Source organism: Phyllobacterium sp. SL163 (genome assembly GCF_049896885.1).
Taxonomy (GTDB): Bacteria; Pseudomonadota; Alphaproteobacteria; order Rhizobiales; family Rhizobiaceae; genus Phyllobacterium; species Phyllobacterium calauticae.
This window is the reverse complement of sequence record NZ_JAFCVE010000013.1, coordinates 1-57,062: the sequence shown is the minus strand read 5'-3', so window position 1 is coordinate 57,062 and position 57,062 is coordinate 1. Positions and strand designations below refer to the sequence as shown.

The following is a 57,062-nucleotide window of genomic DNA, read 5'->3' as shown; positions in this document are numbered from 1 at the left end:
GGGAATTGTCTGCGGTGCGCCCCCGCAAACGTCAATCCCTGATCCCAAGCCGGGGGTTGGAAACTGTACCTGGACAGTCCTGAGACCTTTAGCCGAAGCCTGGACATACGTCACAGGCCCCCGGCCACATGGTCAGAGGATTCTGGTACCGCAACGGCCGGTACCAACCGCCAGATAGGGGTTTCCACACCCCAGGACAGCGCGTACTGCCCTAGCCGTCCTTATAGAGGTCGTGTTCGATTTTCGCCAGTGCAAACAGGCGGATAATTGGCTCTGCGCCGCTGCAGATCTGCATATCGCCCAGGCCTACCTCGCGCCGATGGTGGAGAGATCGACACGGATCCCGGCCTTGTTCGGGTCGTTGGCAGCATCATCGCTGGCCGGTTCGCTTCGATCGTCTGCGACAGGCACGTCCGCCGTTTCCTCCGCCTGCTCGCCCGGAGCAGCATCCACAGCGGCTTCCGCCTCTTTCTCGTCAGGGCTCGGGGTCCGGAACACAGCCTCGCCCTCGAAATACCCCGACTGCCAGGCGAGAATGGCATCTTCAAACACCTGGGCCTCAGCTTGTCTGCCCGTCGGATTGCCATACCATTTGAGAACGATACGATAGACCTTGCCAAACAGCGCCGTGCCCATACGCAGATTGGCGCAGGCATCGACCAGATCGGGTTTCAGGGCACCCGCTTCGAGCACGCCGAGCCCGGCCGGATATTGGGTGATGCCGACCCGCACGACATTGCGGCCGATATTTTCGCGGATCAGGTCCATCGCCGCCTCCGGTGTCGGGGGCTTCGGTACCAGCACGACACGGTTGCCAGCGCGAACCGTGATCGCCAGAGGATCCTCGGATCCGGCCGCTTCCACGAACTTTTCGACGATTGCCGGCTTCAGCGCCGGATCAGCGCATTCGTTGATCAAGGCAGCATCGACCATGTCACTCTCCCTCGGGCTGGACGTTGACGGCACTGACGAGCGGCAAGCCGAACAGCTTGGCCCAGGCGACAGTGCTGGCCTGCTGGATCGCGACGATCGACGTGCCCGAGGTCCACCAGCCATTGCCGGCCGCAACGATGATATCGGGCGAATGCACCATCGACTGCAGCACCGGCCAGACGATGAGTTGCTCGTAGCAGATCAGCGGCGCAATTCTGGTCCCGCCAATCTCAACGAGTGGATTGGCGAATAAATGCGCCCGGGCACCACCGAGCTCACCGGTCAGGATCCGCCAGGGCTGCCACATTGATCCTGGTACCGGCATGCGCTCCCGGTAGAGAATCTCTGACTTTGCTGCCGAGATAGCGACAAGAACATTGTCATAGCCATCGCCATCGAGGACGGCTGCGCCGGCGATGACGGCGAGATCCCGGTCCTGCAGCTCGTCGCGCCAAAGCCGTTCGACGGTCGGCGTCCACAAGCCGAGCGCGCTTTCCGGCAGAACAATGGTGTTGATCCCTTCGCCTGCCGACCTGAGGACTGTTGCAATCAGGACTCGCTGACGCTCCAATGATGCGTCGCGCCCAAGCGTCTCACCCAGTTTGAGATCGACGCCTTTCCACCCTTCCGGTAGCTTCGGTTCTGTCCAGACTGCGGCGGACCAGAGCCATAGGCTCAGCATGACCAAGACTGCTGCCGGCCAGAACCGCGATGTCATCATCGCCAGGCCGGCAGCTGTCGCCGCCAGTCCCCACCATCCCCAGCCGGGAAACAGCACGCCCGCCGCGGTGATCGGCTGTGCCCAGCCAGTAATCCCGAAGGGCGGCAGTGCCATCACCAAGCTCGCCACCAGATATCGCGCAGCGCGGACCTTTCCCCGCCGGCGTGTCCAGAGTACCGCATGAACGATCACGAAAGACGCCGACGCGATGAGCCAGAGCAGCAGACCAGGCCAGAGATCGGCGGCATAGAAGTTGGCCACCCCTTGGGGCAGACCGCGCGAAGCGGCGAGGAAATAGCCAAGCGAGACGAAAGCTGCGATCCCGCGCGACGGCGCCATGGCCCACAGCGCCGGAAACAGCATGGCGGCCGGGAGGGCAAGCATAGAGCCACTCCATCCGACCGTGCCGATGGCGATCGCCACCGTAATCAAGATCGCCGAGCGCGCTCGGTCACGGATCGAACGTGAGGATCGGCCGGGCAAGCCCGAGCAGGCCGCTTGTGGGGATTGGTCCAAAATATCGGGAGTCATAGGAGCTCACATAGGGAGAGTGCAGATAGAGCATGCCCGGCGGGACCATGCCGTCGCTATAGGGTTCGAGCGGTCGCCCGGCGCCATCGACGCGGCGCACAGTGGATGAGGGGAGCGGCGTGCTGTCGATCGATACGCTCTCGCCGATCTGGACAAGCTGACCGGTCAGGGCCGCGACCATCTTGATCATCGGCGCAACGCCGCCCGGGCACAGGCCCCGGGCGAGATAGTGACGACGGCGAGCTTCTGCGAACGCAGGTGTTTGAGGCGGGCAGACAAAAACCAGATCGCCCACCGTCACCGCCCGGTCTGTTTCTTCGATCCGCCAGAGGCCGAGCGGCTCGCTCGGCGTCAGGTTCAGCCGGAAGCCCCCGAGAACTGCTGTCGCGGAAAGCGCTCCAACCACAAACAACGATGCCGCCAGAACCGTAACCACGCGGCGTCGCGTTGGGCCTCGCGGCGTCATGGTTTCAGGCTCGGTGTCTGACGCTGCGACAGCCTGATGTCCTCAACCTGCTTCAGCGTCGCGGTGGTCCGCTCATGCGCTGCCAGTTGCTGCGCTGTCCGCATCACCGGCCAGGCTTCCTTCAGACTTTCCTTTTCCGCCGGCTGCAGACCGGACGCCATTTTGTCGAAAAGCGGTCCATCCGGAGCTTGGGCGCTGTTGCTCAGCAATGCCCGCTCACCGAAGCGTTCGGACACGGCCTTGTTGAAGCCATCGATTTCGAGTTTGGCCTCGCGGTTGCTGATCGCAAATCCGAGCGCCGCCGGAAGATCGTTGCGGTCGATGGCATCGCGAACGCGCTCCAGCACGGAGCGCGCTTCCGGCGACAGGGCGGGAATGTCGATCGACACGCGCTGACGCAGGGACTTTTCCTCGCCCTCAATCCGCGCCCGAGCCGTCTCGCGGATCGCCAAATAATGCTCGATGTCTCGCTTCAGCGCCGGCAGGTTGAACTCTGCGACGCGGCGCGCCTCCTTCTCCGATTTGCTGGCCAGCAATCCGGTCTTGCCGTTCAGTGCACCGATCGACGCGGGCTCATCAACGAGTTTCTGCAGGGCTTGTTTTGCGGCTTGGCCCTCGGCCAGGACAGCATCGAAGTTCATCGCCCGGAACGCGGTTTCAGGGTCAGCGAACACATAGCGGAAACGGGTCGAGACCTCGTCCCACTGTTGCTTCAGCGCCGGGTCGTCCCCAAGCTTCTGATCGATCGTATCTTTGACCGAGGATGCGAACTGTTTGACGCCAGCCACCATGGGCGCAAGATCCTTCTTCAGTTTTAGGTTCGGGGATTGGAGGAGGCCGAGCCGCTCACCAACGGCGCGCAGCTGCTTGCCGAGATCGGCGAGCTTCTCCTTCTGTTGCAGCGTCCAGTCGAGCCTGTCGCGCACGAGTGTGCGGGCGACCTGCACGAGATGCAGTCCGCGGTTTTCGGCAAAGGACAGCGCCTGCCGGTAAAGCCCACCATGCCGGTAATCGAGCGTCGTTTCCTTGGCATTGCGCCGCGACAGCACCTTTTCCAGTCCGCCATTGAAGCCGAAGGAACGGGTGCCGTAATAGAGCTGCAGCTCCTCACGGTGGCGGGTCATGGCGACGTAGGTGAGATGCCGATCGAGCGAGAGCGACGCGAGCACTTTGACGCGATCAACGGTGGCGCCCTGGCTCTTATGAATCGTCGTGGCATAGCCGTGATCGAGATTGTTGTAGGCTTTGCTCTCGACAGAGACCTGGCGCAAATGCTCGTCTTCTCCGACTGCGATCACGACTCGGTTCTGTGCTGCCTCAACCACCTTGCCCAGCATGCCGTTCTTGACGCCAAGGGCGGTGTCGTTTTTCAGGAAGACGACCTGATCGCCGGCGTCAAACCGGCGTCCGCCGTCAGCGGTGCGGAAGGCATGACCGCCACCAATGATCCCGCGCTCGACCAGTTTTGCGCGCGCCATGTCGTTCAGCAAGCGCACATCACGGCGGAGATGCGCGAGCATCAGCGTCGTCTTTGCCGGATCGTAATCGCAGTTCCAGTCTGAGATCAGTTGCTTAATTGCTTCCGCCTTCAGCGCCGTTCCATGCACCCGGCCTTGCGTGCCATAGGCGGCGAGGGCAGCGCCGACATTGCCACGCGCCAGATCGAGCGAAGCCGCCCGCATCCAGTCCTCGCGCTGACGATAGATCGTCTCCAGTTCCGCATATCCAACACGGTCAGCAATTGCCCGGAAGGACGCGCCCGCCTCGATCGGCTGCAACTGGTCTGGATCGCCGACAAGCACGAGTTTGGCGCCCGCACGGACAACAGCCTCAACAAAGCCAGCCATCTGTTTGGAGGCGACCATGCCGGCCTCGTCGATCACAAACACGGTCGTAGCATCGATCGCGTCTCGACCGCGTTGCCAGCGCAACTCCCAGGAGGACAGCGTCCCGCTCTGGATGCCAGCTTCCTTCTCCAGCCCCTCGGCCGCTTTACCGGCGAGCGCCGCACCGACCACGCGATAGCCGGCCGCTTCCCAAGCCTCTCGGGCGGCCTTCATCATCGTCGTCTTGCCAGCGCCGGCGCGGCCGACGATCGCCGCGATCCGGGCTGAGCCCGTGACATGTTCGATCGCGGCTTTCTGCTCGTCCGACAGCCGCTCATGGCGGGCGAAGATCGATTGCAAGACGCCCTGCTTCACAGTGTGTGAGGATTGCCGCGACAGCCACATGGCCCGATTGACCATCTCCGCTTCGAGCGCGATCATCGCCCGCGTCGTGTAGCGCGCCGGCACGCGTTCGCCTGTGGCAAAGTTGATCGTGTCGCGCTGCAGACGCAGCACTTCGGCATGCTGCAGGGTCCGCGCCATCAGCTGCTGGAAGACGGCGGGCTCGTCGACATAGCGGTGCAAAACCTTGGCGACATCCCTCACGTCAAAGACGCTCTTTTCCCGCGTGATCAGGTCCAGCACGAGAGTCGGGTTGCGCAGGATGCGACGGGTATTTTCAGCGCGGCGCTGGCCGTTGAGCTCAAGTCGTTCAAGCTCCGGCGTAGCACCCTGCATCGCCGCCTTGCGCTCGATCGCTTTGGCGCCAACGCCCAAGTGAATGGTCGGCTCGAGCGCAATGCCCTGCTTCTCATAGGACCGGCCATCGACCCGAAGCGAAACGCCATTCATCGCCAGGTGATGGTTCTGGCGCTCAAACCAGCCATCGCGCAGCGCATTGAACTCAGGTGTGCCACCGGCCCAGAGTTCGTAGACCTGTTTGCCCGCCTCGGTCCTCAGGGGCTGGCCATCTTCGTCGAGAACTGCGAGCTTCTTTGCCCCGAACCCATCTTCGGTGAGCGGGCGCAATGTGGTCATCAGGTGGATGTGTGGATTGCCGGGATTGTCATGGATGACCCAGTCGGCCACCATACCTTTGGCCAGCACATGCCTATCGACGAAATCACGAACCAGCGCGATGTTCTGCTCGGCCGTCAGTTCGAGCGGCAGAGCGATCGTTAGGTCTTTAGCGAGCTGCGCATCGCTGCGTTTCTCGAAAGCCTCGACCTTGTTCCAGAAGGCTTCGGACGCACCGGAAATCGAGCGATCGGCGATCAGGCGTTTTGCCCAGTCCGGCGCACCGGCGGGCAGTGCGAACTCCTCATGCAGCAGGCCCTGTTTTCGCGTGTAGTCGATCGTGCGGGCCTCGCGCTCGTAGTCCATCTTCGCGCAGTGGCGATAGGCCGCCGACAGCACGGCACTGCGGCCTTCGCCGCGGCTGACGATGCTGACGGAGAAATGGGCTATGGCCACGGCGAAAAGGTCTCCTGGTCTAAACTTCGTTTTCGCTCGCAAAGCGGCCCCGCCAGGGCCGCCAGCAACAGGTCGCCACCGCGACGTATAATTGCGCCCTTGGATCCGCTCTCATCGAGCGGCGGGATCATGCCCGAAGGCGTCGGCTTTGCCGACATGCAGATCTGCACCTTGGCCTGACGGCCCATTCGGAGGAGTCTGGCGCTGCTAACGCAACGCCAGACAGCCAAGGAGTGGCAATCGGATGAAGAAGCCGTCGTCGAAAATCAGGGAAGAAATCGCGCGCCTGCAGGAACAGCTCAAGGCTGCGGAAACACGTGAGGCTGAGCGCATCGGGCGTGTTGCACTACGGGCAGGTCTCGGTGAGATCGAGATCGACGAGGTCGAGCTGCAGACAGCCTTCGAGGAGGTGGCGAAGCGGTTTCGCGGGAGAGGAAGGGGAGGGGCGACCGGAAAGGAGAGGTCAGGGGCGAGTGCTACCGGCGGCGGCCAAAACGCGACGGTCGAGACTGGCACGGCTCAGAGCAACGTTGGCGAGGCTTGAGAGGATGGCGAAGTCGATGACATCAGATGCGCGAAAGAAGGATGCGCGTGAGAAGATCGAGCTCGGTGGCCTGATCGTCAAGGCGGGCCTGCGCTACGAGAAGCGGGCGCTTCTGCTCGGACTGTTGATTGATGCAGCCAGTCGCGTTCGAGGCAACGATAGGGAGCGCCAGCGCTTGGCTGCTATTGGCGCGGAGGCGTTCGGCGATGGCAGCGAATAGGATAGTGCTGTCGGTCATTCCGACCACGCTCATGGTCGCTGCGGTCGTGGCCATTCCCGGCATCGAGCAATGGCTCGCCGGTTTCGGCAAAACAGCGCAGGCGAAGCTGCTGCTCGGGCGCATCGGCTTGGCGCTTCCCTATGCGATCGCCGCCGGAATTGGCGTCATGGCGCTGTTTGCCGCGAACGGTTCGGCGCGAATCAAGACGGCCGGATGGAGCGTCGCCTCAGGAAGCTTGGCCGTCATCCTGGTCGCGGTCTTGCGCGAGACGATGCGGCTGACTGCCCTTGCGGAAAGTGTGCCCACCGGCAAATCTGTCTTTGCCTACGTCGATCCCTCGACCGGGATCGGCACCGCCGCCGCGATCCTGTCCGGCATCTTTGCGATGCGTGTCGCGCTGAATGGCAACGCAGCCTTCTCTAAGCCTGAGCCACGACGGTTGCGGGGAAGGCGCGCCGTTCATGGCGATGCCGACTGGATGAGCATGACGGAGGCGGCCAAACTGTTTCCTGATAGCGGCGGCATTGTCATCGGCGAGCGTTACCGCGTCGACCGTGACAGCGTCGCCGACATGTCGTTTCGTTCCGACGCGCCCGAAACCTGGGGGGCAGGTGGCAGGTCGCCGCTGCTGTGCTTCGACGGCTCTTTTGGCTCGTCGCATGGAATCGTCTTTGCCGGCTCCGGCGGCTTCAAGACGACCTCGGTCACCGTGCCGACCACGCTCAAATGGGGTGGTAGCCTTGTGGTTCTCGATCCATCGAGCGAGGTGGCGCCGATGGTCATCGATCATCGGCGCCTAGCCGGCCGCAAGGTCATCGTCCTCAATCCCGAGACGCCGGCAATCGGCTTTAACGCGCTGGACTGGATCGGCCGTTTCGGCGCGACGAAAGAAGAGGATATCGTCGCGGTCGCAACCTGGATCATGACCGACAATGCCCGAGCGGCGTCGGCGCGGGACGATTTCTTCCGGGCCTCGGCGATGCAGCTTCTGACGGCGCTGATCGCCGACGTTTGCCTATCCGGCAACACCGACGACAAAGACCAGACGCTGCGGCAGGTGCGGGCGAACTTGGCAGAGCCGGAGCCAAAGCTGCGCGAGCGGCTGACGCGCATCTACGAGGGCTCGGAGTCGGATTTCGTCAAGGAGAACGTGGCGGTCTTCGTCAACATGACGCCGGAGACGTTTTCTGGGGTTTATGCCAATGCGGTCAAGGAAACCCACTGGCTGTCCTACCCGAACTACGCGGCGCTCGTCTCCGGCAACAGTTTCTCGACGGACGAACTTGCAAAGGGCGAGACCGATATTTTCATCGCGCTCGATCTCAAGGTTCTTGAAGCCCATCCAGGTTTAGCCCGCGTCGTCATCGGCTCGTTTCTGAACGCGCTCTATAACCGCAACGGCCACACCGCCGGCCGGACACTTTTCCTTCTCGACGAGGTCGCACGGCTCGGGTTTCTGCGCATCCTGGAAACGGCGCGGGATGCGGGCCGCAAATATGGGATCAGCCTGACGCTGATCTTCCAGTCGATCGGCCAGATGCGGGAGGCCTACGGCGGCCGGGATGCCAGCTCGAAATGGTTCGAATCCGCATCCTGGATTTCGTTTGCGGCAATCAACGATCCCGAAACGGCCGATTATCTGTCGCGGCGCTGCGGCGAGACGACGATCGAGGTCGATCAGATCAGCCGCACCAGCCAGTCGTCGGGTTCCTCACGGTCACGATCGAAGCAGTTGAGCCGCCGGCCGCTGATCCTGCCCTATGAGGTCATGCAAATGCGCGGCGATGAGCAGATCGTGTTCACATCCGGCAATCCGCCGCTCCGATGTGGCCGCGCGATCTGGTTCCGAAGATCCGACATGACGTCGTGTGTCGGGAGCAACCGTTTTCACAGAAAACAGGGGGCGGCGGAGGAGGATAGGTGAGAGCAATCGAGCGGAAGGAAACATTCGATGCGATATTGGGAAGCATGCGAGGCGCAGGTGACCGCGGAGGAGGCGATTGCGGAATGCCGCAAGCATCAGATCGTGCCGTCGTGCGCGAGACAGATACCGCGCTATTCGATCAGGAGACCGGCGATGTCATCGCCCATGCCGACGAGCATGGGGACTATTATGGCGCCGATATCCTCGGCTACCTTGGATACTGATCGATGGTTCCACGCACTTGCGGGAGGATCGTTACCGGGATCGGCGAAGACCAGCCTTGGGCTTCGTTCGCGGATGCGAGTAGAGCCGTACGCCGAAGGCGGACCGCCCGAACTCCAATCTCCCGACACTTCACGAAATTGAATCGATCCGGGATCCCCGATTCATATCTCTCGTTGGACGGCGGCCGCAAAATTTCCGATTCTGCACGCATGATCGCCCAGCCCTACCATCTCTATATCGAGCGCACCGAGCCTGAGCAAAACGTGGCGCGCTTCTATGCGATCTCGATCGAGCCGACGCTGTTTGGCGACACGTGTCTGACCCGTCGATGGGGGCGCATTGGTAGCAGAGGGCAGATGAAGGTTCATCACTTTGCGCATGAGAAGGAAGCGGTCGAACTCTTCCTTGATCTTGTTCGGCAGAAGCGTCATCGGGGATATTCCACGAGACCAGTAGGCATCGGCGCATCGCCAAACATTCATCGATGATATGCGACGATAATCTTCAGCATAGTGAAATGGATCGCATGGATTTGAAGCGAAGCGGACATAACAGAAAAGGTGGAAGCGAACACCGCATCAAGGCCGGTGTCATCACCATGGCGATTGCGTTCAGTTTCTACACGTTGGACATAGACGGCACTGCGCTGGCCGAGACGTTTACGCCAACGAGCGCACCATTCCGAATATGTGACACCAGCAACCGGTCGACCTGTGTTGTCGATGGAGACACGCTCTGGATCAAGGGCGTAAAAATCCGTGTCGCCGATATCGATACCCCTGAGGTTAGTGAACCGAAATGTGCGTCCGAGCTGGCACTGGGACGTCGTGCCACCGCGCGGCTGATAGAGCTGGTCAATCAGGCGCCGTTCGAAGTGCATGCCTGGCCGGGTCGTGACGAGGACCGGTATGGTCGCAAGCTCCGTGTCCTCGTGCGCGATGGAAAGAGCCTCGGCGATATCCTGGTATCGGAAGGACTAGCTCGGACTTGGGTAGGCCGACGGCAACCGTGGTGCTGAATAGCCCGATTTCGTTGGCCATTCAGCAACGCCGTCAGTGTCGGCGCGTGCCGTCGCGTTCGAAAGCGATCTCGATCTCGATGAAGAACGGGATCTTGATGGTGAGCTTCAGACCGAGTTTGCCCTTGCGGAAGAAGTGACAGATGACTTTGCTCAGCGCCCGGAGCTGACGACCGGTGGCTGCGAGGAATTGTGCGAGGCGTTGCATATGATTTCTCCTTGTCGATTGCGGATATCGCGGGGGATAGGCCGCGGGCCGGGACGAGGAGGGCTGCACCATGGGCCCTTTTGCGCTTGCGCAATGGGAGGGCGCGTTTGGCCGCAGCGAAGCGGAGGACCTGGCGACGCCTGAGTTTTAGACCGCGAGGAGCCGCTTCAGTGGCGGGGAAAACTCTGGCGACGACAGGTTGCTGCCCGACGACCGGCACGCAACATCCCCGATGTCGATAGCCTCTGTCGGCAGGGCGAAATGCAACGTCGGTGATCGCAGTGAGCGGATGGACAAGCCGGTAGGCGTGAAACATGAGACATCTTATGCAGGGGAGCCGCTCAGAACGGCGGCTCCGCTTCGAGGTGTCCGGCCTGTTCGGCAACGATGATGGCCAGCTCGGCCTGAGCGCATTCGAGCTCGGCCTTGATTTCGCGACGCTCGTTTGCATCGTATGCGTTCCGAAGTTCGGCGCGCAGTTCCTCGATTTGGGTTTCCAGGGCGTAGGCCATCGTCATCTCCTGATTTCGTGAAAGACGACGACAGCAGCCGGGAGGGGATGACGGGGTCAGGGATCGCGCAAGCGACCGGCAGCGCCGGGGAGTGGGGGAGCCGATTTTCGGAAGGTGCTGCCAGGCGCCTGGAGAAAATTGGGGGTACCACGATTTAGGTCTTAGTCAAGCGTCCTGTTTGGAGAAGGCGCCGTCATTCTGGCGGCTCCTCGTCTGCCATGATGGCGTCAAATGCGCTGTCGAGCGATGCCTGTTCAGCGAGGAGCTTTGCGAGTTCAGCCTCGCTTGCCGCGCGCTCGGCAGGCGTAAGGATGCAGGCGGCAAGCTCGACGCGCAGCTGCTGGATTTCGTCGTAGATGGTAAGCATGTGTCTCTCCTCTGTTTGAAGACGAGAGACGTGCACGATGACGGAGCAGTTCGGGTCGAGGATCGCCGCAGGCGACCGGCGGAGCCGGCGAGTGGGGGAGCCAAAATGCGCAGCATTTTGGGGGTACCGCTCGTGCTCGAGGCGGGCTGATCCGGCATGGTAGGATGGGATATCTGAAGTAACGGACTTTGGGTTCCACGGACTCGGACCCCAAAAAACAACCACTTGCTCATCCGATCATGGACGGTTGGATGCTTCAACGCGATCAGTCATGTCGAGCTAAGCCGCCGCACCCTGCTGATCTCCTGAACCAGCTTGGCGTTCTGCTTTTCCAGTCGAGCAACGGCCTTCTCGGAATCCAGCACACGCTTCAGCAGGCTGGCATTCTCGGTCGCGAGCAGCCGCCTTTGCTCCTGGAGCTCATGCATCGAAGCTCGAAGTGCCGACATGTCAGATTTGGGAGGCGGCCGCTGAGTTTTGGGGCGCGGTGGATTTGCGGATGCCAATTCTTCGAGGAAACTGCTGTGCTCGGCATAGATCGTGTTTCGGCTGACCTGAGCTTCGCGCGCCAATGCAGCCACTGTTACCCGGGTAGCATACCCTTCCAACGAAGCCTGTGCCACAAGCCGATCCATCGCCTGCCGAATGCGGCGCTCGGTATTTCGATGACGCGTCTCATGAGATTTCAGTCTCGCGGGCTGCTTTGTACTATTCGTCATCGCTTCCGCGACCTTGCTGAAGTTCGGCCAAAATACGGTCGCATTCATCGATCCTCATCGCTGCCAGGGCACGGCTGTCGTCGTCGAGCATCGGATGCGCCAGAAGCCGTGCGTTTTGCCTCCGGCGTTCCTCCCACACCGGCCGATGCTTTTCCGTGACGGCAAAATTGCTGCAGGTGGAACAGATGCTCTGCGTTCTGATGACCGGGTTCGGGCCTCGATCATCACCCAGGCACGATGCGCTTTCACGGCGGTAGACGCAGTAGCCCCAATCGCAACGACCGAGCCGCATGTCGGTTTCTCTCAGGATGAAGTCCACATAGTCCGCAACATCTCCGTCTCTTGTACGTCCACGGAAGCGACTGTGCGAAGAGATCGCTCGTCCGGCACGGCCGGCCGCCGTTACCGAGGTCAGCAAATCCTCAAGCGCCGTCCTTGTGTCGTTCGAGGTCTCTGCGTCGATCAGATCGGTCAGATCGAAGTCCGTCCCGACATAGCCTTTGTCGGTCATTGCTCTGGTCACGTGGCCAAAGTGCGCGGCAAGGGCATCGAGGCCGGTACGGTCACGTCGACCAACAAATCGCGCAAAGGTCTTTCGTCCCTGATGGGTCGTCAGATGCCACGGCCGTTCGTTATAAAGAGGCAGATCTATAAAGGATGCAAACGGTCCGTTGAGACGGTCAGCCAGCACAGATGATCGCGGGATGGTCATCCCGCTGCGTCCAGCCATCGCCGACAACCATAATTCCTCCCGCCCCATCCGCTGGCGGATAGGAGCAGATAGGCGTTCCAAAACAGTCACGGCCCGCACGACAGGGTCCGGCGCCACCCATCGATGCGGCGCTCCGCCCGTGCCAACGGCTGTTTTGTAGATCCGGCCGCTCAGATAAGCGAAGGATTCAGCGCCATCGGCAGCAACATGCCGCTCGATGCATCCAGCCCGCAGGCCCAAGATTTCGGAGGCTCGCGCACCAACAAGATAGGCGATGACGACAAAGCAGGCGTCGTAAATTCGAGTGACCAGGAATTGCACCAACTTCATGGTCAGCACGGGCTCCGTCCTCCACGGATTCGCTTCCGCGGGAACCGTCGCGAAGCGGAAGCTATCAAGGCGAGCGCGCATGTGACCGTGTCGCGCCTTATATCCAAATCCGCTCGAAAGGGCTTGCCTGTGGGCGTCCTCGGCTCGTTCCCGCAGCGCGATTATGTCGTCGGCTGGCGCGCCGATCAGACGCAGGGCTGCCGAGATAAGAGGAACGGCAACAGCATCCGGCGTATAGGGCATAGGCTTGGACAGTTGCCCGGGTCTCAATGCTCGGGAGCCTGTTATCGGGTCCACCAAAGGTTCAGCCGGCGCGTCAGAAAGCCAATCTCGCTGCAAATAGAGAAGGTCCAGAATCCGGATATAACCGACCGGGGTCACGGTCTCCGATAAGAGACGACCGCCACGGCCCGGACGTTGGTAAATGATGCCAAGGAAGCGCTGAGCTGCATCGCGGTCGAGGTCGCCAAAGCACCGGTAACCTTCGGCGACCATCCACCGGATCAGAATGCGCAGGATCTGGAACCGCCTGACAAGCGTCGTTCCCCTTGCACGGCGCCGACCAGGCGGCGGCGTTACGCGTAACGACCAGAGAAAGCGCCGCGCAGCCTCGCGCCAGGCGTCCCATCTTTCATCGGTAAACCGGCTTCCATCCTCAAACGCTATGCCCCAGTCGATGAGGAGATCGGCAGGTGTCGTTCCCGGCACATCCACATCCAGTTGCCAGATGCGATCCATCCACACCGATATCGTCGAGATACGGATTTCAGGATCCGAGATGCTGCTTTGCTCCAATTTAGCAGGTTTAGCCGCCATCGGGATCACTCCGGGTCAGGCAAGGGCGGAAGCGTTGCGATCATGCGCTCGGCCTCCTCGTGCATTTCAACGGGAAAGTCCGGCAGGATTTCTGCTTTGAGAATGCGGTAGCTCGGAGCGTAGATCGATCGCCAACGCTCTGCATCTAGCTGATCGCGGGCGATTTCTAACTTGCGCATCACCTGCAGGATCCGCGCCAGATGTCGGCTGTCTATCGGGATCACGAGTCCCGGACAGCTGAGACAGCCCATAAAACTGGGGCACAGGCGGCCCTGGGCGGAGCCCGGAGCCCTGCCGGCCATCGGATTAATGCAGATATGGCTGAACGCCTCGGCCATACCCTCATCATCGCTTTCGATCTGGCCGTCGATATTTCGCTCGACACCCTGGACACCTGGGCGCATCACGATCCAGCCGATCATCCGATGTTGGAGGCTCGCGATTGTTTTCTCATACATGCGTTGTGTTTCGGGGCCGCGAACATAGAGGTCGGTCGTGCTGGCTTGCGCATGATTGAGAAGCACTTGGGCCACACGGATATCACCGTCGGCTGCCTTATAGTGCTCGGTGGCGACGCTGCCACGGAACAGAACAGGAGCAAAGGACCGCATCGGTGAACGAAGCTGCTCAGGATGAGCTTCATTCCAGGCGCTAATGCTTCGATTTGAACGAGCAATAAACCTGCCGATACCGGCATCCAGCGTTTGACTACCAATCACGCCCACGCCCTTCGGGCGGTTACCTCTGATCAAAAAGAGGCGTTCACACTCCGCAGGTCGCGCATGCGGAACGAGTGGTGCGCTCATCGCCAACAGTTTCTCGACAAGATTTGGCACAGAATATCGTCGGCGCTTATCGAAAGTCCGACGCTGCGCACGTCGTAGGGTATTCCCCGCCCGGGGCTTGGCCCAATCGACGATGATCCGATCCGGGTCGAGCGGATGCGAGGCCAGGCAATCGCGTCCTATGTTTCGAAGGGAATCCGGATTGGCCGCCGTTTGAATGGCGATAGCCAAAAAGAATGGGACCAGGGTATCGACCGTCAGATGCAGGTGTTGCGCCAGCATCCGCGTGCCACCGGCGCGCCTCATCCGCCGATGTGACTGCCGCCCCGGGGCACGATCGTACCATGGCATTATTCCGCCACCCGCACGACCCGTTGCGACCAACAGCGTCTCCAGATCCCGGCGATCGTCCGCTACGCCATCATGGTCTGTTTCCAGGATTGCGCGCCCCTCCTCGAAGCGAGCCCAGGCGATGTCGATTTCGGCATAGCAGGCTCGCAGGATTGTCTTCAGCTCATGCGCTGGAAGTCGGCGCGGGACTGGTGTCCGGTGGCGACCCGGGAAAGGATTGGCCGGGAACTGCAATTGTTCTGGCATGAGATCGGCGCGATTTCGCATCGCCCACTCGAGCATGATCTTTATAGGCACGTAGCGGCCATGCCGTGTCGATATTCCCCAAGGTTGCCCCGTCGGCGATCTCTGTCGATCAAGCCACGCGACATAGCGACCTACGGCCTCTGTCGTCAGTGCCGCAATCTCAGTGATTTCGCCGTCTTCAGCAGCGAAACGGGCAAATGTACGAAGCGATTTCCAGTACCCTTTCCGGGTCGCCGTGGCGGCACTGGCGAATGATGCGCGGAAGGAGTCGGCAAAGACCATCGTAAGGTCGACCGCGAGGCCAAGCCGACTGAAGTCGAATATCTGTGCGACGCTGCCCCACTCATCGCGGAAAGTAATCGCAACACCGCTTGAGATCGGCTCGTCGCAAGCCGGGGCAGCCGCAAAGCGCCGATCTATACGTGGCCGGTTAGACCGCATCGGGAATGACCTCACCGTAAAGATACTCGATGCTCTCGGCGATTTCGCGATGATGCAGATCCACGCAACGCAGGTAGATGGATGTTGTCTGGATCGAGCTGTGACCGAGGAGAATCTGCAGCACTTTGAGCGGATTGATCTCCGGCTTTTTAGCGGCGATCCGTTGGAGGCGGGCGAGCATCGTCGTCGCAAAGGTATGGCGAAGCCAGTGCAAGCTGCCATCGACCTTAGCGGCTTCAAACCCCGCCGCAAAGACTGTGCTGAGGTGCGCTCGCGTCACACCACCACCACGCCTGTTCAAGAACAGGAACTCACTCGGTTCATAGGCTGAAGAGATGTGTCGACGCTTCCGAACCAGAGCGGCTCTTTCTTCACCGGCATACCAGTTTGTACGATCGACAAGACGGATCGGTGGATAGATTGTCCGAGGTCGGCCGCCCTTCGTGATCGCCAAAGGTACACCTATCAGCGGATGATCCGTCGCATCCAGCCTCTTGCTGTCGGGCAATTGCGCGACCGTCAAGGCGCACAGCTCCATCCGCCGCATGCCGGTACAGACTGCCCATTCCGCCATCAGCCTATAGGGCATGGAAAGATGCCCGAACAGTCGCGCGAGCTGATCGGCTCGAAGCGCGCGCGGTAGCTTTTCGAATTCGGCAACAGTCAAGATGTTCGCAGCAACAACCGCTGATCGGGCATCTGCATGAGTTAGCAGAGCCTGCTTGCGCCCGGAGGTAATCCGTACATCGATCATGCGGAATGGCAGGTGCTCGACCCAACCGCGTTGATGCGCCCAATTATAGAACCGGCAGATAGAGCGAATGCGATCATTGATCGTGGACCGCGCATAGGGCCGGCCGGTATAGGGACTGGGCTGTTCCAGCATACGATTTCGGTAGGCCGCAATCATTTCCTCATCGGCCAGCCTCCAATCCAGATCGGACTGTTCCAGACTGTCGAACCAATCGTATAAGTGTTCCGCGTAGGTGCGCACCGTGTCTGGAGAATGCGAGCGGCCTGGAATGGTGGCCAACTCCAGAAGGTAGGCGAAGGCTGCCTCGATAATTTCCATGCGGCCGGACATCAGGATGGGAAACCCGGCAGGAATGCCGGGCTGCCCCTTCGTCGCAGGAATAACCATCACCATGAGCTTTATCCCTATGTGCGGCTCGCCGACCGTGCCCGCGTTGACCACAGGTACCTCCCGCGCATCGCTGCGTCGGACTCGTGTGGTCACTCCGCGATGCGCGGGGCCCTCCTGTGGACACCGTGCAAGCTCACCGATAATGGCCTCACAAATGCACGATGATTGCAGCGGCAACGAGACAATCAGGACACTTCTTGGAAATGCATTCTAACCGCTCATCCTTGAAGCCGGTAGCGCTGACCGGCACAATGCGGGGTACTGAGCAGCTATCCCAACCTCTCGTGTGGCAGCAAAAAGCCGGAGACCGGCTCGATGCCTGTCTCCGGCTTCAATGAGAGAGATGAAGAAGACCTGGGGGAGGTAGACCGTCCCGGCCGCGGTTGAGGCGGGAGGACCGGATCAGCTGGTAACCGTCCCTGCTCTCGACGATCGTCAGCGCATTGATTGGGAGCGGAATGGCACGCGTCGTCGTCACGGCGGAACAACTGACTATGACCGGATACGGACGAACGCACGCACAAAAAAGGGCCACGAAAACGCGGCCCATTCTTTGTGGTCGGGAATGACGCGTATTACCGTGCGCGGACCGCGCTGTGGATATTCCCACGGACCAGGCCGATGTCGCTCAGCGACCGATCATCAAGGACGGAGAGCTCGCGGATTGCGCGACGCTCGGCAATGGCTCTTTTCAGCCGTTCAGCGATTTTCACGTTACTCACCTTTGAAATTTGATTGATCACTATATGTGCAATTCTTCGCCCAAAAAGAAGGCACATGCTTGCAGGGAAGGCATGCGCAATTTGCGGGGCTGGTTAATCGACGCCGGCTATGCGGCCTCAGATGCACCTGCGCCTGGCCACCCATGGCCAGTGCCGCCACTCGAAAAGGCCGGAGACCGGCTCGATGCTGTCTCCCGCTCGGGTCTGTGGGCGAGATGAAAGCCCCGCCGTTTCGGGCGGGGCCTTGACTGTCTCAGTCGCGGTTGGGGCGGGACCAGATCAGCTGGTAGCCGTCTTCACCTTCGACCTCCGTCAGCGTCGCGTAGATCGGGGAGGGGAAGCTCGGATCGTCGAGCTTGACCGAGAGGTAGTCGCGGTCCTGTTCGGAGCGCTTCTGCCAGGCCGCGCCGAGCTCCACGCTGCCCGCGAAGATGCGAAACTGGGGACCCTTGTCCGAGGGGTTCTCGACGCGGGCGATGCGGGCCTTGACGTTGAGGGCGAGTGTGCGGATCGAGCCGGTGAAGCCGTTTTCTGTGGAGGTGAAAGTGCCGATGGTAGCCATGTCGTAATTCCCTTTTGCTCAATCGGGCCGCTCCAGTGCGGCCTCGATGGCAGTCTCAAAGGCCGGAGACGATCGGACCGCACCTTCAGGCCGGAACAGCGTGGAGGGCGGCGTGGAGACACTTTCTTGCTCCGCGAGGAATGGTGGCGCAGCCGACAGGGGATGAAAGTTTCGGAGCGCCGTTGCGGGATAACGAGCGAGGCGCAGCCGATCTCCGGTCAGACCTGCCCCATCGAGCCCGCACCTGGAGCCACGGGCATTCAGGCAAAGGGATATGATTTTGGCGGCCCGCATACACCCAACGCCATCGAGACAGCAGCATCGGTATTCCGCAAACGTCTGGCCACGACGAGGATCACCACACCCTTCAGATGACCTCGGACATAGTCCGCTTGCGACACCTATCTATCGCGATAGTGTTGCGCTGCGATTCGTCGCCTGGAGGAACAATGCCAAAGCAGACCAAACCATTCGTTGTTGAAATAAAGTCGTCCCGGAAGCTGAAACCTGGCACCGGAAAACCGTCGATCTGGGGGTCGCTGGATCTGACGATCACTGAGGATCATGCCGTCCCGCCAATCCCGGTGGCGGAGCCGACCACCGCCGAGAGCGGCGACCGGCTTTAGACTCCTCCCGAACCCTCAAGCCGCGTCCCGGACATCCGCCGCGTCCTGCTGTAGTCCATGCAGGAATGCCACGGCGCGCTGCGCATGCGCCGCCGCCTGGAAGATTGCCCGCTTGTCATCAGCCAGCACCTTGAGCCAGGACTGAAGGTAGGAGGCATGATCAGGGCGAGGCTCGAGCTCCGGCGCAATGCCGAGATCAGCGCAGAGGAAGCAGCTGCCCAGCTCGACGACGAGCTCCTCGCGCGCTCGTTCGCTGCGATCCTTGGCATAGCGTGATAGATCGCGGCCGACCCGGTGTTCTGCCGCTGTCCAATGCGTGACCTCATGGCTGAGGGTCGCTACGTACCCAGCTGCGTCCCTAAAACTCTCGAAGGGCGGCATCTGGATATAGTCCATGACAGGCGAATAATAGGCTTGGTTGCCGCCATGCCGGATCACCGCACCGGTGTTGCGGAAGAAGCGATCAGCCAGGTCGATACGGGCGACCGGATCGTGCGCTGTCACCGGCCGGTGGTAGTGATGGTCAGGCAGACCGTCGATCTGCTCGACGTTGAAAACGGAATAGGCCTTCAGGAACGGGATTTCCCGGTCGATCTCGCCGCCCTTTCCATCGGCTTCCGATTTGGTAAAGCGGCTGGCGAACACCACGGTCGATCCGGTCTCACCTTTTCGAACGGCGGCGCCGAGTTCGATCGCCTGCTTGAAGGTCATCCACATCGACGAGCCGAAGCCACGCGACATTTGCTCGGACCACAGCAGAAGCACGTTCATGCCGCTATAGGGCTGGCCGTTATGGCGAAGCGGGCGGGTGATCCGCCCTTCGGTGTTTGCAGCACTCCACGGTTTCATCCAGGGGCGCACGCCGCCGGCGAGCTCTTCGATGATCTTGTTGGTTATGCGGGTATAGATGTCTGCCCGCTGGTTCTCTGTCTTCCTGCTCATTTCTGATCTCCACTCATCGGGAGCCGCGCCGATCGCGGCCCCGTCGCGGAGGCCAAAGACAGGAGCCCAAGCCGGCAGTCCGCACCGGAACGGCCGCAACAACGTGGAGGACGGCGTAGCCGTTGCGGGATGATGGCGGCTCCTGCAGGTCCGACGCCAGTGACGGGCCGCATCGGCCCGACCAGAATTCCTCCCCTCCGTTTTCTCTGGCGAACGCCGACATGGGAAAAGGCCGGCCTCGGAGGGTCGGCCTGAAAAGATGAGGCGGGGGCGTACCCCGCCGTGATCGTGTCAGTCGAAGGCTGACATCTGGGCCGCTGCGGCCTTACGATCGACCGAATGACCAGGATTTTCGACCGGACGATCAAAGGGCTTCCAGGCTTCGCCGACGATTTGCTTGTAGGCTGCGACGGCGCCTTCGGCCGCCATGCGCAATGCGTGCGCCTGGATGCCCATGTCAGCTGCGAACTCTCGCTTGCGATGGGCAGCGCTGTCATAACCGACCGGACCGTCGAGATCCTCGTCGCGGGCGTCGTTTGCAGCCTTCGCGGTTGCGTCCCGCGCTTCGGTCACGGCCTTGCTGTAGAACTGTCCAGCGCCATGAGCTGAGCCGACATAGGCGCCGACAATCCGCTGCAGGTGGATCTGCATGGCGCGCTCGCCCAGGCCTTCGCTCAGGGCATCGGCCGTCTCGACGATCAGGCGCTCGTGGAGATCGCGGATCCCGTCGCTGTCGATGACGGCGGTCCCAAAACTTTCTGCGATCTTGAGGGCCTGGGCGCTGTCCGGGCAGGTGAGGCGGACCATTTCGACGGTGGCGCCTTTGCGGAGCTGGACGACACGCGCTGAGGTGCGATTGGTTGCGGGCTTTGCCATTGTGGTCTCCTTGTCGGTTGCCTGAAGGCTCGAACCGGCTGCCTGCCGGCCCTCCCTCGGGTGCGGTCGAACAAAGCCTGCGACCGACGGGCGGCTTCACAGGTCCGGAGGCCCTGAGCGAGCGAATTGGCCTTGCGGACAAGCGGGGCATAAGCCCTGCGCCGGACGCGAGGACGGTTTGCGAAGGGAGGGGCGGCAGGCCGCCACGCGGCGCGACAGCGGCCTTGAAACGAACGGCAGCAGGCTTAAGACCGTGACAAACCCGAGAGAGGACTGGCAGGGTCCGAAGTGGATCGCGGAACCGACGCCTTCAGACCACAAGCATTGTCCCGACGAGATTACAATCCAGGCGGTCGCCTCGGCGCGGATTAGGCCGTGAGATCGGCCCCGACCTCGGCGCACCCCCGTCAGCACCTCAATACAAGGTCAGATGGAGTATGCAGACGTCGCCGACCGCGGCTCTCGCCTTCCATCATCGCCTCAAGTTCAGCCCGTCGTTCGAAGGCCAGCCGGTGTGCATGGTCCAGCAGTAAGGCGCTATTGGGTCTGGCTTGCCGACGTCCCCGTCGCCCACGCCAGCGTGCCAGCACGCCTGCCGTTATCGTCAGCCGCTTGGCGCGATGCGCGATCTGGCGCTGAATGCGATCAACGTCCCGAAGATGAGCCGCGTGACCGACGGGTTGGCCTAGCGCGCTCATGCTGCCGACCTCGACCAGCCGACAAAGGAGGACGGCCCCTCATAAAGCTGGTGACGTGCCTCATCGATGACAAAGCCGAACGGTCCGCGACCTGCGTATTCCGAGGTGTCTATGAGATAGCGCCGCTCGACGTCGCCGAACTTCCGCTCAGTACCGCGACGCGCAACGATCTCCGTCATGCCAACGTGATGTTCCGAGAAGATCGCAGACGTTACGATCCAGTGGTCGGCATGGATCTTTTCGAACGCCTGCCGGTCCTTACCGCGAGACTCGCCTGCGACAAGCGGCCGGCCGTGAGCCCTCTCCCAGAACTCCGGCCAGCTATGCCGGATAACCTCGTCTGCCATCCGACGTTCGTAGCGCGTGAAAAGTTCGGGAAAGGCATGGGCGACCGCCGACCATTCGACATCTTCTTCGTACCAGCACGTGTCGTTGCGCAGAGCGGACGGCACGACAATGTTTCGATCGGGAGAGAGATGAAAGCCGCCGTGGCCGGCGGTGGCATGAGACACAATGCCGGGGCCATAGATGGTCGCCGACTGTGACGTGCCCCAGGGCGTGCTGCAGGCGATACGGGCTTGAACGCGACCGAGATCGTGGAGATCACGCTGATGCTCGGAAGTTTCGATGACGCAGGCAACGAATGCGGCCTCGTCAGCGAGGGGACCGTCATGGCGATAGAAGTCCTCGCATTTAAGCGCGGAGAGCGACCCCGCAGCTCGCCATGTACTCGCCAGGAAACTACCCTTAGGCGTGGTGATCATGGCAAGCACCAGTTCGCGGGTGCGCGCCACCGGAAAACCCTCTGCGCTGAGGGCGAATTCTATACCGAGCGCGTCGGCGATCGGATCGTTCTGCTGATTGGTGAGCGTGGGCATCGGATGCTCCATCGTTGGCTGAAAACAGAGGCGCCGCCGGTGATGCCGGCGGCGCGATGGATCTGGGATCTGTTGGCTGGGCCTATTCGGCGGCGATGCCGTAGGCGGTCTCGTGCTCTTCGACCTCTTCCGCCGTCGTATCGTCGGCGCCATCCACGGCCTTATCGGCATCAGGATCGATCGCGTCGTCACCGGTGAGGCTGTCTTCCCGCTCCTGATCCGTTTCGGCGCCGGCGTCGTCCGCGTCCAATGCCTCGCCATAGCGAAGCAGGGCGGTCACATCTTGGCGGTCCGGCGCGAAGAGGGCGCTCGCATGCACGAGGCTGACGTCGCCGGCGAAATGCTCGACGAGTGCTGCGCGGGTATCGCGGACGCGGGCCTTCGGCTCGATGCCGACATCCTTGGCCACGACTTCCAGCGCCTGGCGCGACAGGCACACGAGGAACTCATCGCTCCCCATATCCGGCAGGTAAGCGTCGGCGCCGATCGCCTCGCCGGCAATACGAGAGATCACGCCGCTGTTCGACATGCCGCGCCGGCATGACAGGACATCGATCAGCGCGGCGCGGGCCGTCACGCGAACCGTGTCCATGTCGAATGACAGGCGACCTTCATTCGTGAAGAGGCGCGCGACATGTCGGCCGAAGCGGGCCCCGCCATAAAGCGCCCCGCCAGCGCCGGAATCAACGCGAACATTCTGAGCGGCAAAGGCGAGCACCAGGAGCGCCATCAATATATCGTCCTCGATCGGCGCGCGGGCCAGCGCGTCATGCAGGGCGTCGGTGCGGAAGTCACCGATCATGTCGTGGCCCTTTTGAGTTACATCCGGACGGGCCTTACCAACGGGGGCATCGTCACCGGCGTGCCCCTCGCCCAAGCCACCATCGGTCTGCCCCCTGGCAGGTTTCGCTTCAGGCATCCGGTAGTGGATCGTCTGCACCTTGCCGTCACGATCGAGATAAAGACCGGTCTGATCACCCTTGCCCGGCTTGCCATAGACGCGTTCGGCCTTCTTCGGCAGTTCTGGCTGGCCATAGTTGCTGACCTCAAGGATTGCGCCCTTCTTCGGCAGGTTATTGCTCATCCACTCCTGTTGGGCGCCAAGGAAGGCTTCAACATTGGTGGTGAAGCGATTGTCCTGGTCGGCCGGGCCGAAGAGATCGTCGGCCCATTCGATGCCATAGGCTTCGCGCAGATCATCGCCAAAGCTTGCATCGCGCGCGTACATGCGGGTCTTGGAGAGACCGTTGGCGATCTGCCACCAGGACGCTGTGTCGCCCTTTTTCGGCTTGTTGGCTTTCCACACCTCCTTCTGGTCGTCAAGAGACGCTGCCGCGATCGTGCGCAGCTGCTGTTCGTTCGGCATGTCGCCTCTTGCCATCTGGTCGAGCATCGCAGGCAGCACGTTGGCGAGCAGGCGCAGCTTGCGGATCTGGCGGACAGGAAGGGAAAGCGCCACCGCGATCGCCTCTTCGGTCCAGCCGAGTGCGACCAGTCGCTCGATACCCCGCCACTGATCGACCGGGTTCAGCGGCTCGCGCGCGATGTTTTCGACCATCGAGCGCATGGCGCCGTTGTCGTTGGCGGCATCGCTAACGACAACCTCGATTTCTTCGAGGCTGGCGGCGATCGCGGCCTGAACGCGGCGGTGACCGGCCTGGATCAGATAACCATTGCCGCCATCCACTTGCGGCGACACGACAGGCGGCTGGATGATACCGACGGCTTTCACGGTTGCCAGCAGCAACGCATCGGCCTGCGGAGAGGATTTTGACCGTCTGATATCATCCGGGTTGGCGTTCAGCGCGCGGGGATCGATCTTGAGGATCTGCATGGGTCTTGCTCCTTGTCCGGAACGGAGCGGCAGGCTTGCTGCTCCTTCATGTCTCCATTTCTTCGAAGACACCTCCCGGAGCGCCGGTCGGGCGGGCCGACGCAACTGAAACCGAGCGGCCCTGCCGTGATGCCCAAGCGGAGCTTCCAGCTCTGCGACGGGCGAGGGGCCGGGTTGCGGAGGTTGCGGTTGAGCGTCAGCGGCGACGGGCTGACCGGCCTGCGACCGGCTCCTTTCCCCTCTTTCTTCCCCCCGATTTGCCGGCTTCTGGTAATTCAGAATCGGGCTATGTAGGTTGCGGGCATCTCAGGGGAGCATCGAATGCCAATAGACGAATGGATCTACGTACCGGAAACGGAACCAGATGATTTCTGGACAGGACGCATCTCTCTTGATGAAAGCTCCGCAGGACACTGGCAATTCGAAGCCATTAGAATGACGGGCGACGGCGCTAACCCCTATTCAACCGGCGTGTTCGAGAGTGCCGGTCCTGTCAGCATCCTGATTGATCATCGCGAGAAGGGCACCCTGATACGGCCTCTCGTGAACCATGTTGAGCCTAAGAGTGCTCATCTGGATCGCACCAAGATCAAGGGTTCGTTCCAAGCTCTCGTCTCTGGCGCATGCATCGAAAATATGGGTGAACCGGTATTCCATTCGATCTTCGTCGAGTCGCCCGCTTTCGCAGCTTGGTATGGAACAAAGTCGCCCAAAGCCATACGGGACGAACATTATCGAACTCGATTAATTGAATTGGCGGACCCTGAAAAAGAAGAATTGACGATAGAGGCTCTCGGCAATGTCACCGTAACGACCCTCGCGCTTTATGAGCAAGGGGCTGATGCCGATCAGCTGAAAAACACCGTTCGCCTCGATATCACCTTTGATCGCTTGCGGTCGCTCGCTGAGGTTATGGATCTCGCTATGGCGCTGGAAATGCTCTTCGGTTTTCTGGTCGGATATCGTCCGCCGATGTCAACTTTCGGCATGAGAAAGCCTGCGAATGAGGATCCAAGCAAGCTCGCGACGTCACGTCTGCACCTGGGCGGCGCGTTCTTCCGAGAGCAATCCGTACCGCATCCGCTCAACCGGCTTAATATGCGTGGACGCAACCAATCTTCGCTAGAGGCTATTTTGGCCGCATATATTGAAAACCCGGAGAGACTTCTCAACAATATTCATGCCATTGAATACTCGCGGTGGTTCGGCGCGTCCCTGAACGATCAGTTTGCCGCGGTCATGCCGGTTTTCGAGGAGTACGTTCAAGGGAAATTTAAAACTGCTGATGAAGAGAGTTATCTCAGCACCGCCAGTGATTTTTGGGCCTACGTGGAGAACGCGCCAAGCCAGGATCTCAGAGATTTCGCCAATAAGCATCTCAAGGTACAGGAGTCCAAAGCCCCTGGACTCCCCACTGTGATAAAACGAGCGCTCACTGAACTGAACGAGCAAGGTTTCGCGTTCGATCTGCAGTTGGCGAAACGCATCAACAATCGGCGAGCTCAGATGTTTCATCGCGCTCCTGTGGTGTCTGAGAGTGCGGTGAGCGATTTTCACGAAGAGAAGCTTGCGGTAACGGCAGCGCTCATGCTGCTCACGCTTCGCGATTTGGGGATTAGGCTAGAGGGTATCGCGGAAAATCTCGGCGCGCTGATGGAGCACGCGCGATTCACACAACGCTGGAGTGAACTCGAAAAAGAGCGCGCAGACAGGCGATCTCATCGACAGAAAGATGAAGCGGATAAAAAGGGCAAAAAAAATGGGCCTGCGGATACCGCGGCCCATGAAGTGTGAAGGTCAATTAAACCTCCAGAGGGGAACAGCTGCTGCGGCGGAACTGGGAGGTGACCGCCATGTGCATCAGCTGCGAGCATTATGATGAATTAATCATCGCAATGCACCTAAATTTTGTGCAGTGCAGCTATGCGGCGCACGCGTGGCTTGCATCGCGATCAGCCGCCAGCAATGCTTCGTTCTCGCGCAGCTGCCGGCGCTTGTCTGCGAGCTCGTCTGCGAAAGCGAATGTTCCACCGTCGCGGGAGCGGTAGGAGGCGAGGCGGCGCTCTGCGCTGTCGAGCTGCTGGCGATATCGCTGCTGCTCGTCGCCAAAACCGTCGAGCGCATGCTCCAGCCGTGAGATTGCCCCAAGCGGCGTGACCGTGACGGCCAGATCGATTTCGTAGTCGGCGCCTGTACGCCGAAGAATGGTCTGGTAGTGGAAGCCGTCCTTACCAATTCGCTCGCCGTCGAAGACGAGATCGAAGCCGCCGATCGTCGCTAGATGGACCTCTCCCGCCTGTTGCAGCTGCACGAGCGTCAGGATTTCCTTCATGACCGCGCGGCCTGCCTCCTTGCGCTCGGTATGGGGCTGCCCGAGTGCGGTCATCGTGAAGGCCTCTCCACTGGTCGGGATAAGCCGGGCGATGTCCTGGCCAATCTCCCCTATGCGACGCGTCGCGTGTTCGATATCGCGCTCCGCGTCGCGGATCTGCCGGCGCACCGCAAACAGGTCGTCGTCGTGGGCGGCGCGAAGGCGTTCGAGGCGGGCGATATCGGCTTCGAGCCCCGCCTTCTTCATCAGGCGTTCGTCGCCGGAAGCGATAGCCTTGGCCATGGCGAACTGGTTGGCCTGACCTTCGCCGAGATCTTCAAGCCGGCGGATCGAAGTGTCTCCGGAGAGGGCAGCGGCAATGAAGCGAGCCTTGCGCTCGTTGTTCTGCCACATGCTGGCATCAAGCGACCCCTGTGTGGCGTAGGCAAAGATATCGACGACATCGTGCTGATTGCCCTGGCGGACAATCCGGCCCTCGCGCTGCTCGATCTGCGACGGCAGCCACGGAACATCAAGATGATGCAGCGCCTTCAATCGGAGTTGAGCATTGACGCCGGTGCCCATCGTCTCGGAACTGCCGATCAGGAAACGCACCCGGCCGGCGCGGACATCGCCGAACAACCGCTGCTTAGCCTCGGTCTTCTTGAAATCCTGCATGTAGGCGATTTCCGAGGGCGGCACGCCGAGCCGGATCAGTTCGTCGCGAATCCAGCGATAGGCGGAGAAGCCGCGGGTCTTCTCGACATTGATGGTGCCGAGATCGGAAAAAATCATCTGCGCTGCACCCGGTAGTTCGTAGGGTTTTCCATCTGGACGCACGTAAGTGTTCTCTGATGTCTCCTGCCAGATGCGCAACGCATTGCGGATCAGGAGATTAAGCTTGTTGTGTGGCTCGTCCTCCATTGCCGGCATAACCAGGCGCAGATCGATCGCTGCATGACGGCCATCGGTGATGACAGAGAGCAGAATGTCGTCGCCGGGCTGGGCGGGGCCCTCGCGTTCTTCGATCGCCTTGATCCGGGTTTCTAGCAGCTGCTGGTAGGTCTTGAACATTGGCGTCGGAGACGCGGTCAGGATCTGCCGGCGGCCCGTCGAGATATCCGGCACGTGAACGTATCCGCGCAGATCGGACGGCATCACCACATCCGCGAAGCTGCGGAACATAGCGATCAATTCGGGCACGTTGACGAAAGACGCAAATCGGCTGACCGGCTTGTATTTGCCAGACGGCTGGATTTCGAGCTCAGTAACTGTGTCGCCAAAGCAGGACGCCCAAGCATCGAATTCGTGAAGACCGCGCTCGTGCAAATCCTCGTGGCCAAGCACGCGCTGGATCGAGAACATTTCGCCGAGCGTGTTGGTGATCGGCGTGCCGGATGCCAACACCAACGCGCGGCCCGGGTTCTTCGTTTCGATGAAGCGGGATTTGACATAAAGGTCCCAGGCGCGCTGCGATCCGTTGGGATCGATCCCTTTCAAGGTCGACATGTTTGTGGCGAAGGACAGCTTGCGGAACTCCTGCGCCTCGTCGACGACAATCTGGTCGACGCCGATTTCGGAGATCGTCAGCAGATCGTCTTTCCTTGTGGTGAGCGCCTGCAGCCGCTCCTCCAACCCCTCCTTCAAACGCTCGAGGCGTTTGCGCGATACCCGGTCTTCACCATCGACCTTGAGCAGCAGATCCTCATAGAGCTGAAGCTCGTCCTGGATCATCTGCTGTTCGAAGGCCGAGGGGACGCCGATGAACTTGAAGGCGGAGTGGGTGATGATGATCGCATCCCAGGTCGCCGTCGCGGCACGGCTGAGGAACCGGGCGCGCTTGTCCTTGGTAAAGTTGGTCTCGTCGGCGACCAAGATGCGGGCGTTCGGATAAAGCGCTAGGAACTCACGGGCAGCCTGCGCGAGGCAATGGCCGGGAACGACGAGCATCGCCTTGGCGATCAGGCCGAGCCGACGCTGTTCCATGATCGCGGCCGCCATGGTCATCGTTTTTCCAGCGCCGACGGCATGCGCCAGATAGGTGGCGCCATCTGCGATGATACGCCAGATGCCGCATTTCTGGTGCCCATAAAGAACAAAGGCGCTCGAGGCGCCGGGAAGTTTGAGATGGGAGCCGTCGAAGGCCCGCGGTGCGATATTATTGAACCGGTCGTTATAGACCGTGGCCAACCGGTCGGTTCGATCCGGATCGGTCCAGACCCACCGTTCGAATTCGCTGCGGATCTTCTGCAGCTTTTCCCGCGCAGCTTCAGTGTCGACGACATTAAGCACTCGCCGCTCGCCGTTTACGTCCTTGAAGATGTCGAAGATCTGCGGCACGCGGCTGTTCAGTGCGTCAGATAGCAGCTCGCCGGCGCGGCGACGGCTGGTGCCCCATTCCGACGTACCGGCGGCTGAATAGCCGAGCTGGCGGGCCTCGACCGTCCACGAACCAAGCTCGGGCGTGTGATGGATGCGAATATCGGCCGCCATCATCTCCTTGACGAAGGTTACGACATCGCTGGCCGGGATCCACGGCGCGCCGAGACGTGCAGTGATATCCGACGGCCGCAGATCGGCCGGCTGCACCGCCTGCAGGGCGCGAACATTCCGCTGGAAGGCAGGATCCAGCTCTGCAGCGGCCTCCGCAACGGAGAGCTTGGTTCGGACCTGGCCCGAAAGGTAAGCGTCTGCGGTCTGCCACGAGCCGTCGACCGGGTCCTGAAACACAGTCTCACCAAGCTGCTCGACGGCAGCATCGCGGTCGCAATGCAGAAGCTCGGCGATGTAATCGAGATCGACCCGGCCGGCCTCATTAAGGACGACGGCAAGCGCATCGGCGGCGCTGGTGACAACGGGTGGGGCAGGCGGCGCGATGACCCGCTCTGAAAAGATCGGGCCGGGCTTGGCCGTATCCGTGTCGAGATCATAGTCCTCGATGGAGGCAACGAGCCAGCAATCCGGATCGTCGCGGAACGGCTGCAGATTCGGCTGGCGGTGGCTCTCCCGAACCTCGTTGGTTTCAGCATCGTCCTGGATCGTAACCGTCGTATGGTTGATCGGACCGAAGTCGCGCACGAAGCTCGACCAGGCGATCCGCAGCCGCACCTGGGCATCACGCCATGGGCGGTCGGTCTCCTGGGCTTTCAACAACTCACGCACCGCATCGCGGATCGGGATCAACTTCTTGATGATCCGAACGTGCTTTTCCGACAAGCCATCGCCGCTCCGGCTCTTCCGGACAGTGATCGCCACCGGCGCACCATCGACGATTTGCATCAGGCCATGCGTTGGATCGACGAGGTAACTGCCCGCCCGGACCTTCGACGTGTTAGGCCGAAGATCTACGATATCGCCGCGCTCGTCCTCAAAGTCGAGATCGATGGCAGTCGGCTCGCCGTCATAGATGTCCTCGGGCAGGCGACCGATGGCGGCGTTCAAGTCTGCTTCGAGATCGCTGCCGGCACGGCGTCTGCAGGTGTAGGTCTCACCGAACGGTCCCGAGGTCAGCGCATGGGTGCCGAGCACAAAATCGGGATGACGGACGAACCAGCGGTTGACGCGGATCGCGCCCTCATCCTCGGTGGCGCCGCTGATCTCATCGACATCGAGCCACAGGAGATCACCCTCGGGCTCGCCGAGCTTCCGTCTTCGGAAGAAAAGGATATCGACCACCGTGTCCGTCCCGGCGTCGCGACGAAAACTTCCCTCGGGCAGGCGGATTGCTGCAATCAGGTTGGCGGACTTGGCGATAGTTTCTCGCGCGGTCGTGTCCGCCTTGTCCATGGTACCGGCGCTGGTGACGAAAGCAGCTAGTGCGCCCGGCTTCAGGAGATCGATCGACCGGGCGATGAAATAGTCGTGCAGACGAAGACCCAGCGAACGATAGCTTCGGTCGGAGCGGACGGTGCGATTGGAGAAAGGCGGGTTGCCGATGGCGAGATCATAGATCGCCGCCAGATCAGTGCGGGCGAAGTCATTATTGATGATCCGTGCTTTCGGCTGCAGAAGCTGCGCGATCCTTGCGGTCACCGGATCGAGTTCGATCCCAGTGACATAGGAGAGATCCCGATATTCTGTTGGCATCAGGGCCGGAAACAGTCCCGTCCCGATCCCCGGTTCGAGCACGCGGCCCCCGCGCCAGCCGAGCCGCTTTAACCCCGACCAGATCGCCCGGACGATGAATTCAGGCGTAAAATGCGCATACTGCGTGCAGCGGGCCAGCGACGCATAGTCTGACTGATTGACGGCAGCTTCCAGCGAGCCGCCGAGCGCATCCCAACCATCACGGAATTCCGTCTCGCCCGGCCGGCGGAACATGCCATTCGCCAATTCCGATGCGCCAAAACCGGTGAAGCGGATCAACCGCTTTTGGTGGTCGCGTGTGACCGAAACAGCATTTCGCTCGATCTCGTTCGCGGTCAGGATGGCGGCGACATTTAGGCGTGCCCGCTCCTTCCAGGTTGCGGCAAGATCGCGGTCTTCGTTGTCGAGATAGAAGTTCGCATGGTCTCCTTGCCTCCGTCCTTGACTGCTCGGCGCCGGTTTCGTTCCGGCGACAGCGCGCCTGGCGGAAGAGGGAGAGGATGGGGGCGGGTCTGGATCGTCATCATTGGCCGCAATCGCGTCGAAGCCGCCAAACGCCGTGACGTCGAGACCGAGCCCGGATGACAATGCGCTGCTGCCGAACATGTCGAGGCCGCCAGACCGATCGAGAGAAAAAGGATTGTTGCTCATAGGTTTTCTCCTTGGTGGACAAGCGCACGTGTCCGCCGGCCGCCGAGGCGCCGGTGAGGATCGTGCTAGATTGTGGAAGGTTGCATTACGGATTGGCGCCTGCCGGATGCTCAAGCGCGCGTCACCAGACACAGTTCTATCGTCTCATCCCGAAACGCGATGGAGAGGTGTGTGGCGCCCGGCTTCGCGGCGATCAGGGCTTCCAGATGATGGGCGTCAAAGAACTCGACACCGTCATCGCCGCCAAAGGTCTGACGCTTGATATGAAACCAGTCGTCGTTGCTGGTGGGATCGCATTCCTCAGCATAGGCGACAAGCGGCCGACCGGCCTCTGCAAGCTTGCCGTTCGACATCACGTAGACGCCGTGATCGCCCACCAGCCATAGGCCGGGTTGTTCTCCTTCGCCAGGTCGCATCCCGTAATAGGGATTGCGATACCCGCCATTGGCCGCGGCGTCCTTGCGTCCGCGGGCGATGATCTCACGGACGGCCTCGATCGGGAAAGACAGCATGGTTTCCTCCTCACGCCGCGACGGCGTCGGGCAGTTGGCGGAACTGCACCGGCAGCTTGGCGGCGATCTCGTCGTCGGTGAGATCGTCGAGCAGCTTCAGGATCGCGCCTTTTCCATTGCTCCAGATCATCACGGTCCGCTTCCCCTGCAGGGCTCGCGGCCACTGATCGCCCGCATAGCCGCGATAGGCATCTGCCGTGGTCGACCAGATATGCTCGACGCGTTCCTCACGCGTCATGGCGCGGACCGGTCGGCTTTCGCGATCGATGATGGCAATGCGCATCGCCTCAATCGATCCACGGTCGGAAAGATCGCAATAGCCGTGGAAATGCCGGAGAGCGCCATCGATGCGCAGCGCGAAGAAGACCGAGGTCACGGAACCGGTCATGAACTCGCGCATGGCGAAGATCGAACCGCGGATCCAGAGCGGCGGCAAGATCTCGAACATGTAATCGTGCTCGGCTTCCGAGACCTCGAACCATTCGCCGGCGTACAGCGAAGCTGGTTCATCCTGGCCGCGCGACGGACGTTTGGCATGGCGATCGAAAAGCGAAAACATTTGCTTGCGGGTGGCGGGTCCCTCAAAAACCTTGCGGATCGAGATTTGGTCGGACATTGGCTGCTCCTTCAGGTTATCAGGGCCGAAGTGCCGAGATCCTCACGACCTCGGTTTTTTCTTCAGTCCTTCATGACCCCTCCCGAGCTGCCGACATCGGGGGCGGCCGGGTCAAGGGCCGGCATCGCCGGGCGCAGCCTCCCTTGATGCGGTTGACGCAGATGCGGCACGTCGCTCTTTTCCTGCTTCCTCTTTCTCTCTTTGCATCTGCTTCAGCACCTCGTTCCAATCCTCAGCTGACGGCCGCAGCCGAAACCATGAGCAGCCCACATCTTCAGCCACCCCCCGCAGCCGGTCAGCAAAAGCATCGCCCTGCACGTTCGCGTCTGTCGCCGCAACGAGTTGCACGTCGGGCGTTTCGCATAGCCGGCGCAGCGCTGATACTGTCGCCGGCGCCCAGCCCCCGCCTGTGCTGAGATAAAGCGTGGCGTCTCGCATTCCTTCGATCGCAGCCAGGCTCATTGCATCGATGGCCGCCTCGGTCACACAGAGACGCGTGGCGGGGGCCGTGCCGAGCCGAAACAGGATCTTGCTCCCGCCTGTAGCGAAGCCGCGCCATTCGGGGCCGCGGCCCTCCCATCCGCTGATCGCGCCACCGTCTTCCGTATGCGCCGCCCACATGCTCCCGTATGGCCCCTCGCGCAGCAGATCCCGATTGATCGCCGCGCGGAGGACAAAAGCCGGGAGGGACCGGTGCCAACGAAGATAGCGCCAGGTGGCGGACCCTGGCCAAGGGGATCGTCGGCGCGCCCAATCCTCGGCGACTGACGCCGAGTTCCTGGCCTCACGGTCGTCCGGTCGCCAAATCGGATCGGAGGGCTGAAGGCCGGAAAGTGCGGCGACCCGCTCGCATCCGTCGAGGAAGTCGTATCCCTCCAGGGCTGCCACCAGACCGAAGATATCACCCTTGTCGTCACCCAGAGGATTAAACCAGCCCCGCCCACCGTGCGTGACAATGATGATGTCGCCGCCTCGACGATACTTCATCGCGCGTTTCGTGCTTTCCTTGACATCGAGGGCGAATCCCGCGGTTTCCAACACCAGCTGGCAACCCACCGTCTGCCGAAGTCGTTCGATCTCGTCTCTCTTCATATTCTTCTCCTCCGGCCGCAAAGCGGCCGACCTCTCATCTCTTTTCTTCCCGCAACATGCGGGATCAGGTTCCGACAGGCGCGAAGAGCAAAGGCTGCAAGGGCATGGCAGGCAAGGTGCAGATTTGCACCGGCCATGGCGGAGCTTCCCTTGCGGCCGCCAGCTCGCAAGCGGCAGCCGGAACGGCAAAGCGGGGCTCAATGAGCCCCAAATGGATGGAATTCATGAATGACCGAGAGGTCGTCGCTAGCGTCGATCTCGTCGGAGGGAAGGACGCCATACTCACCGTCGACTTCGAAGACGGTGACCGGGACCATCAGGTCGCGGGAAAGCTGAAAGGCGTGAGACTGGGCGAGGACGAGATCGTGCGACATGTTGAAAGGCTCCATCAGGAGCGGGCCAATTCCCGCTCGATGGCTCCAAAAAGGCCTGGGGCCGGGCGCGATCACCGCGACGGCGCAGCCAAGCGGCCGCAGCTTGCTAGCGGACCCTTCACGGGTTGATCGTGGGAGATCCGGACCTGGGCCAGGACGCCATCACATGAGAGCGGGATTGGTCTGCTTCTGGGTGTATTTGTCTGTCGTTCGAGTGTTCACATCGGCGCCACGGACAATGAAGTTAGCGCCGCCGCATCCGGGAGGTTCGAGCTGCGAAAGCCGTTTGCATTCTGCGACGCGATTGCCTCAAGATCGATCAAAAGTAGAATCGGATGACTTGCTTGCTCACATTCGGAAATATTCTGGATCTCGCTGGAATCGATCGCAGTTCCGTCAGGCTGCTGCGTCACCAAGACAATCGATACACGGGCTTTAAATCTCCCTATGCGCTGTGGCGGGACCATCGCGAGAGGTTTGAGGCCTATCAGGAAACGCAAAGCATTGGAGACCTAGCGCGCCTCCGAGCACCAATTTGGGCATCTTTTGTCGGAGTTCCCGAGAGAGAAACCCTGTTTGTCGGGCTTTATTCGGCGCAGCTGGTGGGGTTGCTGGGGCAGGATCGACCACATCCCATCACCGGAGGCGTCGAAGAAGCGGGCAGCTGCCACCTCTATAAACTGGAGCTTCGCAACGAGCTTGCCGATCTCGCAGGCAGGTTATGGATCGATTGGGGCTCCGGATATCGGTCCTGGATTCAACGAGGCGATAGCAACGCGAAACCAATTGTGGAACTGCGTAGAAATCTGGGCGAGGATCCTTTTCCAGGTTTCCAGGCTCTAATTCTAAACCTCTCAGACATTGAATCTATGCCGCCGTCCTGGATGGCTGCTCTAGCCGCAACACGTGGCATTTATCTGCTGACCTGCCCGAGAACCCGCGAGCAGTACGTCGGGATGGCCTCAGGAGTGGGCGGGTTTCTCAACCGCTGGAGAGAATATTTTGCTACTGGCCATGGCGGCAATGTCGAATTGAAGAGCCGCGACTCTAGTGACTATCAGGTTTCAATTCTCGAAACGGTCGGGACCGGCGCTTCCATTGACGACATAAGGGAGCTTGAAGGTCTTTGGAAGAACAAGCTTCAGAGCCGGGCCATGGGCCTCAACCGCAACTGATGGGATCGATATGCGCGATCAGTACGCAGGCGATGTAAGCGATGTCCTGAAGCTTGCACTTCTCCGGTCACTTGCAGGTAATGACCGGAAGCTGGGCGTTGCTTGGTATTACGTACCAGGAAATGATGGCAAGCCTGACGGCAGGCACCTGGAATGGCGGACTGAGCCGGCATGGAAAGAACTCGACGGAGTGCTTCACACAGGCCTCACCTCGTTGCCCGACCGCTCGGTCACCGCGCTCGAGGCACTCGCGATCTGGCCTCCAGGATCCGTTTTTTACACCGAACCGATGCCTTCCAGAGCAGAGCGGATGGCGTGGGCAGCCCGGAAACGCCACACTCTTGAGAATTCGGATCTTGTGTTCCTGGATCCCGACAACGGCATCGGAACCGAAACCGCAAAGCATGCGACCTTCGCCGAAATACGCAAACTCCGCCGACCGGGCAGGGCGGTCGTCTTTATAACCTTTCCCGGCAGGAACATGACTCACGAACTGCTGCTGGCGAATTTGCACGCCCGTCTTCGCGCCGAAGCGGATGCATCGCAAGTCTTAACGCTCCGGACCAACGTCTCCGTGCCTAGACCAGGTAGCTCCACGTCTTTTGTGCAGCGACAGAGATGGTTCACCATCGTCGATCCCGATGCAGTCTTGATCCGGCGATCGGAGGCGTTTGCGCATGCGCTCGGCTCCGTGCCGCGTGTCAAAGCAAGTCTTGAGAGAGACCTTTGAGTAAGGCTGATCAAATTCGCGATTTAGCAGCTGAAGGCCTGAAACCGGCTGAAATCGCCAAGCGGCTCGGTATCCGATATCAGCATGCTTATAACGTTGTGAACGCCGGGAACGGGCGCATCGCATCGCAGACAAACCCACTTGAAATCAACCTTGGGGATCGCCAGGGCAGCAGGCCAAGCTTGACGGTCGAGCTACTTATAGCTGGAGGTTTTCAATGGGTAAGCCGATGGATGCTTTCGGGAGAGCATCTGGTTCTTGAAATGCCAGTCCCGCGTGAAGTTGGCGTTTACGCCTTCGTTCGATCGGGAAAGGCGCTTTATGTTGGCGTTGCGACAATGGGGCTTTCAAAGCGTCTCTATTTTTACGGTCGCCCCGGCATATCGCAGCGGACGAGCCAACGTCTCAATGCGAAGATCAAGGCGGAGCTAGCAGGCTTGGAGGCGATTGAGATTGTTGTCGCGATTCCGCCCGACCTCGAATGGAATGGTTCGCCAATTCATGGGAGTGCGGGCCTTGAGCTTGGGTTGATCAAGAAATACGCACTGCCTTGGAATATGCGGGGCGCCAATCGGTAGGGCTTTGGAAATGGAATGCTTCAGGATCGACGAGAGCGGATATACGGGATTTGATCTTTTGAATGCCGAGCAGCGCTTTCAGGGTGCATCGGCCATCGCAATTGATGATCAGGAAGCCGCCAGACTCATCAAGTCGCATTTTCCAAACCTTCAAGCTTCTGAACTGAAATACCGCGCTCTTTCACGACGGCCTGCAAATCACCCGCGCCTTTTGGGCTTGCTCAAGGACCTGCATACGCATCAGAAATGCATCACCTACATCTGCGACAAGCGCTACTTACTGGCGCTCATGTTCGTGGATTATGCAGTTGAGCCCTATTATTACGAGAGGGGGTTCGATCTCTACGTCGATGGCAGAAACTATGGGATGGCATCGCTCCTCCACACCGTCGGCCCCACGATGTTGGGTGGCGCAGACTATGAGGAGCTGCTTCTCGCGTTTCAAAATGCCGTAAAGCAGAAAGACCATCTGTCGCGAATAAGACTGAATTCGGCTGCGAGAAATACAAAGTGGCGCGAACTTCCAGAAATCCTCGGCCCCTTGGGCGAGTTCGCGGCGCCGGAGTGTTGGGATGCAATATCGACGCCTGGCGTTAACACAGATGCAGCGCTCGTTGTGTTGCAGTCACTGATTTCCAGGATGGAGGTTATGGCAGCGGGACCTTACCGCGTCGAACATGACCAATCCAAAAACCTCCTGACATATCACCCGTTGATCCAACGTTTCATTGACCACGACGTCGAGATAGAGTTTCGGCCAACAGAAATCGGATCGATGAAGTTCCCGTTGAAGCTCACGCAAGTTGTTCAAGTCGACTCAAAAACAAGTCCCGCAGTGCAGGTGGCGGATGTTATGATTGGCGCAGCGCTTGAAGCTGCTAACAACCTGACCGGATTGCGGACTGGTGGGCTTAGTCCCGACGATGTCATGAGCCTCTATTCCGAAGATCAATTTATTCACATGTTGCCGTCGGTGGACTTCGAGGAAAACAAACGTGTTCGGAAAGGATCTCAATCCTCGAAGATGGTCGATTATTTTTCGAAAGCCTTCTTCGATCCGGCACGCGAGTAGGGAAATTTTCCCCTTTAATGCCCGTTAGTTAGTTCCATAAGGCATCTTATGTGATATGTTATAACATGACACCTGTTGAGCGTCACACGTGCACGCTTTCGTGCGACATCTGCCAAGGCTGGTTCCTTGCAAGCCGACGGTCGATCATGAATGTGCCAACTTGGATGTGGCTCAACTCGAACAGCTCACAGGAGCCATCATGATCGACTTCCTCGTCCAGACAATCGAACACGCTACCCAATGGATTACCCTTCTTGGCCTCATCTTCGCTGCATGTAACGGCCGATCGATCGACGAGTTCATCTGGCGTCACAACCTACCTTAAGACTCCCATTTGTTTGAAACTCTTCGATATAGGCGGTCGGACTGGCGTCCGCCCGCCAATCTAGCGGAGAGATTTCACCCGCGCCGCTCCGGAACCTAGGTGCCGCTTTTGCCCACCGCTCGAATGATTGACGGGTGCTCGCGAGTCATCATCGTCGAGAAAATCACCCGCGGTCGGGAAAGCTCCTTGCGGTCCGCACGGGTCACGTTGCCGTCGATAGCCCTTCTTATATCGGGCGGTATGTCGTCGGTCGCGGTTATGGAAAGCGCGGGGATGTCGACGATCGGACCCTTGTCCCTGAGGGTTTCAAAACGCCGCTCAAGACGTGAGGCGACAACATCTGGATGAAATGCCGGTGCGAAGGGAAAAACGCGCCGTGGTCCGCCGCTGATCTGAAACCCAATGGTGCCAGCCGGAGACGGGCCGATCGATGTCGGAAGGTGCACGAACGGCCAACATAAAATGTCGGAGAGCGGCATGAACGAGCCGCGCCAGGTCTCAACCATCTTCCGGTCGCGTTTGCAACCGCCGGCAACTACGGGTGCGATCTGATGGGCAAATACAAGGTTGATGCCCTCGACAGCCGGCCTGGTGGCAGACTTCGCCGATAGAGCTGAACTTGGATGATAGAAAATGTAAAGCGGAAGCGTGGACATACCCCCTGGCGCGCTGCCGGAGAAAGCAATCAGGGTCTGGGCTTGCTTGCCCTTGTCGTGGTCAAGATGTTGGTAATACCAATATCCACCCTTCGACTTGGCGAACTGGGCGCGCTTGGCCTGCAGAATGATGCGCAGATACCGGCCGCCCCCAATGTCCTGTGGAGCGGCGAAGATCCAGTCCATATCACCACCGGTGGTCGGCTCGTCGGGAAAATCGACACGTATCCCAAACGGTTCGAGGCCGATCAGGCTGGCCATCAGAAGATCGGTCACGCTCTCTTCGCGGAAGTTTCGCTTCAGGCCGCGATCCCTTTCGAGCAGTTCGGCAACTTTCGGCGGGAAGGAATGGGCGAGATCGCAAAGCATACGACAAATCCATGCTATAAATTGATTGAGTGTCTTCGAAGGCGATAGCACACCAGAAGTCGCCGGCACACAAACTCAATGGAAATTCCGCGCCTTGATCTTCAGCGTATCGATGTGAAGGTCAGGCACGAACATGTCGCGCGGGGTTACGACCGGCTTCGGCTTACCCCGTGGATCAGGCCCTCCGCCTCTTGCGAACTCATCACCGCGGCCGGTCGGGAGTCTGAACTCTTCATCGCGATCTGCAAGGCCGACCAGGTCGCCGGACAAGTCGAAGAGCTGCTGGGCGACAAGATGAACAACCTCCCCTTCCCTCTGAATCCGGCCGTTGATCGCCATCATTGAGGATCCGAGAACGATCCGCCTTCGTTTTTCAAAGAGTGTCGGCCAGACAACCAGGTTGGCTGACCCGGTCTCGTCTTCGATGGTGATGAACATGACGCCTTTTGCCGATCCCGGCTTTTGCCGCACCAGGACAAGGCCGGCGGTATAGACCCATCGCCCGTCCCTCGAATTCATCGCGTCGGCACAGGTGATGATATTGCGCGCCGACAGATCCTTGCGGAGGAAGGCGATCGGATGCTGCCGCAATGTCAGTCCGATATGACTATAGTCCTCGATAACGTTATGCCCGTCCGTCATCTGCCGAAGTACGACCTCTGGCTCGTGCTGCTCGGCAATTGCAGCCACTTGCCGTTCGGCAGCCGCCGCGAACAACGGCAGTGGTTCGTCGCGCAGCGCCTTGATCGCCCAGAGCGCTTCCCGGCGCTCAAGCTTCAGCGACGGCAGAAACGCATCGGCTTTGGCAAGCTGGACAAGCGCCTCCGACGGCACGCCTGATCGCCGCCACATATCATCAACCGAGGAAAAGGCATTGTTCATGCGTGCTGTGACGATCCGAGCGGCGTCGGCGACAGCCAATCCTTTCACCCGCCGGAAACCGAGCCGGACAGCATGCCGATCGGAATTGCCGATCCGCTCCAGCGTACAGTCCCACCGGGACCGATTGATGCAGACCGGCCGCACCTCGACGCCATGTGCTCGCGCGTCGCCTACGATCTGGGCAGGGGCGTAAAATCCCATCGGCTGCGAATTGATCAGCGCGGCACAGAAGGCTTCCGGGTAATGGCATTTGATATAATTCGAGGCGTAGGCAATCAGTGCGAACGACGCTGCGTGGCTTTCCGGGAAACCATAGGAGCCAAAACCTTCAAGCTGGCTGAACGTCTTTTCGGCAAACTCGGGCGTGTAGCCATTCCTCACCATTCCCGACACCAGCTTGTCCTTGAACCGCGAGACGCCACCGGTGAACTTGAAGGTCGCCATGGATTTGCGCAGCTGATCGGCCTCGCCGCCGGTAAAGCCGGCGCAGACCATCGCCACGCGCATGGCGCTTTCCTGGAACAATGGCACGCCGAGCGTCTTGCCGAGCACGGCCTCGAGCTCTGGCGTCGGGTACTCGACAGCCTCTTTGCCTTCGCGCCGGCGTAGATAGGGATGCACCATGTCCCCCTGGATTGGCCCGGGCCGAACGATCGCCACCTGCACGACCAGATCGTAGAATGTCCGCGGTTTCAGGCGCGGCAACATGGCCATCTGGGCGCGGCTCTCGATCTGGAAGGTGCCAAGCGTGTCAGCTTTCCGAATCATCGCGTAGGTTGCCTGATCCTCCTGCTCGATCTTCGACAGGTCGAGATCGCGATCCTTGTGCTCTCGGATCAGATCGAAGGCCTTGGCCATGCAAGTCAACATGCCAAGAGCCAGGATGTCCACCTTCATGAACTTCAGGGCTTCGACGTCATCCTTGTCCCATTCGATGATCTGCCGGTCCTTCATGGTCGCCGGCTCGATCGGTACCAGATCGTCGAGCCGATCATGGGTAAGGACAAACCCGCCGGGGTGTTGGCCGAGATGCCGGGGGGCGCCCATCAGCTGCTGCGCGAGCTTCAGTGTGAGCACAAGACGCCGGTCGTCTGGATTGAGATTGAACTCGCGGACATTGCGATCGCAGACCTCCTCCGACCAGGACCACATGCCTGAAGACAAGGCCTTGATGACGTCTTCCGGCAGGCCGAGAGCCTTGCCGACATCACGGATCGCGCCACGCGCCCGATAGCGCGTCACGGTCGCGCAGAGTGCAGCCTTTTCCCGGCCGTAGGTCTGGTAGATCCACTGGATCACCTCCTCACGCCGCTCGTGCTCGAAGTCCACATCGATATCCGGCGGCTCGTCGCGCTCCTGGGATACAAAGCGCTCAAACAGAAGATCGTTGGTCGAGGGATCGATACTGGTGATACCGAGAATATAGCAGACGGCGCTGTTGGCCGCAGAACCCCTGCCCTGGCAAAGAATGTCTTGAGCCCGCGCATAACGCACGATCGAGAAGACCGTGAGAAAATAGGGCGCGTATTTCATGGTGCGGATCAGATCGAGCTCGTGGCGCACCGTCTTCAGAACGTCAGGCGGCAGACCTTCGGGATAACGGTCTGGAATGCACTGCCAGACATAGTACTCGAGCGAGGCCTGGGCATCCTTGCCCGGCACGATCGCCTCCTCCGGATATTGATAGGTCAGCTCCTCCAGCGAAAATTTGCAACGGTAGACGATCTCCACCGTCCGTGCGAGTGCCTCGCGGTAGCGCGGAAACAGGCGTTCCATTTCTTCCGGCGGCTTCAGATACCGGTCGGCATGCCGTTCGCGCTCGAAACCAACATCGTCGATCGTTGTGCGGGCGCGAATGCAGGTCACGATATCCTGCAACTGCCGGCGACCCGGATCATGGAAGAGGACGTCATTGGTGACGACCGTTTTCACCTTGAACCGCGCCGCGAGATTGGAAATTTCATGCAGCCTCAGCTGGTCGTTCTGCCGGCGCCGGAGGCAGAGCGACACGTAGGCGCGATCGCCAAACACCTCGGCCATTTTGCGTAGCTGGACTGCACAGACGTCATCCGGCAGATCCGGCACCAGAATGCCGATCATGCCGTCGGTGTAGGCGATGACGTCGTCCCATTGCAGGATACAGTTGTTCTTGCCGCCGCGCGACTTGCCGAGCGTGATGAGCCGGGTCAGCCGGGAATAGGCAGCCCGGTCAGTCGGATAGACCAGGAGGGACATTCCCTCCTGCAGATCAAGCCGGCAACCGACGACTAGGCGCAAGCCCGTTGCGCGGGAAGCCTCAAGCGCCCGGATAATTCCGGCCAGCGAATTGCGATCGACGACGCCGAGCGCTTCGATTCCGAGAGCCTTTGCGGTTTCAAAAAGCTCCTGCGCGGAGCTTGCCCCGCGCAGGAAGGAAAAATGGGTGGTGACCTGAAGCTCGGCATAACTCATGCGAAAATCCCGTGCAGGAACCAGCGATGGCTACCGGTTTCCGGATCGATGCCATCTCCCGATCGAAAGACCCAAAGGCGCTCGCCAGCCTCGTCTTCGATGACGAAGTAATCCCGTACCGCTTCCATCTCCGCATCTCGCTGCCACCATTCGCCAAAAATCCGCTCCGGACCATCGGCGCGTTTGACCTTCCGGCGCTTGCCGCGCCAAGTGACCGAGACCGGCGGACGGTCCGGCAGCAATGCGATAGCCTCGATCAGCTCGGGACGCGCCAACAGCCGAACCGGCCGGCGCCAATGGCTGATCCAGGTGACCTCGACCGGATCGGCCGCGGCGCTGATCCGCTGTACAGAGCGCTCTGGCACATCGGACGCTACCGGCGCCACCCGATATACACGCTGACCGCGGTTGCCATAGATATCGATCAGCGGCGTGACGTCGGTGACTTCATCCTCGACCAGCGATGATGACTTCTGGCGCTCCTCCAGCGGCTCGACTATCACGGCAACCAAGATAAGTTTTTCGATCCCGAAACCGGGCTCGATCTTCTCCGTCCGATCGCGAAACAGCTTCGTCAACCAGGCCACATCGCGCACCGGTTTCACCGTGCCGGCACGGATCGCCTGCCGTTTTCCGTCAACCTTCTCGACGATCAGATCCGCTCGGCGAACGCCAAGGCCGCGTTTCTGTAGTTCGTCGATGAGTTGCACGACCAGCCGGCCGACATATTTGTTGATGGTCTCGGCAGCACCGATCGGCTCGGCGAAGGCGCGACTGACCTCGATCAACTCGGCGGTGCGGATCGGATCGATCGGTTCGGAGACCCGGCCGAACATCTGGTCGAGCCGCCGGCCTATTTCCGGACCGAAACGAAGCGTTAGCGGCGCACGCGGCGTGTTGGCCAATTCGCCGATCGTCTGGAAGCCAAGCATACGCAGATCGCCGACGACCTTCCCCGAAAGACGCAACAGCGATATCGGCAGCTTCTCGACGGCACGCGCGGTCTCAGAGATCGGCACAATGACCGTCTCGCGGCTGATGGCACGGGCGCAAGCGTGTGCTGCACCCCAGCTGTCAGCGATCGCGACACGGGGGGTGAGCTTCCTTGCCAGGAACTGGTTGGCGATCTTCGTCACCATCGGCAGTTCGCCGCCCTGCAGGTGATCGGCACCCTCGGTATCCATGACGATGCCATCGACCCCATCAACAGCGACGATCGGGGAATAGAGCGTCAGCGCCCAGAGCGTGATACGCTCGAGCGCTACGGCATCCGTTGCAGGATCCGCATCGACCAGCATCAGGCCGCGGAACAGCGCCTGTGCTTTGGCCGCCGGCATGCCGACATGAACGCCCGCCTGCCTGGCGGCTGCGTCCGCCGCCGACACCCAGCGTTTCGAGCCGCTCCTGGCGATCACGGCGATCGCCTGTTCACACGGAATGGAGGGATCGGCGCGACGAATGCGATCCGTCGGCAGATCCGGGAGATAGATCGAGACGACCCTTGTCATCGCATGCCCTCACGAGAAACTCAGCACATTCACCCGCTTTCACGCGCATCAGCTCCAGTAACCATTGGGGCCTTCCAATACCCGGCACTGGCAATTCCTCCGACGGCATGACGCTGACCCGCCATCGCGTGGTCGATGCCGTTGGCTGTCCAAAATCATTCGCCTCCGACTGTCGTCGCCAGCGTCTGACAGCGAGCGCCATCGTCCCTGTTTTCTCGGCCGCCAGCTGCAGTCGGCGCGAGCCGACCATCGGCAGGCGAACGAGTTCACCCACCACGGCGCCGAGCCCACCGAAGGAAAGCCCCTCTTCCATATTGGCGAGCACGTCCTCCTCCTTGTCGGATTCGACGAAGATCACCCGGTCAGCATGCAGTCCGACTTGGGCGAGCGCCGGAAAAAACAGGTCGGGCCGCGTCAGGCACCAGACAACAGGACCTTTGGTGCGGGCCGCGATGCCCGCTGCGCAAAGCGCTGCCGCCGCACCATCCACCGTGCCCGACCCGCCGCCGGCGAATTCATGCAGGGCTCCATAGGCAAGACCACCGCCTGGCAGGACTGCATCGATTTCCGGCATACCGAAGGATAGGTAGTCAGCCTTTCGGACTGACACGCCTTCAAGCGAAGCGATGCGCTCGCGCAGATCGGAAATCACCCTTTCGCGGGCAGCAGTCATCGTTCACGGCTCCCTTCAAGGTCGTGTTGGCGGCCGACATCATGTCAAGCAAATGCGTATGTTCTGTTTCTGTTCCTATCCAAGCAAAGAGTCAAGCGGCCGGCAGAGTGGGAATATTATCCTGACATTAGGAATCAGAAGAATGCACATGAGAATCAGGATCGTAGTGCCACTGGAATTTTTTTCGCAGCGCCTGCGAACGCTTCACCCCGCCGGCGTGGATTGCGGGGACAAATTCGGTATCGTCACGGTGTCCTTAGGATTTTTCTGCTGAACTGTTGGCATGACGAAGCCTCCGAGATCAAAACCGCTCCTTCGTGACACCGAGGCCCCGATCCGTTCGCGGCCGCGTCAAAAGCGCAATCCCGCTCAGCCACAGCTGCTTTTCGATCCTATGCCTGACCGCGTCGAGCCCGCGCTGGCGCAGTTGAAGGACCATCCCCCAAAGGGAGACGAGTGGAGCTGGGAGGTGAAATGGGATGGCTATCGCCTCGCGGTTCATATCGAACCGCAGGGCATTAGGATTCTCACTCGCGGCGGCCATGACTGGACGCATAGGTTTCCGGCGATCGAACAGGCTGCCCGAGCGCTTGGGCCGGCGACGATGATCATCGATGGCGAAGCCGTGTTACTCGACGAAGAGGGTCGGTCGGATTTCGGGCTGCTACAGCGATCACTGGGCGCGTCGGGCAAAAAAACTGGCAGCCGTGCCTCCGACGCCATACTTTATGCATTCGATCTTATCTATCTGGACGGGCACGATCTGCGTGGTGTTGAATACCGATCGCGCCGGCATCTTCTCGAAGACACGCTGAACGGCAGGGACGATGCAATCCGTCTATCGGAGACACTCGACGCCCAACCCGCCATTCTGCTGGAGCATGTCTGCCGCCCTGGTTTGGTAGGCATCGTCGGCAAGCATCTCGATCAGCCCTATCGCTCCGGTCGAACCGGTGATTGGGTTAAAGTCAAGTGCGTCCAGAGCGAGGCGTTCTTCATCGTCGGCTATGAGAGGTCGGCGGCGTCCCCTGCTGGCTTTGGCTCGTTAGTGCTTGCTGCTTATCGCGATGCCGATCTCGTCCACGTCGGAAGCGTCGGAACGGGCTTCAAGGAAGCCGAGGCCATCAGATTGCGGAAGATGCTGGACAAATTGCGCTGGAAGCGAAAGCAGTCGCCTCTGCCCTATTCCGGAAGTGCCGATTTTGTCTGGGTCGAGCCGACCCTGATTGCCGAGATTGAGTTTCGTGCCTGGACGACGGACGGCAAACTTCGCCGTCCATCCTACAAGGGCTTGCGAGAACGGCAGGACAACGCAGATGTCTTCCGGCTCGACTAGCGAAATTAGTGCCATCCGCTAGATTGTCCCCCATTGGAGCTCAAGCGGAGTAGATAGCCTACTATGTGCAATCTTTATCGCATGGAAGACAAGGATTGGGTCGCAAAATGGGCCCAGGACGCCGAAAGCCTGATCAACCTGATGCCAGCCTATCAGATGAACCCCGACCAGATGGGGCCCATCGTCCGCAACACGACCGATGGAAGGAAGCAGCTGGCCCATGCGCGCTGGGGACTACCCTCCCCGCGCTTCGCACTCGAGAAGCCTGCCAAAGCCAAGGCCGAGAAACTTGCGGCCAAAGGCAAGCCATTCGATCTCGAAGAGCTGATCCGCATGGAAGCCGACCGCGGTACGACCAATGTGCGCAAGCTCAGTTTTCCGCACTGGAAGCGATGGTTCGGCGTCGAAAATAGATGTCTCGTCCCGGTCACCAGCTTCGCGGAACCGGATCCGGTCAGCCAGGAGGAAGGTGGCAAGGTGCCGAATGCGTGGTTTGCCCGCGACGAAAGTAAGCCGTTGATGTTCTTTGCTGGCATCCATGTGCCGCAATGGCAGAGTGTCCGAAAGGTCAAGGACGGCCTGACGACCGACGACCTCTATGGGTTTTTGACCACGGATCCCAATGAACTGGTGAAGCCAATCCATGAGAAGGCGATGCCCGTCCTGTTGCTGACGAAGGAAGAGACGGACGCCTGGATGCGCGCGCCCTGGGAAGAAGCAAAGGAACTTGCCCGCCCGCTACCGGATGACGCGCTGATCATTTCATCACGGGAGGCGTATGGATCGACAATTGTCTCTAAATCAGGAGAGCCTGTAAGTCAGACAAGCCTTTTCTAGCCAATTACGTGGTATTGCCTCAGCCGCGGCGTGCTAAGTCGGTCAGCGGAGCGTCTGATGGAAGCCCATCTCCTTGTCTCAATAGTCGGTAATCTTGGAGAAATTGTCCGCGGAATCGTCTTCGCCTTCGTCATACCAGCTCGACGTGTCGATAGACGCGACAGCGTCTTGAAACTTGCTCAGAGCAGTCACGGGCGCAGCAAACGATAAACTAAATGGAAAGTTAGTGCTGATTTCCGCACCGTTGTCGTTCCGAAAATCACTCTTTGACCCGTAGGAAAGCTCAATATAAACGTCGCCATCGGCGTGATAGCTTATCAATGTTGCGCCGATTGCCGTTATGGTAAGGCTCGCAACTTTGACAGCTTCGACCATAGTGCGATTAGAGAGGATGTCGATCTCGCTAAATACTTCCTGCGTGAACACTTCGAGCGCGTGCTTGTCTACCGCCTCGGCGACTGCCTGCCTTACGGTCTGGCGACAATCCTCCAAGGTCTCCATCAAAGAAAGATATGTCGCGATCGTCTCGCACGCGAAGACATCAGCCTCCTCGGCAGACGTTCCGATCGTATTCGGCCTGACGTGAGTATATTTGCTAAGCTCATCGATTACCGAAATGACCGCGCCATGGATCTCGCCGGCGTCGAAGCCTAACTCATCAAGAAGAGGATCTGCGATTCCACCCTGAATTGCATAACGCACACGTTGGCGACGTGTCGGACGGCCGTCCTGAGTTTCCGGTTGGAACCAGGAAGATGCGCGAATTTGGTCGTCGGGCGCCATCGTGTGAAGGCTGTGGCCATATAACTCCCGAAAGCCTGATGCGAACTGCGAAAGGCGGAGTGGATTTTCATCAATGGCAAAAGCCATCATAGATCCTTCGACAACCTTTCGGGAAAAGTCGTCGGGTAGAACTTGCTCCAAGGAACCAAGAAGCTCGCCAAGTCGCCCCTCAATCTGAACGTTCGCCGCCATTAAATGCTGATCCTCCACGGGCTGCTTGTCTCGAAGCTTCTAGGTCTTGGCGCACATTTGGTCGGCCGCACGTCCTTGCAGGGCATATTTAATGTGGCAAACCATGGGTTCCGACCTCGAAATGCAGATATACCCTAAGTTTATTTCACCTACCAAAGATAGGATTTTAATACAGCAACATGGAAAAGATCGAATACGTCTATGACGATGCCACCGCGTCGAAAGCTTTCGTCCTCTCGCTCAAACTGAAGGTGATCCGCGAACGCTTCTCCTCGCTCCAACACTGGAATCCTGACAATTGCGCGCTGGTATTGCTAGGGGGTAAGCCAGTCGCCCTTGCTGACTGCAATCGTTCCGAAGACGGCCTTGGAGCCATCTGCGGTTTGATTGCCCGCCCGGGCTTCGGGGGATACGCGGTCAACGCTCTATCCGCATTGAAGCGTCATACGCAGTTGCAACACTGGGCTGCCGCAGTTCGAGCACCCAATCCTGCTGTGTTTGGGATAGCTCGTCGTTATCTCGACGAGCTCTACGATCAGGGTGCTTGGGAAATATCCAATGAATTGATGCTGAAACACGGAGCACTTGGCCACCTTCGTCCTACACCTTTGGTTATTTCCACTTTTCATCTGAGACATTTGCAACTTCCGCCGATCAAAGATTGGAACTCCGCGACCAGACGACAACTTTTGGAAGCTGCCCGATCTCCTGGGACGGTCAATCTCGTTGCGCCGTCAGGCGATAATCTGGGCCCATTGATGATGACGTTGGCATTCGAACTCGCCAACACCGCGGGATTGGTGCGTCAGAATATGACCCGTACTCTTATGTTCATGATGATGGCGATGAACGGGATACAGGTTCCGGATAAAATGGCACGAAAGTTCATCTCGCCGTCGGCACCAGGTGACTTTCAGCAGAGCATTGATGTCGCGCTTGCGTCACTGGATAGGTCCGGAACGCTGCTCTTTTCACCACAGAAAATGGAAGGAAGGCTGCCTTGGAACAATTGACGTAGATCACGGCCGGCAGAAAAAGCCGCCGCTTGAATAGCTCGGCATTCCAACCAATCAACTCTTGATATACCAGAAGCGCAGCTTTTCACCATTCCAATGTTCTCCTTTTGTTCTTTCTATGCTATTCTCTTTGGATTATACCAGATCAGGCTTTTCCGGATGTCACGAAAGATAATTCATATAGACATGGACGCGTTTTATGCGTCAGTGGAGCAACGAGATAATCCGGCGTTGCGCGGCTTGCCGATCGCAGTAGGTGGCTCCGGCACCCGCGGTGTTCTGACGACCGCGAGTTATGAAGCGCGCAAGTTCGGCGTCCATTCGGCAATGCCTTCGGTCACCGCGGCTCGCAAGTGTCCGGACCTTATATTCGTCAAACCGCGGTTTGAAGTCTATCGCGCCGTGTCACAGCAAATCAGAGAGATTTTCTGCGACTACACGCCGCTTGTTGAACCCCTTTCGCTCGACGAGGCTTATCTGGATGTCACCAAGAACCTCAAGGGGATGGAGATTGCGACCGAAATCGCCACGGAGATTCGAGCAAGGATCCTGGCTGTGACCGGCCTGACGGCTTCGGCGGGCATTTCGTACAACAAGTTTCTGGCAAAAATCGCTAGCGACCTCAACAAACCGAATGGGCAGGCCGTCATCGCGCCAAAGAACGGGCCTTCATTCATTGAGCAGCTTCCCGTGAAGAAATTCCATGGTGTCGGCCCCGCAACGGCAGAGAAGATGCATCGGCTAGGTATACAGACCGGCGCGGACCTTAAAGAGCGATCAGTCGAGTTCCTCACTCAACACTTCGGCAAGGCAGGCACGTACTTCTATGGCATCGCGCGCGGACTTGATACCCGGGAAGTGCAACCTGATCGAGTGAGAAAATCGATCGGCGCCGAGGACACGTTCCCCGAAGACGTTTTTGAACTCGAGACTGCACGCGAGCAATTGCACCCACTCGTATCTAAGGTGTGCCAGTTCTGTAACAACAATGACACCGGGGCAAAGACCGTAACGCTGAAGGTCAAGTATTCCGACTTTCAGACGATTACCCGTAGCCGAACATCGCCTATAGCCAATCGCACCGAGGCTTCCGTCTGGATGGTGCTGGAGCCTTTGCTCCAATCCGTATTTCCGACAAGAAAGGGTATCCGTCTGCTCGGTGTCAGCCTTGGAAGCTTGGAGGGAGCAGATCAGAATCCGCAGCTTGATCTTGCTATCTAATTCCAGGGAAAGGGCTAAGGCTTGCCACCCAGGTCGTATCCACCAAGATCTTCGCTGAGTGCGGTCAGACGATCCAGCGCCGCCAGGCGTTTAGCATCACGCGTGGTCTTGAACGCTTCAACATCATTGGCACGAAGCCTGCGATGCGTTCCGACCTTCTCTGCACCAATTTCACCCCGATCGATCAAGCGAACGAGATATTGGCGAGATACGCTCAAAATCTCGGCTGCTTCTTGGGTAGACAAAAGCTCTTCATCCGCAAGCACGGTGACCTGTCGTCCTTCCGCCACCAACTCGGCGGCGCGGAACATCACGTCGGCTAGCACACTCGGCAATTCCACCGACTCGCCATTGACGAGGACGATCTTTACGGACCCTGCCTGCTTGGTGGACCGGGAGACGAGCATATTCGCGAGGCGCGCAGCAGCGGTTCTCTCCATGGGGAGAACTGTGCTAGACGACTGTTCCGATCTTCCTGAGGAAGGATTGCGATGTGATGTAACCATGGACGCAATATGGTCCATAAACGCTATAAACGCAACCTTCCCGTTTTCATAGCGAACACGGTGGCTGGGGCCCTACGCATGCTCGACTTGATGTGCGCCGCTGGCCGATCTAAGTTTCGGCCTTTCCATAGTATGCGACGTCGCGCTTGAAGATCGAAGGCGTCAAACAGAGCGGCGACAGTGAAATGATAACCGTAGTCCTGGACGCAAATGTCCTTTACCCAATGCTCTTGCGCGACACCCTCCTGCGATGCGCTGCCGCCGGGCTCTTTCAAATCCGTTGGTCCTCCAAGATTCTCGAGGAGATGACAAGCAATCTGGTGAGAGACTACGGCATGCCTGCGGAGGCAGCCGACGCATTACGCCAAATTATGGATGAAGCGTTCCCCGAGGCGATGGTCGACGGATGGGAGGAGCTTGAACCAGCGATGCGCAACGACAGCAAAGACCGGCATGTGGCAGCGGCCGCAGCCGCGTCGGGCGCGGTTGCGATCGTCACCGCGAACACTCGGGACTTCTATGATCTCCCGGCCGGTATCGACGCGGCGCATCCCGATGAGTTTCTATGCGCATTGTTCAATGCAACGCCTTCGAAGGTGGGCGACGTGCTGCATCGGCAAGCTAGCGGCTATCGGAGGCCGACACTGACCACGGCGGAATTGCTCGCAAGACTCGCCGTCATCACGCCAAATTTTGCACGGATTGTCCTTGAGCACCTGAACGAAGAGGGCTAGCGGAGCGCGCTCGCAGACATGCCCGGTATCAGACGTGCGCCGCTCACGCCCTGTCGGCAACCTGTCGCAACGATGCCGGAAGACTTCGACACGCGGCAATTCGTGGCCCGAGTATCTCAGCAACGAAACCATGATGGCGCTCGGGAATGCCCATCCTGGCTCCGGTAAGGCCGTTGAAAACAAGGTCAGCGACTTGTTCACGCCCAAAGACAGACAGAATAAGATCCGAACACAGGATATCGGCGGTCGCGATCACTTGCATCGCGGCAAAACGATCCGCCGCAATCCTGAGCGCCTTGCGTTCATCAATGACGACCGTTCGACCGTGCACCAATCCAAGTGCGAGGGTTGCAGCCTCACCATCGTCCAACGTCTGATCAGCGGACCCGGTAACAAGGCTGGCGAAGATGAGCTCTCCGTCATCATCAAACGGAAGGAATTCTAGAAGTCGTTCGTCAGCCAGCGCGCGCGCCAGTCCCGCGTCGTCCCGCCCATTGAAACGGTCGATAAAAAGCTCATCTCGAACAACCGTGCTCGCGCAGAGCGTCACTCCAAATGCGCGAACGATATCGGAGGCCCGGCCTGTTGCGTTTAAGTTGATGATTACACTCGAGTCCACGACAAGAGGAGCCGAGATTTTACCGGAGAATAGAGGTTGCCGCATTGGCCCCACTTTCTTCGGCATCGATATCCATCAGAATGTCGCGCACTTTGACACGGTCCAGGCGCAACATCCTCGAAATCTGGCCCTCGCTCAAAAGTCCCCGTTTGGCTGCTTGGTAGGCCATGAGGCCGGTCTTGATAGGGACTGGTAACGCCGCGTCATCCTTCATTCGATCATTTTGGGCCACGTCCCCTAAGACCTGCCTGACATGATCATCGGTGATGTTTCCATTTGCTTGAAACCAGTCCCAGGTCCCACGTTTGGTAAGCTGCAGCTCCTCGAGCCTTCGCACCATCGCCTCGCGCGAAACGTGGAAGAAATGCGCGAGAACGATCACGTGGCGGCGAGTCAGGCTGGAAGCGCCAGCGGTTACCTCTTCGAATTTCTGCCGGACCGCCTGAGCTGGAGTAAGAAATCCACGCGCAAAGGCATTAGCATATTTTTCCTCGCGCGAGCTTTCCAATTCGTCGATCTCGCTGACTTCGGCCTGCATCCGCGTCGACACCAGGTGGCCAAGTTCGTGGGCTGCCGTCTGGGTTCGACGATCCAGAGGATGGCTCGCATTCAAGAGTATGCAAGCTCCAACCGACTCTTCGAATGCAAACAGTCCGGAAATTTTTCCGGGCAAGCGGCGGACATAGAGGCGAACGCCCATTTGCATTTCCAGAACGGCACCGATGTCAGATACGGGCGCCAGTCCGAGCCCCAGCCAATGACGCAACTCTAGCGCATGCTGCTCCGCCTGTTGGCGAACATCCCCCGCAAGGATTGCACGCTCGGGCGGAAGGTTTCGGACATGGGCGATACCGAGCAGCGTTTCAAGCTCGACATCCGCACGGACGAGCTGGGCCATCAGCTCCGCAGCCGTACTGACGACCGGTTCGTCATGATCGGCGAGCTTGCGGAACTTGGGCGTAAGCTCGACGTGAACAGCTTCTTTGCGCAGCAGCGCGTTGACGCTCGTACCGTAGAATTGGGCGAGTTGTTGGAGTTCGCCAATTTTGACCCGGCGCGCGCCCTTCTCCATTGCAACGAGTGTAGTACGCGCCGCCCCGATTGCCGCTGCCGCATCCGCCTGCGTCTTCGCCGCGTTTTCGCGGGCGATACGCAAGCGTTCGCCGATTTGCCCAGGGTTGAGCTGTTCGTGACTCTCGCTCATGAGGTCACGCCAACCATTGGCCAACAAATGATTTCGGCCCGAGATCCTTCATAAATGCCTTCCATTCTCTGTCATGCTGTCCGAGTAGGCCAAAAAGTCTCTCCTCGGCTTCAGTTGTCGTCATATGCAGCCGCTCCCCCAGCTGCCAGGCGTGTCGCTTCAAGCGAACGCGGTGGAGGGGGGAAGAGCGCATTTCGGCGAGATGATCAAGATGCAGCGCTCCGGCGATCCCGTATCGCTGCATTGCCCGCGTGACCTTCGTGAAACCCGGGACCACTCCGTCCTCAAATCTTCCCGAGCGCAGGTCTTCCCAAATATAGTTCTCTTTTGGCTCGCTAATACAGGCAGAATGGAAACTGAGCCTCCGCAGCATGCAGGCTGCGCATATACCGCAATGCCGGCGCGTTCTATCGAACGACGAATTTCTGCTCTGCTGCCAGCAGGAGCGAGTTTTGTTCCACTCTTCGGGATCGGCTTCGATCGCGGCAAATTCTGCCAAGGTCTGCCCCTTCGTTTTCCAAAGCCGCGGCAGTCGAAAGTGGATCGAGTAACCGAATATCGCGTCAAAAACCTCCTCCATTTTGCATAGGAAGCGGGGGTGGTTGCGATAGTCTTCATAGCCGTGGCTGGTTGGAACAAGGGTCGGTCCCAATGCACCTTGCCCACTTTCTGGCATAGCCACGTCATGGGTTCCGACGAGATATGCGGCCAGTGCACTCAATAGCGTAAATTTGAATCCACGGCTTCGCACCGACGACTCTTTGATCCCGATCGGCTTCATGTTGACAGAGAACGGAATATTCAGAAACGGCACCTTCCTGCGATCGCGAACAGGCCGGTCGTCGGCTTTCGAGCCGACGCGAACCCTGATCAGCCTATCGACTCGGCCCTGCGCACCGAGGATTGCCGAGACTGCACGCGAATCTAAGCCATCGCTAAAGGGCGTAATCGTGCGACCAGTGTCGCCCCATTCAAATAAGCTTTGTTTTCCGAAATCGCTGTCGGCGCTGAGCTTGGCACCGGTGAAAGTCAGTTTCCACTCATCTCCGGTCAAAAACTTCAATGCGGCGGCAACGCATTCCAACACGCGTGGGTTTTGCCAGCGCGCCGCGTCATGGACGGGCAGCTGCAGCTCAATCCGGCGTGCCCAACCGTAGCCTGGGCGCTTCAGGGCCTTGTCGCAATACTCGACCGCGGCGATGAGAACCATCGCGTCATAAACGCGGCTATCCCAGTTCTTCGTTCTGTAATCGTTCAAGTCTTCCGTCTTAAAAACGATAGCCTTTCCGATTTCAGCCGTGCGCCAACCTTCTGTTCCTTTAGCTCCGGGCTCCACAACCGCAACTCGGATCAAAGGTATTTCCAACGGGAAATCGCTCATAGTGGAGGCCCCTGATCGACCCCGTCGTACACCGTCGGTGATCTGCTCACCTTGACGGTGCGGTCGCCAAGTATCGACCTCGCCATGCGGTCGAACGTTCCGCCGGCAGTCATTTCCCCGATGGTTTCTCCCAGTCGTCGCCGCATTTGCTGGCAGGCGCCCGGACCCGCTTTTACAAGGTAATGCTCTTCCATTGCGCGCGCGCCGGCGGCCAAGCGCTCACCGAGCGATGCGGCCAAGCCCTTCTCTACCGCAGCCAGTCCAGAGTATCCTTGCGAGATAGCCATTTGCGTCGCCTCGATGGCGCTTGCTGCCAACGGCTGTACCGAGGGATCGACGCGGAGGAGGTCGAGTTGTTCATTCGCGGAAGAAGCCAGCGTGAGAAGATCCCAACCATCAGCTACCGTGACAAGCTGCTTCAAAGCGGGAATAACCTCAAGTCCAACGTCACGCATGAGTGCAGCTTCAGCCGCCTCGCTGACCTGTTGAATGCTAAATGCCGGTTTGTACGCCCATGCTGCGACACGTTGGTATCCGTGGCGTAGAGGCAAGCTTTTATGCGGGCCATCGCTCATTGGAATCTCCTAATGTCAGGTATCTTGAATATTTTTATCTGACATGTCAATATTCCCGCGTCGATTGATTTTCACAGTGCCTGGGGGAAAGGGATGCATTCCGATCGCTACAAGAATTTTGACGAATTGGCCGAGTCCGAAGATGCAAGCGCCTTCCGTATCGAGGCAGAAAAACGGAATTCCAGTATCAGCGTGCTTGCTCCCCATGGCGGAAAGATTGAGGTGGGAACGTCTGAGCTGGTCCGAGCAGTGGCTGGCAATCGTCTCAGCTACTACCTGTTTGAGGGCCAAAAACCGAAGGGCAATCGCGAGCTCCACGTGACATCTGCGAACTTCAATGAGCCGCAGGCGGTAGGGGTCGTCGAAAGCAGTGATGTTGCCCTGGCAATGCATGGTTGCGAAGGCGATGATGAGATGATCTATCTGGGGGGAAGACACGAGAAACTGGCAGCAAGTATTGCAAAAGCACTTTCGAACCGAGGCTTCTTGGTAGCGACTCACAAGAATCCTGCGTTGCAAGGGCTCGATCGATCGAACATCTGTAACCGCGCAAAACTCGGAATGGGTGTGCAATTCGAAATCACTCGCGCCCTTCGCGTTCGATTGACTGATAAAAAGGGCCAGTTAACGGGACCCTCGCTCAAGGACTTTGTCGATGCGATCAACGAAGGATTGAGCCAATGAACACGCGTGATCCATGACGCTCGTCGTTGAACACCTACCTCGTATTTTTCAAGCGAACCTCGACCGGCTATTTGTGCGCGTCATCCAACCGACCATGGACGCACTGGTACTGCATCCTGTCCTCGAAGAGGGCGACGCCGCATCGATGAACGAGTTTCTGGATCGCGCCGCCGCTCAGGCCGACAATTACACGGCCAATGAGGCCGCCAAATCGTTTGTGCTAACGTTGGCTGCGGTCTTCGAACGGCAGCTTAGCATCTGGGCAACGTCGATGGGGACGAAGGAACTCGGGAAGCTGCGCGGTTTCCAAGAGCACCTGCAGGCCTGCGCCCAGCACACGAGCGTCAATTTGACGACCGACGATCTTGGCGCCGAGCTCGACGAAATGTTCACGGTGGCAAATGTCGTGCGGCATGGCGAGGGACCATCATGCGAGCGCCTTCGTACCATGGCACCGGCCCTCTGGGACCACACCATCGCAGAATATCGTGATCTTCTCCCCGGGCCTTCGCGGCCGAGCGAGACACTTAGGCTCAGAAAGACCGACCTCGTCCGCTACATTAGGGCGACGACGAGGTTCTGGGGACGGGCGGACCTATTGCCGATGGCGGTAACCGATCCGCCGTACTGGCTGACTTGATTGAGCGGAGGAGGAGCGGTTGGGTGACGACGACTTTATCGATGAGGAATATCACGACCGGCCGCGCTATCGCCCGGTCACGGAAATCGACCCGAGAGAGCTTGCTGACGCTTTGAAGACACTTGCCGGCTTTTCCGAGAACACTTTTCTCGTGATGCAGGCGCACCAGCTCGGGATGGTCGACAATCTTTTGAACGCGCTGGAAGACGAGGTCATGCGCCACCACGCTGATGACGATCCGCCGCGCGAACAGATGGCTTTGCTCGGCGCCATGTCGCCGATGTGGATCTATGCGGCCTATGAGCTGCAAAGGACCTGGCGCCAACGCTGCGAGGAGGTGATCAGGCTGGCCGACAACGGCGGGCTTGACTACAAGGCGAGCCATCTCGAACGCGATCTCGGCTATCGGCATTATGACCGCGAACTCAGGGCGCAGCAGCTCCGCGATGCGCAGCAGCGGCCGGAGCTGGTCGAGCAGATGCAAAGCGATCTGCGACGCACGGAAATCGCCTTCACCATGCTGGAATTTATCCGGGTTGCGCTTGCCAAGCATGAGGTGAGCAAGAGGGGTAGCAAGAAGCCGCCGATCGCCTTTGCGCCTGGACTGGCGCGGCGGAGCCGCCACTGCGGCTCGATGGAATACGAGATGAGTAACGGCCGCACGATCATCGACACCGTTGCACGTCGTGACATTGCCGAGATGATACGTGCGATCCCGCAGGCCGAAAACCCGAGCGACGAGACGCTCGAAAGCTTCCGGGCCTATATGAATCCGCCCGACGTCGATCCTTTTGCCAGAGGTGTACCCTGAGCGAAGAGGAGCAACCCGAGCCGCCAAAGAGGCAGAAGGCCTTCGATCTGTTGGCGTCGGTGGCGGTCTTTGCACGTAAGAATGGCATCAAACTCAACGATCCCACGCTGGTCGATCGCTTCATGGCAGACGCCGCGCCGCGTTTGCGGGAAGCGCTGGCCGATCCGGCGCTGATCCACGGGTCGAGAGTTGAGCGCCTATTTGAGGCGACGGTACTGAGCCTCGGGCAGTTCAAACTCCTAAAGACCGAGGATGTTGGTCGCGTCCATGCCGCTGAGACCTTGCGCGCCCCGGACTTCCGCATTGTCCTCGATGACGGCGGGCAATGGCTTGTGGAAGTCAAGAACGTGCGCAGCACGAACCCCTCCAGGCAGGAGCTGCGGATGTCGCGGAAGTACCTCGAATCGGTGCAATCCTATGCCGATGCCGTTGGCACGCCGCTAAAGCTCGCGATCTATTGGTCGGCGTGGAGGTTCTGGTCGGTGATCTCGCCGGAGCACTTTCGGACCCGCAGCGGAGGGCTGCGCGTCTCGATGCAAGAGGCGATGCTCGCCAGCGAATTCGAGCGGCTCGGCGAAAAGCTGATCATGACCAAGCCGCCGTTGCGCCTCGTCCTCGGCGCAGCGACGGACATGCCGCGGTCCGTCAGCGACGAGGGCTTGGCCAACTTCATGATCGCATCGGCGAGGATCTATAGGGGCTCTGTGGTCATTTCTACATTAATACACGCTAAGGGCATTTTGCAGGTGACGGGAAACACATGATTTCCGCTCACCGTGATCGCGGGGCAAACTGGCCACGCAATAGGGCCA

54 protein-coding genes are annotated in these 57,062 nt (G+C 59.7%); 22 read left to right on the top strand and 32 right to left on the bottom strand.

The genetic code is table 11. The annotated features are described in order from the left end of the window. Positions 1–306 precede the first annotated feature (306 nt). Genes ACP7B1_RS23560 through traA form a run of 4 tightly spaced genes read right to left on the bottom strand, consistent with a single transcriptional unit; the run spans position 307 to position 5,950 of the window. Positions 307–933, bottom strand: coding sequence for a TraH family protein (locus ACP7B1_RS23560; protein ID WP_426137331.1), 627 nt, complete (start codon positions 931–933; stop codon positions 307–309). Between the two features lies 1 nt (position 934). Next, entirely contained in the window at positions 935–2,185 is a 1,251-nt protein-coding gene (locus ACP7B1_RS23555; protein WP_426137330.1) for a conjugal transfer protein TraB, read from the bottom strand. Next, entirely contained in the window at positions 2,106–2,651 is a 546-nt protein-coding gene (gene traF, locus ACP7B1_RS23550; protein ID WP_426137329.1) for a conjugative transfer signal peptidase TraF, read from the bottom strand. The genes ACP7B1_RS23555 and traF overlap by 80 nt, the downstream gene beginning before the upstream one ends. Continuing rightward, positions 2,648–5,950 (bottom strand): Ti-type conjugative transfer relaxase TraA, encoded by a 3,303-nt coding sequence (gene traA, locus ACP7B1_RS23545; protein ID WP_426137328.1) that lies wholly within the window; start codon positions 5,948–5,950, stop codon positions 2,648–2,650. Before traA ends, traF begins: the two co-directional genes overlap by 4 nt. 244 nt (positions 5,951–6,194) lie before the next feature. Between traA and traC the strand changes: the two genes are divergently transcribed. The 6 genes from traC (at position 6,195) to ACP7B1_RS23515 (ending at position 9,881) form a co-directional block, all read left to right on the top strand. Beyond that, on the top strand, positions 6,195–6,494 hold the full coding sequence (gene traC / locus ACP7B1_RS23540; RefSeq protein WP_426137327.1) for a conjugal transfer protein TraC: 300 nt from the start codon (positions 6,195–6,197) through the stop codon (positions 6,492–6,494). A 4-nt stretch (positions 6,495–6,498) separates the two neighbouring features. Continuing rightward, a complete protein-coding gene (gene traD, locus ACP7B1_RS23535; RefSeq protein ID WP_426137326.1) occupies positions 6,499–6,714 on the top strand; it encodes a type IV conjugative transfer system coupling protein TraD in 216 nt (71 codons plus the stop codon). Next, positions 6,701–8,638 (top strand): Ti-type conjugative transfer system protein TraG, encoded by a 1,938-nt coding sequence (traG, locus tag ACP7B1_RS23530; RefSeq protein ID WP_426137371.1) that lies wholly within the window; start codon positions 6,701–6,703, stop codon positions 8,636–8,638. Before traD ends, traG begins: the two co-directional genes overlap by 14 nt. Positions 8,639–8,721: 83 nt before the next feature. Next, positions 8,722–8,862: a hypothetical protein gene (locus ACP7B1_RS23525; protein WP_426137325.1), complete on the top strand. Its 141-nt coding sequence runs from the start codon at positions 8,722–8,724 to the stop codon at positions 8,860–8,862. A 210-nt stretch (positions 8,863–9,072) separates the two neighbouring features. Continuing rightward, positions 9,073–9,351: a WGR domain-containing protein gene (locus ACP7B1_RS23520; RefSeq protein ID WP_163365199.1), complete on the top strand. Its 279-nt coding sequence runs from the start codon at positions 9,073–9,075 to the stop codon at positions 9,349–9,351. A 29-nt stretch (positions 9,352–9,380) separates the two neighbouring features. After that, entirely contained in the window at positions 9,381–9,881 is a 501-nt protein-coding gene (locus ACP7B1_RS23515) for a thermonuclease family protein (protein ID WP_426137324.1), read from the top strand. 34 nt (positions 9,882–9,915) lie between these two features. On the opposite strand, the gene ACP7B1_RS23510 is transcribed toward ACP7B1_RS23515, so the two are convergent. From ACP7B1_RS23510 to ACP7B1_RS23470, 9 genes are all read right to left on the bottom strand, one after another. Further along, complete coding sequence (locus ACP7B1_RS23510) at positions 9,916–10,089, bottom strand: hypothetical protein (protein WP_426137323.1); 174 nt, start codon at positions 10,087–10,089, stop codon at positions 9,916–9,918. Between the two features lie 341 nt (positions 10,090–10,430). Next, on the bottom strand, positions 10,431–10,601 hold the full coding sequence (locus ACP7B1_RS23505; RefSeq protein WP_426137322.1) for a hypothetical protein: 171 nt from the start codon (positions 10,599–10,601) through the stop codon (positions 10,431–10,433). Between the two features lie 193 nt (positions 10,602–10,794). After that, entirely contained in the window at positions 10,795–10,968 is a 174-nt protein-coding gene (locus ACP7B1_RS23500) for a hypothetical protein (protein ID WP_292582362.1), read from the bottom strand. 269 nt (positions 10,969–11,237) lie between these two features. Beyond that, on the bottom strand, positions 11,238–11,735 hold the full coding sequence (locus ACP7B1_RS23495) for a hypothetical protein (RefSeq protein WP_291395002.1): 498 nt from the start codon (positions 11,733–11,735) through the stop codon (positions 11,238–11,240). Then, entirely contained in the window at positions 11,677–13,545 is a 1,869-nt protein-coding gene (locus tag ACP7B1_RS23490) for an integrase (protein ID WP_291395004.1), read from the bottom strand. The genes ACP7B1_RS23495 and ACP7B1_RS23490 overlap by 59 nt, the downstream gene beginning before the upstream one ends. 5 nt (positions 13,546–13,550) lie before the next feature. Beyond that, positions 13,551–15,209 carry a hypothetical protein gene (locus ACP7B1_RS23485; RefSeq protein WP_291395006.1) on the bottom strand — a complete coding sequence of 553 codons (1,659 nt, stop codon included), beginning with the start codon at positions 15,207–15,209 and terminating at the stop codon, positions 13,551–13,553. Between the two features lie 148 nt (positions 15,210–15,357). After that, positions 15,358–16,563, bottom strand: coding sequence for a tyrosine-type recombinase/integrase (locus ACP7B1_RS23480; protein ID WP_291395008.1), 1,206 nt, complete (start codon positions 16,561–16,563; stop codon positions 15,358–15,360). Between the two features lie 524 nt (positions 16,564–17,087). Continuing rightward, positions 17,088–17,225, bottom strand: a complete 138-nt coding sequence (locus ACP7B1_RS23475) for a DUF1127 domain-containing protein (protein ID WP_426137321.1) — start codon at positions 17,223–17,225, stop codon at positions 17,088–17,090. Between the two features lie 262 nt (positions 17,226–17,487). Further along, the gene (locus ACP7B1_RS23470) at positions 17,488–17,796 is read right to left on the bottom strand and encodes a DUF736 domain-containing protein (protein WP_374891263.1); all 309 of its coding nucleotides are present in this window, start codon (positions 17,794–17,796) and stop codon (positions 17,488–17,490) included. A gap of 162 nt (positions 17,797–17,958) precedes the next feature. On the opposite strand from ACP7B1_RS23470, the gene ACP7B1_RS23465 reads away from it, so the two are divergent. Then, a complete protein-coding gene (locus tag ACP7B1_RS23465) occupies positions 17,959–18,171 on the top strand; it encodes a hypothetical protein (RefSeq protein ID WP_426137320.1) in 213 nt (70 codons plus the stop codon). Positions 18,172–18,245: 74 nt separating this feature from the next. Beyond that, on the top strand, positions 18,246–18,422 hold the full coding sequence (locus ACP7B1_RS23460) for a hypothetical protein (protein ID WP_426137319.1): 177 nt from the start codon (positions 18,246–18,248) through the stop codon (positions 18,420–18,422). Positions 18,423–18,437: 15 nt separating this feature from the next. Here the strand turns inward: ACP7B1_RS23460 and ACP7B1_RS23455 are convergent, their stop codons facing one another. The 4 genes from ACP7B1_RS23455 to ACP7B1_RS23440 all read right to left on the bottom strand — a co-directional run bounded on the left by ACP7B1_RS23455 (position 18,438) and on the right by ACP7B1_RS23440 (position 23,650). Continuing rightward, positions 18,438–19,364 carry an ArdC family protein gene (locus ACP7B1_RS23455; protein WP_426137318.1) on the bottom strand — a complete coding sequence of 309 codons (927 nt, stop codon included), beginning with the start codon at positions 19,362–19,364 and terminating at the stop codon, positions 18,438–18,440. Between the two features lie 291 nt (positions 19,365–19,655). Further along, a complete protein-coding gene (locus ACP7B1_RS23450) occupies positions 19,656–20,240 on the bottom strand; it encodes a hypothetical protein (RefSeq protein ID WP_426137317.1) in 585 nt (194 codons plus the stop codon). Between the two features lie 694 nt (positions 20,241–20,934). After that, positions 20,935–21,816 (bottom strand): DUF7007 domain-containing protein, encoded by an 882-nt coding sequence (locus ACP7B1_RS23445; RefSeq protein ID WP_426137316.1) that lies wholly within the window; start codon positions 21,814–21,816, stop codon positions 20,935–20,937. 82 nt (positions 21,817–21,898) lie between these two features. Further along, entirely contained in the window at positions 21,899–23,650 is a 1,752-nt protein-coding gene (locus ACP7B1_RS23440) for a ParB/RepB/Spo0J family partition protein (protein WP_426137315.1), read from the bottom strand. A 321-nt stretch (positions 23,651–23,971) separates the two neighbouring features. Here ACP7B1_RS23440 and ACP7B1_RS23435 point away from each other — a divergent pair, with 321 nt between their 5' ends. Continuing rightward, positions 23,972–25,444: a hypothetical protein gene (locus ACP7B1_RS23435; protein ID WP_426137314.1), complete on the top strand. Its 1,473-nt coding sequence runs from the start codon at positions 23,972–23,974 to the stop codon at positions 25,442–25,444. Between the two features lie 127 nt (positions 25,445–25,571). Here ACP7B1_RS23435 and ACP7B1_RS23430 read toward each other — a convergent pair whose 3' ends face one another. The 5 genes from ACP7B1_RS23430 to ACP7B1_RS23410 form a co-directional block, all read right to left on the bottom strand. Next, a complete protein-coding gene (locus ACP7B1_RS23430) occupies positions 25,572–30,698 on the bottom strand; it encodes a DEAD/DEAH box helicase family protein (protein WP_426137370.1) in 5,127 nt (1,708 codons plus the stop codon). A gap of 110 nt (positions 30,699–30,808) precedes the next feature. Next, complete coding sequence (locus ACP7B1_RS23425; RefSeq protein WP_426137313.1) at positions 30,809–31,210, bottom strand: DUF3085 domain-containing protein; 402 nt, start codon at positions 31,208–31,210, stop codon at positions 30,809–30,811. Between the two features lie 10 nt (positions 31,211–31,220). Then, complete coding sequence (locus ACP7B1_RS23420; protein ID WP_426137312.1) at positions 31,221–31,826, bottom strand: DUF1419 domain-containing protein; 606 nt, start codon at positions 31,824–31,826, stop codon at positions 31,221–31,223. Positions 31,827–31,937: 111 nt separating this feature from the next. Continuing rightward, a complete protein-coding gene (locus tag ACP7B1_RS23415) occupies positions 31,938–32,918 on the bottom strand; it encodes a DUF3991 and toprim domain-containing protein (RefSeq protein ID WP_426137311.1) in 981 nt (326 codons plus the stop codon). A 197-nt stretch (positions 32,919–33,115) separates the two neighbouring features. After that, positions 33,116–33,292 carry a hypothetical protein gene (locus ACP7B1_RS23410; protein WP_426137310.1) on the bottom strand — a complete coding sequence of 59 codons (177 nt, stop codon included), beginning with the start codon at positions 33,290–33,292 and terminating at the stop codon, positions 33,116–33,118. A gap of 344 nt (positions 33,293–33,636) precedes the next feature. Here ACP7B1_RS23410 and ACP7B1_RS23405 point away from each other — a divergent pair, with 344 nt between their 5' ends. Genes ACP7B1_RS23405 through ACP7B1_RS23390 form a run of 4 tightly spaced genes read left to right on the top strand, consistent with a single transcriptional unit; the run spans position 33,637 to position 36,847 of the window. Beyond that, positions 33,637–34,467, top strand: a complete 831-nt coding sequence (locus ACP7B1_RS23405) for a GIY-YIG nuclease family protein (protein ID WP_426137309.1) — start codon at positions 33,637–33,639, stop codon at positions 34,465–34,467. A gap of 10 nt (positions 34,468–34,477) precedes the next feature. Further along, a complete protein-coding gene (locus ACP7B1_RS23400) occupies positions 34,478–35,197 on the top strand; it encodes a hypothetical protein (RefSeq protein WP_426137308.1) in 720 nt (239 codons plus the stop codon). After that, positions 35,194–35,775, top strand: coding sequence for a GIY-YIG nuclease family protein (locus tag ACP7B1_RS23395; RefSeq protein WP_426137307.1), 582 nt, complete (start codon positions 35,194–35,196; stop codon positions 35,773–35,775). Before ACP7B1_RS23400 ends, ACP7B1_RS23395 begins: the two co-directional genes overlap by 4 nt. 10 nt (positions 35,776–35,785) lie before the next feature. Then, positions 35,786–36,847: a hypothetical protein gene (locus ACP7B1_RS23390; protein ID WP_426137306.1), complete on the top strand. Its 1,062-nt coding sequence runs from the start codon at positions 35,786–35,788 to the stop codon at positions 36,845–36,847. Positions 36,848–37,267: 420 nt separating this feature from the next. On the opposite strand, the gene ACP7B1_RS23385 is transcribed toward ACP7B1_RS23390, so the two are convergent. From ACP7B1_RS23385 to ACP7B1_RS23370, 4 genes are all read right to left on the bottom strand, one after another. Next, positions 37,268–38,197 carry a DUF6615 family protein gene (locus ACP7B1_RS23385; RefSeq protein WP_426137305.1) on the bottom strand — a complete coding sequence of 310 codons (930 nt, stop codon included), beginning with the start codon at positions 38,195–38,197 and terminating at the stop codon, positions 37,268–37,270. Between the two features lie 75 nt (positions 38,198–38,272). Next, positions 38,273–41,530: an error-prone DNA polymerase gene (locus ACP7B1_RS23380; protein WP_426137304.1), complete on the bottom strand. Its 3,258-nt coding sequence runs from the start codon at positions 41,528–41,530 to the stop codon at positions 38,273–38,275. Then, a complete protein-coding gene (locus ACP7B1_RS23375) occupies positions 41,527–43,038 on the bottom strand; it encodes a Y-family DNA polymerase (protein ID WP_426137303.1) in 1,512 nt (503 codons plus the stop codon). Before ACP7B1_RS23375 ends, ACP7B1_RS23380 begins: the two co-directional genes overlap by 4 nt. Further along, positions 42,959–43,711 carry an ImuA family protein gene (locus ACP7B1_RS23370; protein ID WP_426137302.1) on the bottom strand — a complete coding sequence of 251 codons (753 nt, stop codon included), beginning with the start codon at positions 43,709–43,711 and terminating at the stop codon, positions 42,959–42,961. Before ACP7B1_RS23370 ends, ACP7B1_RS23375 begins: the two co-directional genes overlap by 80 nt. Before the next feature lie 283 nt (positions 43,712–43,994). On the opposite strand from ACP7B1_RS23370, the gene ligD reads away from it, so the two are divergent. Together ligD and ACP7B1_RS23360 are read left to right on the top strand one after the other, a co-directional pair. Further along, entirely contained in the window at positions 43,995–45,047 is a 1,053-nt protein-coding gene (gene ligD, locus ACP7B1_RS23365) for a non-homologous end-joining DNA ligase (protein ID WP_426137301.1), read from the top strand. A gap of 63 nt (positions 45,048–45,110) precedes the next feature. Beyond that, positions 45,111–45,884 (top strand): SOS response-associated peptidase, encoded by a 774-nt coding sequence (locus ACP7B1_RS23360; RefSeq protein ID WP_426137300.1) that lies wholly within the window; start codon positions 45,111–45,113, stop codon positions 45,882–45,884. 78 nt (positions 45,885–45,962) lie between these two features. On the opposite strand, the gene ACP7B1_RS23355 is transcribed toward ACP7B1_RS23360, so the two are convergent. After that, a complete protein-coding gene (locus ACP7B1_RS23355) occupies positions 45,963–46,859 on the bottom strand; it encodes a hypothetical protein (protein ID WP_426137299.1) in 897 nt (298 codons plus the stop codon). Between the two features lie 179 nt (positions 46,860–47,038). Between ACP7B1_RS23355 and ACP7B1_RS23350 the strand changes: the two genes are divergently transcribed. Together ACP7B1_RS23350 and dinB are read left to right on the top strand one after the other, a co-directional pair. Then, positions 47,039–47,872, top strand: coding sequence for a hypothetical protein (locus ACP7B1_RS23350; RefSeq protein WP_426137298.1), 834 nt, complete (start codon positions 47,039–47,041; stop codon positions 47,870–47,872). Positions 47,873–48,034: 162 nt separating this feature from the next. Then, entirely contained in the window at positions 48,035–49,096 is a 1,062-nt protein-coding gene (gene dinB / locus ACP7B1_RS23345; protein ID WP_426137297.1) for a DNA polymerase IV, read from the top strand. Positions 49,097–49,110: 14 nt separating this feature from the next. Here the strand turns inward: dinB and ACP7B1_RS23340 are convergent, their stop codons facing one another. Beyond that, a complete protein-coding gene (locus tag ACP7B1_RS23340) occupies positions 49,111–49,536 on the bottom strand; it encodes an excisionase family DNA-binding protein (RefSeq protein WP_426137296.1) in 426 nt (141 codons plus the stop codon). A 212-nt stretch (positions 49,537–49,748) separates the two neighbouring features. Between ACP7B1_RS23340 and ACP7B1_RS23335 the strand changes: the two genes are divergently transcribed. Then, positions 49,749–50,336: a PIN domain-containing protein gene (locus ACP7B1_RS23335; RefSeq protein WP_426137295.1), complete on the top strand. Its 588-nt coding sequence runs from the start codon at positions 49,749–49,751 to the stop codon at positions 50,334–50,336. Positions 50,337–50,379: 43 nt separating this feature from the next. Here the strand turns inward: ACP7B1_RS23335 and ACP7B1_RS23330 are convergent, their stop codons facing one another. From ACP7B1_RS23330 to ACP7B1_RS23315, 4 genes are read right to left on the bottom strand one after another with little or no spacing between them, the layout of a single operon-like run. Continuing rightward, a complete protein-coding gene (locus ACP7B1_RS23330) occupies positions 50,380–51,021 on the bottom strand; it encodes a hypothetical protein (protein ID WP_426137294.1) in 642 nt (213 codons plus the stop codon). Continuing rightward, positions 50,975–52,159: an ImmA/IrrE family metallo-endopeptidase gene (locus ACP7B1_RS23325; protein WP_426137293.1), complete on the bottom strand. Its 1,185-nt coding sequence runs from the start codon at positions 52,157–52,159 to the stop codon at positions 50,975–50,977. Before ACP7B1_RS23325 ends, ACP7B1_RS23330 begins: the two co-directional genes overlap by 47 nt. Before the next feature lie 4 nt (positions 52,160–52,163). Further along, positions 52,164–53,540, bottom strand: a complete 1,377-nt coding sequence (locus tag ACP7B1_RS23320) for a 7-cyano-7-deazaguanine synthase (RefSeq protein ID WP_426137292.1) — start codon at positions 53,538–53,540, stop codon at positions 52,164–52,166. Then, on the bottom strand, positions 53,537–54,115 hold the full coding sequence (locus tag ACP7B1_RS23315) for a hypothetical protein (protein WP_426137291.1): 579 nt from the start codon (positions 54,113–54,115) through the stop codon (positions 53,537–53,539). The genes ACP7B1_RS23320 and ACP7B1_RS23315 overlap by 4 nt, the downstream gene beginning before the upstream one ends. Before the next feature lie 93 nt (positions 54,116–54,208). Here ACP7B1_RS23315 and ACP7B1_RS23310 point away from each other — a divergent pair, with 93 nt between their 5' ends. From ACP7B1_RS23310 to ACP7B1_RS23295, 4 genes are read left to right on the top strand one after another with little or no spacing between them, the layout of a single operon-like run. Beyond that, positions 54,209–54,799, top strand: coding sequence for a poly-gamma-glutamate hydrolase family protein (locus ACP7B1_RS23310; RefSeq protein ID WP_426137290.1), 591 nt, complete (start codon positions 54,209–54,211; stop codon positions 54,797–54,799). A gap of 13 nt (positions 54,800–54,812) precedes the next feature. Then, a complete protein-coding gene (locus tag ACP7B1_RS23305; RefSeq protein WP_426137289.1) occupies positions 54,813–55,439 on the top strand; it encodes a hypothetical protein in 627 nt (208 codons plus the stop codon). Positions 55,440–55,458: 19 nt separating this feature from the next. Further along, positions 55,459–56,250 carry a hypothetical protein gene (locus ACP7B1_RS23300; RefSeq protein ID WP_426137288.1) on the top strand — a complete coding sequence of 264 codons (792 nt, stop codon included), beginning with the start codon at positions 55,459–55,461 and terminating at the stop codon, positions 56,248–56,250. 50 nt (positions 56,251–56,300) lie between these two features. Continuing rightward, positions 56,301–57,014: a hypothetical protein gene (locus ACP7B1_RS23295; RefSeq protein ID WP_426137287.1), complete on the top strand. Its 714-nt coding sequence runs from the start codon at positions 56,301–56,303 to the stop codon at positions 57,012–57,014. Positions 57,015–57,062: the final 48 nt, after the last annotated feature.

Bases quoted from the DNA above. Each gene is read 5' to 3' on its own strand.
- ACP7B1_RS23315 (WP_426137291.1), bottom strand. From the start codon at position 54,115: ATGAGCGATGGCCCGCATAAAAGCTTGCCTCTACGCCACGGATACCAA.
- ACP7B1_RS23360 (WP_426137300.1), top strand. From the start codon at position 45,111: ATGTGCAATCTTTATCGCATGGAAGACAAGGATTGGGTCGCAAAATGG.
- ACP7B1_RS23455 (WP_426137318.1), bottom strand. From the start codon at position 19,364: ATGAGCAGGAAGACAGAGAACCAGCGGGCAGACATCTATACCCGCATA.
- ACP7B1_RS23320 (WP_426137292.1), bottom strand. From the start codon at position 53,540: ATGAGCGATTTCCCGTTGGAAATACCTTTGATCCGAGTTGCGGTTGTG.
- ACP7B1_RS23500 (WP_292582362.1), bottom strand. From the start codon at position 10,968: ATGCTTACCATCTACGACGAAATCCAGCAGCTGCGCGTCGAGCTTGCC.
- ACP7B1_RS23330 (WP_426137294.1), bottom strand. From the start codon at position 51,021: ATGCCGAAGAAAGTGGGGCCAATGCGGCAACCTCTATTCTCCGGTAAA.
- ACP7B1_RS23495 (WP_291395002.1), bottom strand. From the start codon at position 11,735: ATGAATGCGACCGTATTTTGGCCGAACTTCAGCAAGGTCGCGGAAGCG.
- ACP7B1_RS23400 (WP_426137308.1), top strand. From the start codon at position 34,478: ATGCGCGATCAGTACGCAGGCGATGTAAGCGATGTCCTGAAGCTTGCA.
- ACP7B1_RS23525 (WP_426137325.1), top strand. From the start codon at position 8,722: ATGCCGCAAGCATCAGATCGTGCCGTCGTGCGCGAGACAGATACCGCG.
- traF (WP_426137329.1), bottom strand. From the start codon at position 2,651: ATGACGCCGCGAGGCCCAACGCGACGCCGCGTGGTTACGGTTCTGGCG.
- traD (WP_426137326.1), top strand. From the start codon at position 6,499: ATGGCGAAGTCGATGACATCAGATGCGCGAAAGAAGGATGCGCGTGAG.
- ACP7B1_RS23490 (WP_291395004.1), bottom strand. From the start codon at position 13,545: ATGGCGGCTAAACCTGCTAAATTGGAGCAAAGCAGCATCTCGGATCCT.
- ACP7B1_RS23385 (WP_426137305.1), bottom strand. From the start codon at position 38,197: ATGCTTTGCGATCTCGCCCATTCCTTCCCGCCGAAAGTTGCCGAACTG.
- ACP7B1_RS23445 (WP_426137316.1), bottom strand. From the start codon at position 21,816: ATGCCCACGCTCACCAATCAGCAGAACGATCCGATCGCCGACGCGCTC.
- ACP7B1_RS23415 (WP_426137311.1), bottom strand. From the start codon at position 32,918: ATGAAGAGAGACGAGATCGAACGACTTCGGCAGACGGTGGGTTGCCAG.
- ACP7B1_RS23505 (WP_426137322.1), bottom strand. From the start codon at position 10,601: ATGGCCTACGCCCTGGAAACCCAAATCGAGGAACTGCGCGCCGAACTT.
- ACP7B1_RS23555 (WP_426137330.1), bottom strand. From the start codon at position 2,185: ATGACTCCCGATATTTTGGACCAATCCCCACAAGCGGCCTGCTCGGGC.
- traC (WP_426137327.1), top strand. From the start codon at position 6,195: ATGAAGAAGCCGTCGTCGAAAATCAGGGAAGAAATCGCGCGCCTGCAG.
- ACP7B1_RS23485 (WP_291395006.1), bottom strand. From the start codon at position 15,209: ATGGTCTTTGCCGACTCCTTCCGCGCATCATTCGCCAGTGCCGCCACG.
- ACP7B1_RS23355 (WP_426137299.1), bottom strand. From the start codon at position 46,859: ATGGCGGCGAACGTTCAGATTGAGGGGCGACTTGGCGAGCTTCTTGGT.
- ACP7B1_RS23305 (WP_426137289.1), top strand. From the start codon at position 54,813: ATGACGCTCGTCGTTGAACACCTACCTCGTATTTTTCAAGCGAACCTC.
- ACP7B1_RS23450 (WP_426137317.1), bottom strand. From the start codon at position 20,240: ATGGCAAAGCCCGCAACCAATCGCACCTCAGCGCGTGTCGTCCAGCTC.
- traG (WP_426137371.1), top strand. From the start codon at position 6,701: ATGGCAGCGAATAGGATAGTGCTGTCGGTCATTCCGACCACGCTCATG.
- ACP7B1_RS23460 (WP_426137319.1), top strand. From the start codon at position 18,246: ATGCCAAAGCAGACCAAACCATTCGTTGTTGAAATAAAGTCGTCCCGG.
- ACP7B1_RS23465 (WP_426137320.1), top strand. From the start codon at position 17,959: ATGAAAGTTTCGGAGCGCCGTTGCGGGATAACGAGCGAGGCGCAGCCG.
- ACP7B1_RS23470 (WP_374891263.1), bottom strand. From the start codon at position 17,796: ATGGCTACCATCGGCACTTTCACCTCCACAGAAAACGGCTTCACCGGC.
- ACP7B1_RS23350 (WP_426137298.1), top strand. From the start codon at position 47,039: ATGGAAAAGATCGAATACGTCTATGACGATGCCACCGCGTCGAAAGCT.
- ACP7B1_RS23380 (WP_426137304.1), bottom strand. From the start codon at position 41,530: ATGAGTTATGCCGAGCTTCAGGTCACCACCCATTTTTCCTTCCTGCGC.
- ACP7B1_RS23560 (WP_426137331.1), bottom strand. From the start codon at position 933: ATGGTCGATGCTGCCTTGATCAACGAATGCGCTGATCCGGCGCTGAAG.
- ACP7B1_RS23410 (WP_426137310.1), bottom strand. From the start codon at position 33,292: ATGTCGCACGATCTCGTCCTCGCCCAGTCTCACGCCTTTCAGCTTTCC.
- ligD (WP_426137301.1), top strand. From the start codon at position 43,995: ATGACGAAGCCTCCGAGATCAAAACCGCTCCTTCGTGACACCGAGGCC.
- ACP7B1_RS23520 (WP_163365199.1), top strand. From the start codon at position 9,073: ATGATCGCCCAGCCCTACCATCTCTATATCGAGCGCACCGAGCCTGAG.
- ACP7B1_RS23430 (WP_426137370.1), bottom strand. From the start codon at position 30,698: ATGAGCAACAATCCTTTTTCTCTCGATCGGTCTGGCGGCCTCGACATG.
- ACP7B1_RS23325 (WP_426137293.1), bottom strand. From the start codon at position 52,159: ATGAGCGAGAGTCACGAACAGCTCAACCCTGGGCAAATCGGCGAACGC.
- ACP7B1_RS23390 (WP_426137306.1), top strand. From the start codon at position 35,786: ATGGAATGCTTCAGGATCGACGAGAGCGGATATACGGGATTTGATCTT.
- ACP7B1_RS23420 (WP_426137312.1), bottom strand. From the start codon at position 31,826: ATGTCCGACCAAATCTCGATCCGCAAGGTTTTTGAGGGACCCGCCACC.
- ACP7B1_RS23340 (WP_426137296.1), bottom strand. From the start codon at position 49,536: ATGGAGAGAACCGCTGCTGCGCGCCTCGCGAATATGCTCGTCTCCCGG.
- ACP7B1_RS23310 (WP_426137290.1), top strand. From the start codon at position 54,209: ATGCATTCCGATCGCTACAAGAATTTTGACGAATTGGCCGAGTCCGAA.
- ACP7B1_RS23435 (WP_426137314.1), top strand. From the start codon at position 23,972: ATGCCAATAGACGAATGGATCTACGTACCGGAAACGGAACCAGATGAT.
- ACP7B1_RS23370 (WP_426137302.1), bottom strand. From the start codon at position 43,711: ATGACTGCTGCCCGCGAAAGGGTGATTTCCGATCTGCGCGAGCGCATC.
- ACP7B1_RS23440 (WP_426137315.1), bottom strand. From the start codon at position 23,650: ATGCAGATCCTCAAGATCGATCCCCGCGCGCTGAACGCCAACCCGGAT.
- dinB (WP_426137297.1), top strand. From the start codon at position 48,035: ATGTCACGAAAGATAATTCATATAGACATGGACGCGTTTTATGCGTCA.
- ACP7B1_RS23375 (WP_426137303.1), bottom strand. From the start codon at position 43,038: ATGACAAGGGTCGTCTCGATCTATCTCCCGGATCTGCCGACGGATCGC.
- ACP7B1_RS23510 (WP_426137323.1), bottom strand. From the start codon at position 10,089: ATGCAACGCCTCGCACAATTCCTCGCAGCCACCGGTCGTCAGCTCCGG.
- ACP7B1_RS23425 (WP_426137313.1), bottom strand. From the start codon at position 31,210: ATGCTGTCTTTCCCGATCGAGGCCGTCCGTGAGATCATCGCCCGCGGA.
- ACP7B1_RS23515 (WP_426137324.1), top strand. From the start codon at position 9,381: ATGGATCGCATGGATTTGAAGCGAAGCGGACATAACAGAAAAGGTGGA.